The organism is Nostoc paludosum FACHB-159 (assembly GCF_014698835.1).
Lineage (GTDB): Bacteria > Cyanobacteriota > Cyanobacteriia > Cyanobacteriales > Nostocaceae > Nostoc > Nostoc paludosum.
Genome location: NZ_JACJTU010000028.1, coordinates 57,672 through 98,547, shown reverse-complemented (window position 1 = coordinate 98,547; position 40,876 = coordinate 57,672). Strand labels below are relative to the sequence as shown.

The 40,876-nt window shown below is 40.6% G+C and carries 30 protein-coding genes and 1 tRNA gene (1 of these 31 running past the window's edge); 20 read left to right on the top strand and 11 right to left on the bottom strand.

Annotated features, from left to right (window positions below):
• Together H6H03_RS25385 and H6H03_RS25380 are read left to right on the top strand one after the other, a co-directional pair.
• Positions 1–3,629 (top strand): AAA domain-containing protein (locus tag H6H03_RS25385; protein WP_190957827.1); only part of this gene is annotated, 3,629 nt, incomplete at its 5' end.
• Complete coding sequence (locus H6H03_RS25380) at positions 3,592–5,370, top strand: hypothetical protein (protein WP_242057978.1); 1,779 nt, start codon at positions 3,592–3,594, stop codon at positions 5,368–5,370. The genes H6H03_RS25385 and H6H03_RS25380, both read left to right, overlap by 38 nt.
• Before the next feature lie 99 nt (positions 5,371–5,469).
• Here the strand turns inward: H6H03_RS25380 and H6H03_RS25375 are convergent.
• Positions 5,470–5,542, bottom strand: a tRNA-Arg gene (locus tag H6H03_RS25375).
• Between the two features lie 359 nt (positions 5,543–5,901).
• Here H6H03_RS25375 and H6H03_RS25370 point away from each other — a divergent pair.
• From H6H03_RS25370 to H6H03_RS25360, 3 genes are all read left to right on the top strand, one after another.
• Positions 5,902–6,564: an Npun_F0813 family protein gene (locus H6H03_RS25370; RefSeq protein WP_190957826.1), complete on the top strand. Its 663-nt coding sequence runs from the start codon at positions 5,902–5,904 to the stop codon at positions 6,562–6,564.
• Positions 6,565–6,704: 140 nt separating this feature from the next.
• Positions 6,705–7,556 carry a hypothetical protein gene (locus tag H6H03_RS25365; RefSeq protein ID WP_190957825.1) on the top strand — a complete coding sequence of 284 codons (852 nt, stop codon included), beginning with the start codon at positions 6,705–6,707 and terminating at the stop codon, positions 7,554–7,556.
• Between the two features lie 21 nt (positions 7,557–7,577).
• Positions 7,578–8,576 carry a transposase gene (locus tag H6H03_RS25360; RefSeq protein ID WP_190957824.1) on the top strand — a complete coding sequence of 333 codons (999 nt, stop codon included), beginning with the start codon at positions 7,578–7,580 and terminating at the stop codon, positions 8,574–8,576.
• Between the two features lie 160 nt (positions 8,577–8,736).
• Here the strand turns inward: H6H03_RS25360 and H6H03_RS25355 are convergent, their stop codons facing one another.
• Positions 8,737–9,678, bottom strand: a complete 942-nt coding sequence (locus tag H6H03_RS25355) for an ADP-ribosylglycohydrolase family protein (RefSeq protein ID WP_190957823.1) — start codon at positions 9,676–9,678, stop codon at positions 8,737–8,739.
• A gap of 392 nt (positions 9,679–10,070) precedes the next feature.
• On the opposite strand from H6H03_RS25355, the gene H6H03_RS25350 reads away from it, so the two are divergent.
• Positions 10,071–10,610, top strand: coding sequence for an outer membrane beta-barrel protein (locus tag H6H03_RS25350; protein WP_190957822.1), 540 nt, complete (start codon positions 10,071–10,073; stop codon positions 10,608–10,610).
• A gap of 466 nt (positions 10,611–11,076) precedes the next feature.
• Positions 11,077–12,993, top strand: coding sequence for a sulfite reductase, ferredoxin dependent (gene sir, locus H6H03_RS25345; RefSeq protein ID WP_190957821.1), 1,917 nt, complete (start codon positions 11,077–11,079; stop codon positions 12,991–12,993).
• 192 nt (positions 12,994–13,185) lie between these two features.
• Here sir and H6H03_RS25340 read toward each other — a convergent pair whose 3' ends face one another.
• On the bottom strand, positions 13,186–13,896 hold the full coding sequence (locus H6H03_RS25340) for a PEP-CTERM sorting domain-containing protein (RefSeq protein WP_242057979.1): 711 nt from the start codon (positions 13,894–13,896) through the stop codon (positions 13,186–13,188).
• A 199-nt stretch (positions 13,897–14,095) separates the two neighbouring features.
• On the opposite strand from H6H03_RS25340, the gene H6H03_RS25335 reads away from it, so the two are divergent.
• The 3 genes from H6H03_RS25335 to H6H03_RS25325 all read left to right on the top strand — a co-directional run bounded on the left by H6H03_RS25335 (position 14,096) and on the right by H6H03_RS25325 (position 16,966).
• On the top strand, positions 14,096–14,824 hold the full coding sequence (locus H6H03_RS25335) for a 16S rRNA (uracil(1498)-N(3))-methyltransferase (protein WP_190957820.1): 729 nt from the start codon (positions 14,096–14,098) through the stop codon (positions 14,822–14,824).
• Positions 14,825–14,888: 64 nt separating this feature from the next.
• Positions 14,889–15,953: a tetratricopeptide repeat protein gene (locus H6H03_RS25330; protein WP_190957819.1), complete on the top strand. Its 1,065-nt coding sequence runs from the start codon at positions 14,889–14,891 to the stop codon at positions 15,951–15,953.
• A 419-nt stretch (positions 15,954–16,372) separates the two neighbouring features.
• Positions 16,373–16,966, top strand: coding sequence for an HPP family protein (locus H6H03_RS25325; protein WP_190957818.1), 594 nt, complete (start codon positions 16,373–16,375; stop codon positions 16,964–16,966).
• Between the two features lie 107 nt (positions 16,967–17,073).
• Here the strand turns inward: H6H03_RS25325 and H6H03_RS25320 are convergent, their stop codons facing one another.
• The gene (locus H6H03_RS25320) at positions 17,074–18,195 is read right to left on the bottom strand and encodes a helix-turn-helix transcriptional regulator (RefSeq protein WP_190957817.1); all 1,122 of its coding nucleotides are present in this window, start codon (positions 18,193–18,195) and stop codon (positions 17,074–17,076) included.
• A gap of 95 nt (positions 18,196–18,290) precedes the next feature.
• On the opposite strand from H6H03_RS25320, the gene H6H03_RS25315 reads away from it, so the two are divergent.
• Entirely contained in the window at positions 18,291–20,594 is a 2,304-nt protein-coding gene (locus H6H03_RS25315) for a VIT domain-containing protein (RefSeq protein WP_190957816.1), read from the top strand.
• Between the two features lie 31 nt (positions 20,595–20,625).
• Here the strand turns inward: H6H03_RS25315 and H6H03_RS25310 are convergent, their stop codons facing one another.
• Positions 20,626–21,192: a hypothetical protein gene (locus tag H6H03_RS25310; protein ID WP_190957815.1), complete on the bottom strand. Its 567-nt coding sequence runs from the start codon at positions 21,190–21,192 to the stop codon at positions 20,626–20,628.
• Between the two features lie 497 nt (positions 21,193–21,689).
• Here H6H03_RS25310 and H6H03_RS25305 point away from each other — a divergent pair, with 497 nt between their 5' ends.
• Positions 21,690–22,325 carry an esterase/lipase family protein gene (locus tag H6H03_RS25305; RefSeq protein ID WP_190957814.1) on the top strand — a complete coding sequence of 212 codons (636 nt, stop codon included), beginning with the start codon at positions 21,690–21,692 and terminating at the stop codon, positions 22,323–22,325.
• A 58-nt stretch (positions 22,326–22,383) separates the two neighbouring features.
• Here H6H03_RS25305 and H6H03_RS25300 read toward each other — a convergent pair whose 3' ends face one another.
• On the bottom strand, positions 22,384–22,815 hold the full coding sequence (locus tag H6H03_RS25300; RefSeq protein ID WP_190957813.1) for a VOC family protein: 432 nt from the start codon (positions 22,813–22,815) through the stop codon (positions 22,384–22,386).
• A gap of 462 nt (positions 22,816–23,277) precedes the next feature.
• On the opposite strand from H6H03_RS25300, the gene H6H03_RS25295 reads away from it, so the two are divergent.
• The 7 genes from H6H03_RS25295 (at position 23,278) to H6H03_RS25265 (ending at position 35,141) form a co-directional block, all read left to right on the top strand.
• Complete coding sequence (locus H6H03_RS25295; RefSeq protein ID WP_190957812.1) at positions 23,278–24,078, top strand: TIGR00297 family protein; 801 nt, start codon at positions 23,278–23,280, stop codon at positions 24,076–24,078.
• Positions 24,079–24,485: 407 nt separating this feature from the next.
• Entirely contained in the window at positions 24,486–25,268 is a 783-nt protein-coding gene (locus H6H03_RS25290) for a peptidylprolyl isomerase (RefSeq protein WP_190957811.1), read from the top strand.
• Entirely contained in the window at positions 25,217–27,943 is a 2,727-nt protein-coding gene (locus H6H03_RS25285) for a peptidase domain-containing ABC transporter (protein ID WP_190957810.1), read from the top strand. Before H6H03_RS25290 ends, H6H03_RS25285 begins: the two co-directional genes overlap by 52 nt.
• A gap of 532 nt (positions 27,944–28,475) precedes the next feature.
• Complete coding sequence (locus tag H6H03_RS25280) at positions 28,476–31,448, top strand: CARDB domain-containing protein (protein ID WP_190957809.1); 2,973 nt, start codon at positions 28,476–28,478, stop codon at positions 31,446–31,448.
• Between the two features lie 352 nt (positions 31,449–31,800).
• Positions 31,801–32,730, top strand: coding sequence for an SPFH domain-containing protein (locus H6H03_RS25275; RefSeq protein ID WP_190957808.1), 930 nt, complete (start codon positions 31,801–31,803; stop codon positions 32,728–32,730).
• Positions 32,731–32,862: 132 nt separating this feature from the next.
• Positions 32,863–33,081, top strand: coding sequence for a hypothetical protein (locus H6H03_RS25270; RefSeq protein ID WP_190957807.1), 219 nt, complete (start codon positions 32,863–32,865; stop codon positions 33,079–33,081).
• Positions 33,082–33,455: 374 nt separating this feature from the next.
• A complete protein-coding gene (locus H6H03_RS25265; RefSeq protein ID WP_190957806.1) occupies positions 33,456–35,141 on the top strand; it encodes a S8 family peptidase in 1,686 nt (561 codons plus the stop codon).
• A 171-nt stretch (positions 35,142–35,312) separates the two neighbouring features.
• Here H6H03_RS25265 and H6H03_RS25260 read toward each other — a convergent pair whose 3' ends face one another.
• The 5 genes from H6H03_RS25260 to H6H03_RS25240 all read right to left on the bottom strand — a co-directional run bounded on the left by H6H03_RS25260 (position 35,313) and on the right by H6H03_RS25240 (position 40,126).
• Positions 35,313–36,809: an HlyD family efflux transporter periplasmic adaptor subunit gene (locus H6H03_RS25260; RefSeq protein WP_190957805.1), complete on the bottom strand. Its 1,497-nt coding sequence runs from the start codon at positions 36,807–36,809 to the stop codon at positions 35,313–35,315.
• Positions 36,810–36,836: 27 nt separating this feature from the next.
• The gene (locus tag H6H03_RS25255; RefSeq protein WP_190957804.1) at positions 36,837–37,055 is read right to left on the bottom strand and encodes a hypothetical protein; all 219 of its coding nucleotides are present in this window, start codon (positions 37,053–37,055) and stop codon (positions 36,837–36,839) included.
• A gap of 15 nt (positions 37,056–37,070) precedes the next feature.
• Positions 37,071–37,946, bottom strand: a complete 876-nt coding sequence (locus tag H6H03_RS25250; RefSeq protein WP_190957803.1) for an SDR family oxidoreductase — start codon at positions 37,944–37,946, stop codon at positions 37,071–37,073.
• Between the two features lie 377 nt (positions 37,947–38,323).
• Positions 38,324–39,226: a S1 RNA-binding domain-containing protein gene (locus H6H03_RS25245; RefSeq protein ID WP_190957802.1), complete on the bottom strand. Its 903-nt coding sequence runs from the start codon at positions 39,224–39,226 to the stop codon at positions 38,324–38,326.
• A gap of 147 nt (positions 39,227–39,373) precedes the next feature.
• A complete protein-coding gene (locus tag H6H03_RS25240; RefSeq protein WP_190957801.1) occupies positions 39,374–40,126 on the bottom strand; it encodes a dienelactone hydrolase family protein in 753 nt (250 codons plus the stop codon).
• 242 nt (positions 40,127–40,368) lie between these two features.
• Between H6H03_RS25240 and H6H03_RS25235 the strand changes: the two genes are divergently transcribed.
• On the top strand, positions 40,369–40,876 hold the 5' portion of the coding sequence (locus H6H03_RS25235) for a GntR family transcriptional regulator (RefSeq protein WP_190957831.1). The gene runs 476 nt beyond the window's last position; 508 of the gene's 984 nt are visible here — the first part of the coding sequence; the start codon lies at positions 40,369–40,371; its stop codon lies off the right edge, out of view.

The following is a 40,876-nucleotide window of genomic DNA, read 5'->3' as shown; positions in this document are numbered from 1 at the left end:
GAATGATTTTTACTTGGGGTCATGCTTTAAGCTGCTGGAATTCTTTTGCAACATACATTTTGGCAGTTTTTGACCCCTCTTCTTTCAATCTTGGTGAGAAATCCGGGGTAATCTCAGCTACTCTTGACGGTTCTAATGAAAATTCCCTGGCTGCGGAAAACTTCTGGGAACGGGTAAAACGAGCAAGAAACGAAGAGATTAAGCTGTTTGAGACTACTCCCACAGGACAAAGCTGGCGCAACAGCCGCCAATTAGGGGCTATTGAACAAGTTGATCCGAACCGTTGCACTATCCGCGTGAGGCTAGAACGCGATCTAGCCGATTATATGGCAGCAGGACGTTATCAGCTACCAGCCACCGGATTTTTGTTTTTTGAGGCAGTTGGTGACATCCAACAGATTCAGCGCAAAAAACAAGCCATGACACAATTAAGGCAAGGACGCACCCAAAATCCCTATTTAGGAAATTTTTTATTTGACGCTTCCCAAGCAAGACCTATCCAAAAAATTATCGAGTTACGACCAGAAGATTTGTTATTATCCTCAGCTAATCCCAGCCAGAAAGCAGCAGTAGAAATGGTGCTTGCAGCAGAGGATTTAGTTCTCATTCAAGGCCCACCAGGTACTGGCAAAACTACTGTAATTGCCGAGATTTGCTATCAAGTTGCTTTACGGGGTGGGCGCACTCTAATAACTTCTCAAGCCAATTTAGCAGTAGATAATGCTTTGAGCCGATTAGTTCATAACCCTGTAATCCGAGCTGTACGAAAGGGAAACGCAGAAAGAGTTGGGGAAGAAGGACAGCCATTTTTAGAAGACCGAGTGATTGCCACATGGTTAGAAAATACTGCTGCTGACTGCGAAAAAAATCTTGTTCAACACCTTGATGATGTAAAAATTTTGCGTCAATTATTGGTAGCATCACAACGATTCACAGCATATCTAAAAGTAGAAGAGGTATTTAAGGAAGAACAGAATTTATTACAGATACGCAAAGCGAATTTAGAATCAACTTGTACAACCCAAACAAATGAATATAATCAAGCTGCATCTCAACTGGCCGAGGTCGAATCTTTAAAAACTGCTTTGGAAGAGTTACTCAATCAAGCACCTTCTGTAGACTGGCAAGACCCAGCATTTGTTAATTTGTGGGCAGGTCTGAAGAAATACACATCTACAGAAGCTTCTGTGCGAAACTTTGCTGCAAATCTTCGGTTAGCAATTAATTTGGCTTCTGAACTTGGTATGGTTCATCCAAATTACGGCTTATTTGGTTTAGCTGCTTGGTTGCAGAACACTGTAGCTTCTTGGATTACTGAAGTTCGTACAGCATTAGCCTATGCCAGTAATATAGCTATGGCAATAACCGAAGCGGAATTAACTGCACAGACTTACAAACAAAATTCAGAATTTATTGTCCGCCTAAAGTCAAATCACCAACAATTGCTTGTCAACCAGCAAAGCTTACAATCAAGAATTAGAAATCTACACAATCGTGAATCTGAGGTCAGTTTAGCAATAACTGACCTTGATATATGGTTGTCTACAGCTAATTTAAATATCGTCAATGTCTTGACACAGTGCTTACAAAATCGTCAAGACTTTACAGTTGATTTAATCTCATTACCTTCGAGATTACGAAGCATGACGATGGAAGCTCAATATCTACCCTGGCAACAAAGTCTCGATCAGTGTCGGGTAAAAGTTAATCAGTTAATTCAGAAATACCATGAAAGGGATAGAGTATGCAGTCGAGTTACTGAAATCAGAGATTTACTTGTGCGGGGGCGAAATATACTAGGTCATCGCTTAATCAATGAAGCTACTATTTCTCAGGTAAGCGTTAATAAAGTCCTAGACCCTGTGGAGTACCTCATAAAGCTGAAGCAACTAGCACAAAATAGTATCGATGAGATTGAGAAACCACTGGGGGTCTGGGGTCGGATTATTGAATGGGTGCTTGCGATCGCTCTCAAGCAGAAAAGTTTAGATTCCATAACTCAAAAGTTACGTCCATATAGCCGTCGTTATGGTGCGGCGGTAACTCTTGAGGCTATTAGGAGACAAACCCAGATTATATGTCAAAGGGTTGAAGCTGTTGATAGTGAATCGGCTATCCGCCAAATTACAGCAGAGGTGGTCAACGGCATAGTTACAAGTGCGGGTACATGGCTCAAACAACTACAAGCTGAAACACAAAAAGAGCAAAAGCAGCTTGAGATTCAATTAAACGAACAGATGAGCTTGGCAACTCATGAGCAGCAAAAAATATTTGCTAATCAAGAGCAGCTAGAAACTTATCGTAGTGAGACTCATTTCAAGTTTAAAAGAGCGATCGCACTTTCACAAGAACTGTCATCCTTTCCACACTTACCTAATGAATTAACAGAGCGAACTTGGTGGCAGTCAACTTGGGAAGCTATTCCTGGTAAATTCAAGCCTGAAGTTGATTCTACAGACTTGTTGAATCTGAAATTTTTACGCGCCATCAATAATCACTTTGAATCTTGGCAACAGCAACTACAACAACAAGAAAATTATCTCAATCGATATCAGCACTTTATCCAAGATTGGATAAATAAATTAAGAAAGCCAACAGAAGGCGATGCCTGCGGCGGGCTACGCCTACGCAACGATTTAAGGCGGATTTATCTAGATAACGCCAATGTTGTTGGTATCACCTGTGTGCAAGCTGCAAATTACAATTTTTCACAAGAATTCAAATACTTTGATATCGTCATTATTGATGAAGTGAGTAAATGTACTCCTCCAGAATTATTAATCCCGGCCTTAAAAGGCAAAAAATTGGTCATGGTAGGCGACCATCGACAATTACCACCCATGCTCAACACGAAGACTTTAGAGGAAGTTTCTCAGGAGATTGGCAGTACAAATACAGAACTAGAATTATTGCAAGAATCACTGTTCAAAATTCAGTTTGAAACTGCTGATAATAGCATCAAAAAAATGTTAAATATTCAATATCGAATGCATCCCATAATTATGGGAGCAATTAATCAGTTTTATGATGGCAAACTAGAATGTGGTATTTTAATACCTGACACAAAACGCGCACATAATTTGGCAGGTGAAATAATTCAACCAGATAAGCATCTTATCTGGGTAAAAACGCCCAAAGAAAATAAGTTTGAAGAGGAATCTGAAAAAACTTCATTCTTTAATACTCTAGAAATTGATGCAATTGAACGTCTCTGCAAACAATTTGAGGGTAATTGGGCTTCTAGAGTTGCCAATGGTGAACCAAAAAAAGAAATCGCTGTAATTACATTTTATGGCGCTCAACTCAGAAAAATTGATGAACGGCTACAATCTAAAGATTTCCCTTCGCTGCAAATCACCACTGGTACAGTAGACCGATTTCAAGGTATGGAACGGCCTGTTGTGATTGTTAGTATGGTTCGCAATAATAGTAAAAAAGATGTTGGATTTGCTAAGAAGCCAGAACGAGTTAACGTTGCATTTTCCCGCGCTAAAGAACTACTAGTAATTGTGGGTTGTCATTCGTTATTTACTCAGCAGCGTGGACAAATCGGGAGTATGTACTCCAATGTTTCAAATATCGTGCATTTACATGGAGGTTTTATTGATGTTTCTCGACTCTTATGCTAAACCTATTGATGATAATCTCAAAAAGTTGGTAGAAGAAATTGAAGCGCAAAGTTCTAGTTTATCAGTTTTAGCAGCGCGTCAATTTCGCTATAGCTTGGGTCAAACTCCAGTAGAAGTAAACATCAAAGAACCCCGCCCATTTAATGTACTCGAAGAATTTATCATCCGCGCTGCAATTGAATTTCAACCTCCGCCGACAGAAGATGAATTAGCCTCTGTACTTGGGCTTGATTCTGTATTTATCCGCAGTACTACTACAACTCTTCGCTCATTACAAACTCTATCAGCAACATCGCCACTAACAGTTACTCCTGAAGGTCGCTCATTTTATGAAAAAGGTTCTGTACCACAGCCTCCATATTCTGTACAGCTTAATGCTATTACAGACCCTTTAAGTGACAAGATAACTTTTCAATCTGAATCCTTAAATGAAACAGTAATAAATCTGCCTGATTTAGCAGATTTTATAAATATTGATAATATAGTTACTGATATTTCCGCGTTAGCACTTGAAGAAATACAAAAAAATATTCAGGCTTCAGGTTTAGCCCTTCATATACCAGAAGAGGGAAAAATAGTCACTTCATTTAAGGTAGTAGCTTCGATTCAAAAAATTTGGCAAAAAATATCGCTTTTCGTTATATTCGATGCTATTGAAGATAAGTTAACCATTCAAATAAGAAGTGGAAAGCAAATTTTAGAGGTAGCGTCACACCGATTGCAAATACTACATAATGAGGGTAAAATATCTTTACAAAAATTATGTAAATTGTCAAATGAAGCCATCAATTTTGAACGTGAAGCGATTCTTAAGCAAAAAAATACTGAAATAGAAGCTAGACTGGAAAAAATTCGTCAAGAAGCTTTAGAAAATGCTGTAAAAACCAGTAAAAAAGTAGATGCTTATACAGTAGTAGGTGAAGCTATTCAGCTACGTGATGGGCAAATTGCTCAAGCTTTTATAGATGTTTTAAATTCGGCTAAAAATCAGGTTATCATTTATTCTCCTTGGGTGAACCAAGCAGTTGTAAATGAAAAATTTCTGGCTTTGTTACAAAAATTAGCCAATCGCGGAGTTTGGATTTTGATTGGACATGGAATTGCGCGACGAGAAGAAGACGAAGATAAACCAATATCACCAGAAGTAGAAGAAAAACTTCGAGCAATAAAAACACCTGATGGATTGCCATGTGTACAGGTTTTTTGGTTGGGAGATTCCCATGTCAAAGAAGTAATAGTAGATCAAAAAATCCATCTTTGCGGATCTCATAACTGGTTATCTTATCGCGGCGACTACCTACCAAGAGGCGAATCAGTTTATAAAGTTACAATTCCCCATCAAGTCCAGGAAGCTTATAAATTTATTGCTAATCGCTTTCAAAATCATGCTCAAAAATTATGGCAAAATTCTCTAGAAAATCGCGATTCCAAGCTGGCTATAGAGTCTCTTTGTACATGGGGTGCATTGGGAATGGAAGATATTGCACTCCAAGAGATACAGCAAAATGACTGGCTGGAACTTATGCCTGTCTGGTTCGATGTCACACTTCAAGGGTTAAGGTCGAAAAATTTACCAGATGATTCAACGATATTTAAAACAGCACTTTCCTTATTGAATCAGGTTTCTCTTGAAGAAGGTTTTACCGTTTCATTACAAGATAAATGGCGTCAAGTTATCAATGCCATCGCAATTAACAATCCTCAAACTGCTTTAAACTTACTTAATACCAATGCTGTGTAAATTCGCACTCAATAATTCTTAACTTATTTTTTGCTTTGCATCCTTCTGTGCGAGACGCTATGCAGACGCAGTTCGTCGAGTAGACTTAATCAATTCAAACGAGCGCGGCAGGACTCGAACCTGCGACCGATTGCTTAGAAGGCAATTGCTCTATCCACTGAGCTACGCGCCCAAAGTAATGTACTGGCTCCCAAAAGAGTCATCTAAACCATTATACCGCTTTGCGCGACTTAGAAGCAATCAAAAATTGCAGATTTATCACTAGCAAGGCTAAGATCCAAGTCGCTAGTTATCAATCTACATTAAAAACGAAGCAGATGGCGTATTGGTTAGATATATTGTGTTGTCAAGGGGTTGCTTACCCCAGGCCGAGTCCTTTTAGGCAGCTTACTCTAATGAAATATCCAGCGAAGCGAGCAGCTTCGCCCATTTTTATAACACGCTAGGTAATTTCAGCCTTGGCGATGCTGCCAAATGCCATTATATATTCCATATTAAGAATGCCCCTGTGAGGAGTTATTTGCTAGTGCCATGTTTATTCTCAAACGGCAGGATGTTGAAATATCAAGCATTCAGCACCCAAAAAAGGATCAGCAGGTGCCGATCCTAGATTATCAAGGGCAGACTTTTCGCTTGATTAGTGTCTTCAAAGCTAGTCAAGAAGAAGAAGCTAGAGCCTTATGGAGAGAATTAACGGATAACCGGGGTAAAGCCTGTGTCTTACTGGAAGAACCGGAACGTTTCAGCGTTTGGGGGAAAATCCGTTTAGAACAGCTAGGTAATGACACAGGTGGTAGTCATGGCAAGACGGGGATTTTGATTCAAGCCAGTATTTTACTGTTGCAAGGTGTTTATATCGACATTGAAGAGTTTTTGGGTGCTAGGCAAGCTGCATTATTTGAGAAAGATATTGCGGAGGTATTCCAGCAAAAGCAATTTCCCCAAGCATCTCCTCCAGAAACAGTTAAATCTTTGGTATCTAACGATCCTTTGCTTGGAGCCAAACTGCCTCCTTGGCAAGAAAATCACGTAGTTATCCTTTTGCAAGAATTACATCGATTAGGCAAGTCCTATTTTGGGAATGCCAACTTTACCAAACAAGTGATTTATAAGTTAGAAGATATGCCAGAAGCCGAGCGATCGCTGTTTCTGTCTTGGCTAAATCAATCAGCACTAGGTAAACTATGGCAGTAGTCTGGAAATTTTTCTCAAAAGTTCCTACTGTCGGCACTTGCTTTTGGTGTCCGATTGTGTCTTATTTGGCAGACACACTGCTAGCTATACAATCCTTTAACTCAAAATACTGCCAGAGTGCATCTACATAGTCAAGCCCTATGAATAACTCTTACGACAATTCCTTGGTTTCTAAATCCATTTTCACCACTCAGAACATTGTTTTGGCTAATATTGGTTGGGGTGTGCTGGCACTGTTATACTTTTTGTTGTTTAGTGCCAAAATTCCCGGAGCAGATGGCATAGAAAGCCGAGCCGAGTGGTATGTGATTGGCACAAATATTTTTGAAGCCTTAGCTTATTTGGGCGCTGGTATCTTATGCTTGAGAAACTGGCTTAGTCCGCAAATCGTCAGTGGTCGGAATGTTTGGCTCTCTATAGGCTTAGGTATGCTTTCCTATTTCATTGGAGGGATAATTTTCGGATATACCGAAATAGTGTTAAAAGAAGAACCAGATGTGTCTTTAGGCGATATATTTTTTGTATTGAGTTATCTGTTACTTGGCGCAGGCATGATTTTAGCTGTGGCTTCCAGGCGAATCAATCTGGAAAAATGGCAGTGGCTAATTGTGTTAGCAATTGCTGTATTCGGTAGTTTGTTGGCATGGTGGATTTCTATGCAACAGGAAACATCGTCAGAACTTTTGGTCGCTATTTTGAATTGGTTTTACGTAGTTAGCGACGTAGTTCTGTTAATTATTGCTACCACTCTGCTGTTAGCCTTTTGGGGAGGAAGAGTTTCCCAGTCTTGGCGAATGATTGCCGCAGCGGCCTTTTCGCTCTACATTGCAGATATGTGGTTTAAATACGCCCAAGGCCCCAACTATCAAAGTGGAGAGATACTAGAAGTGTTTTGGGTATTTAGTGGAGTGTTATTTGGCATGGGCGCTGCCCTGGAATATGACGCATCACTAAGACGAACGCGGCGTACCAGCACACGAAAACGAGCTTAGCAAAGATTTTTGGTATCTACCGTGAGAAAACTAACAGACTCTGACAAACAAGAAATTCTCAAATTGTATCGAGAAAGTGCCGAAACAACCTCTACTTTGGCAGAACGCTACGATGTAAGTAACTCGACGATTAGTCGTTTACTTAAAAGTACTTTGCCAGAAGATGAGTATGAATACTTAGTATCTTTAAAGCGGGCTGCCAGAACCCCTGAGGGTAGGGCACAGGTAAACTATGAGCAGTTACCACTGCTGATGAGTCAACCACAGCCAGAAATCGAAGTTCCACCTAGCGACAGCCAGCCGGAAGTCGTAGAAGTTGAACCACCACAGCTACGTCGTGTAGTAGAGGAAGAAACCGACTTAGAAGATACTGACGACTCAACTGCTGCGAGTAGAAGGGTACGGCGACGCACCTCAGCAACAGAAAAACCGAAGCTAAGAGTCACAGAGAAATCAGAAACTCCACAACCAAAACCCTTGGAAATAGCGAGTATCCCCAGCCCCATACTCAAGGATGAACGTCCAGAGGTAACTGTCATAGCACAGATGCTGGGAGAAGACTTGCTAGACGAGTCAGAAGATTTGGATGATTTAGAAGATGACGATTTAGAAGATGATGACTTTGAGGAGGAAGAAGACTTCGAGGAAGATGACTTTGATGAGTTAAGACCCCTAGTCACAAAACGCAGACCAGGTGAAGCATCAGTTCAAGTTTTACCACTATCAGCAGCACATTTGCCGAAAACTTGCTATTTGGTGATTGACCGTTCCTCAGAATTAATTACCCGACCTCTCAAGGACTTTGGGGACTTGGGGCAAATTCCCAACCTGGAAACCCAGCAAAGAACTCTGCCAGTGTTTGATAATCATCGGGTAGCCAAGCGTTTCTCTACCAAACGCGATCGCGTGATTAAAGTCCCCGATAGTAAAATGCTGCATAAGGCTCGTACTCATCTCCAAGCCAAGGGAATCACCCGATTGTTAATTGATGGTCAAGTCTACTCTTTGTCTACGGTTTAAAAGTGAGGAGTGAGGAGTTAAGAGTGAGGAGTGAGGAGTGAGGAGTTGGAAGTTGAAAATTTCATAATTTATAACTTTTAACTCCTAACCCTTAACTCCTAACTCTTAATTCTTAACTCTTAATTCTTAACTCCTAACTCCTCACTCTTAACTCTTAACTTTAAGCATAAACAGCCCTGGCAAAACGTTCTGCCAGGTAAATAATGTCCTGTTTGCGGGCAATTTGGTTTATCCATTGTCGGGGAATATTTTCTACGCCGTAGTAAATTCCCGCTAAGCCACCGGTGACGGCGGCGGTAGTATCTGTATCTCCGCCTAAGTTAACAGCTTTCAGTACCGCTTCGGAATAAGATGAGCTATTTAACAAACACCACAGGGATGACTCTAAGGTATCAATCACGTAGCCGCCAGAATTAATCTCTTCTACTGGTAATTTGGCAATCTCACCACTAAAAACTCTGCCAAAATGCGGCTTTTCTAATAAAAATTCCCGCACGGAATAAATTGGTTGGATATCTTGTAATCCTTGCAGGTAAGCTGTTTGGAGGTCAGCGCCTTCGAGCAAGGATACTGCAATACTAATATATATGCCACAGGCCATTTGCGATCGCGCATGAGCATGGGTAATTCCTGAAACATCATGCACCCGCGCTATTAATTCGCTGAAAGTTAAGTTTCTGTGACAATAAGCCATCGGCAAGATTCTCATCAACGAACCATTGCCGTTACTATTTTCAACTTTGCCACCCGCCTGATGGGGTACAACTCCCTGTTTCAAGCGCATCAGTGCTGTATGAGTCGTTTGACCGATATCAAAGACATCGCCACGGGGAGTCCAGTAAGCTTCCTTGTACCAGCGCCAGAAGGAATTAGCTATGGCTTCTAGGGAATACCCTCTACAAAGACTTTCTGCCAAGCAAAAGCTCAACGAACTGTCATCTGACCAAGTTCCCGGCGGTTGATTCCATGTGCCATAACCCAACATAGTTGTCACTGGAGATTTGATTCGTTCTGCACGGCTAGTAAACTCCACTGGCACACCCAATGCATCACCGACACATAAACCCATCAAACCAGACAACGTTTTTGCAGCGGTTAGCATTATTCAATCTCCAATAATTGCTAAAAATTCACTTTATAGATTTACTCTCTAGCTTGTTGCCACAGATGCTACAGGCTACTTTTTCATCCTATGTGAAACGCAAGAGAAAAAATCAGTTGACTGGCTGTTGTTTAACTAGATTGCAGCTAATTTTTAGTTCCCCTAACTATGCCACTTTTAAAAGCGTCTGTTTTTGAGATAGAAAATTGGGAATTCTCGAAAAATTAAGTGTAATTATAACATTTTGTTCAAAATTATTCAGCTAATTGTTCTTCACTCTGGTGCAGCGATCGCAACAGCTACTTAAGAAAATTCCATAATTATCTGGAACATTTTTACTGAGCTTTCGACTGGGAATATAACAGTAAAAAATACAAAATTTGGTCACAATTATGAAAACCTTACTCAAGTCTATCCTGACAATTTCTGCATTATCTTCTTTAGTAATTGCTCCTGTTCTTCTATCACCTGGTCAAGCTTCTGCCCAAACCAAAAAGGGTACTGATGCTAGTTATGTTGGTGCTGGTATTGCAGCTGGCGTTACTAGCGGCGGACAAGGAACTAACGATGATGCTACATTTGGTGGTAATGTCACAGGTCGCCTAAAATTAGGAAATACCCCATTTTCTGCACGCGGAAATGTTCTTTGGAGCGATAAAACTAGTGCCATTATTCCAGAAGTTTCTTTAGATGTACCTATTGCTAATAAAACTAATGCCTATTTAACTGGTGGTTATTCTTTTGTAGAAAAAGATGGTTCGCCAACTCCTATAGGTAACAAAGACGCAGTAGTATTAGGTGCTGGTGTTGAATCGGAAGTTGCTAAAAATTTCCTAGTCTATACTAATACTAAGGTAGGAATTAATGCTTATCAAAATAGCGATACTCCTGCTGTTAGCATCAATGCTGGTATTGGCTATAGCTTTAAATAAAAGCTCAGCAAAAGATTCCTGGGCCACCAAAGTTCAGATTTAAGCAAACCTGAACTGCGATTTCTGGCTGAGTGAAAAAAACTTCATCAGTATCAACTCAGGTAGGATAAATGTTGAGAGCAGGGTAGCACAGCTGTGCTACCCTACTTATTGGGCTTACTTCAGGTAACTCAAAACCGTTATAACTATCGAGAAAAAACTCTTTTTCGTTGAATTGATTAATTTTAATCATCAAGCTGAACTAAAGAGTATTCAATCACTCTATACTTTACTCAGCACTTTGCACTCTCAAGATTAGGTTTTGTTAAGTCTTACATCACTGAAAAAGCCGACTTTTGCCGTGTTAAAATCAAACTATTCCTCATTATTCCGGCCGGATTACCGGGGATAAATTAGCCGAAAGGATACTAAATATCTCGGAATTCGGCGTCCACGAATGCTTTATTGAGAATACTATACAAGTCTAATGGTTAACTCTGCTCCTTCCCCCGTCGCTAGCCGTAAGCCTTCTAAAGTAGAAGTAATTAAGGAAAATAGCAATTTTTTGCGCGAACCTGTAGCAACTGAGATTCTTGAAGATACTACTCATTTTAGTGAAAACGCTGTGCAACTGTTGAAGTTTCACGGCTCTTATCAACAGGATAACCGCGACAACCGCACTAAGGGACAGGAGAAAGATTACCAGTTTATGCTGCGGACGAAAAACCCTGGTGGTTTGGTGCCGCCGCAGCTGTATCTGGCTTTAGATAAACTGGCTGATGAGTATGGTAACCACACGTTACGAGCCACCACGCGTCAAGGTTTCCAACTGCACGGAATTTTAAAGAAGAATCTCAAAACAGCAATTGCCACCATTGTCAACAACCTGGGTTCGACTTTGGGTGCCTGCGGCGATATCAACCGCAATGTGATGGCACCACCAGCGCCGTTCAAAAATCGGCGCGATTACCAGTATGCTTGGGAATATGCCCAGAATATTGCTGATTTGCTTTCCCCACAAACAGGCGCTTATTACGAAATTTGGTTAGATGGCGAAAAGGCAATAAGTGGTGAGGAAAATCCAGAGGTGACAGCCGCGCGATCGCGCAATGGCAATGGCACAATTATTCATGACAACGAAGAACCGATTTACGGCACTCACTACATGCCCCGCAAGTTCAAAGTTTGCGTGACTGTACCGGGAGATAATTCGGTTGATTTATATTCTCAAGACCTGACTTTGGTGGTAATTACCAATAAGAAGGGAGAGTTAGAAGGATTTAATATCTTTGCTGGCGGTGGCTTAGGCAGAACACACAACAAAGGAGAAACTTTCGCTAGGCTAGCAGATCCAATTTGCTATGTAGCAAAAGCAGACGTTTACGACATAGTAAAAGCGATTGTAGCTACCCAAAGAGATTATGGCGATCGCACTGACCGCCGTCACGCCAGATTAAAATATTTAATCAACGATTGGGGTTTAGATAAATTCCGCGCCCAAGTTGAAGAATACTTTGGCAAACCACTTACACCCTTCAAATCACTACCAGAGTGGAAATATCAGGACTTCCTCGGTTGGAACGAACAAGGCGATGGCAAGCTATTCTTAGGAATTTCCATTGACAATGGTCGCATTAAAGATGAAGGTGCGTTTCAACTCAAAACCGCTTTACGGGAAATTGTCGAGCAATTTAACTTGCCCATCCGCCTGACGCCCCACCAAAATCTGATTTTTTACGATATCGAACCAGGTAACAAAGAAACCATTGACGAAATTCTCAGCCGTCACGGTGTGGTTTCTGACCCTGGAAAAATCGAACCTTTAGAACGCTATTCAATGGCTTGCCCTGCTTTGCCTACCTGCGGCTTGGCAATTACTGAGTCAGAACGCGCAATACCGGGGATTTTGGAGCGAATTCGCGCTCTGTTGAATAAAGTTGGTTTACAAAAAGAACATTTTGTGGTAAGGATGACAGGCTGTCCTAATGGCTGCGCTCGTCCCTACATGGCGGAATTAGGCTTGGTGGGTAGCGCCCCAGAAAGTTACCAATTGTGGTTAGGAGGTTCGGCAAATCAGACACGACTGGCACAACCTTACGTGGAGAAGCTGCACCATAATGACTTGGAAAGCGTCCTAGAGCCAATTTTTGTTTACTTTAAGAAATCAAAGAAATCAAAAGAAAGCTTTGGTGATTTTTGCGATCGCGTTGGTTTTGATGCCATCCGCGAATTTAGCGCCACCTACGAACCTGGCACATTTAATGGTGCGAACAAATCACGCCATCGGGTAAATTTGAAAGCTGATATCTATGGCAAGTTGAAGGAAGTATCCGAAAGCCAAGGTAAGCCAATGACTCAGTTGGTAACCGAAGCCTTAGAGGTTTACTTCCAGAGTCTTTCATAAGTAATATCCTCATGTTTACCCTGTTATTTCTTAACTGGTAGGGTTGAGTTAGGGGGAGGTAATATTTTCTTACCTCCCCATTAATTCAGAGATATTTTGAATAACTTACAACTACAACAGCTTTCAAGTTGGTTAAGTACCAAATTCAGTGTGGTAGTCAAGGAAAAAGTTTATTTAACTCTGACTTAGAATCTATGCTTTAACTGTAGCTTTTTGTTGCTGTTGGCGCTTCATAATAAAATTTACACCAATTGTACCGACTGCTAACAGACCTAACATTGAAGTAGGTTCCGGAACAGATTTCGTAGCAGTTCCAGAAATCACAATATTATCTATGTATTGTACTGGTGTCTCGATGCGGCCGTCTTGTAGCGCAGGACGCGTAAATAAAAACCGAATTTCATGTGTTCCAGCAGTAACGTTAGACAAAGTACCTACAAGTTTACTGAATTCTGGCAAGCTTGCATCAATATCAAGAAAGTCAAAAGTATCTAAAAGAACATTATCGAAAAGTAAATCAACCTTACCCCCGCTTGCATTAGTCCTTTCCTCAAGTGTAGATGCTATGTCAGCAGAGATCGTCAAATCTCCCGCTAAAAGATTAACAATTTGAAAAATGCCACCTCCAGCGTACTGACCAGTAAAATCAACTTCACCTACGCGGAACCGAGCGCTGTTGCTTGGAATGCCATCATTATTCGTATCGAAAGGAACAACATTTGGAAAACCGGGGCCTACCGTACCATTAGGTGTAGTAAAAGTTGTCCACCCAGTCAGGTCTCCAGTTTCAAAATCTCCATTGATTAAGGGACTTGCAGAAGCCTGCTGAATTGCTACTAAAGTCATAGCCACAGTTCCTACAGTAGCTAGAGACAAATTTTTCACTAAACTTGAAATAGCCATAAAACTAACTTAATCCTGAGAATTTAATTAATTACGATACATAAAAATATTAACTACTGAGAATTACTGACACACCCTTTTTACGAAAAAATCATTAAATATTAAAAGATGAAGGTGTATTTTTTACAGTAATTTTATTTAGTATTGACCAAAACTAAAGTAGCAAACGTGGTGTCTATTAACTAAAATCCTCAATCCGATGTCTCAACTGCAAAGAATTGCGATCGCACCTTCCCAACTCCAGCAACAGCAAATTTTCCTTACCAAAGAACAGCAACATTACTTAGGGCGGGTGTTGCGTTTGCGTGAAGGCGATCGCTTTATTGCAATGGACGGTAAAGGAAAATCGTGGTTGGCACAGCTAACAGGAGAACAAGCACAACTTTTAGAATCCATCTCAGTAGAAACTGAATTACCTGTATCGATTACGCTGATGGTGGCGTTACCCAAAGGCAATGGATTCGATGAAATCGTGCGCTGCTGTACTGAATTGGGAGTAACTTGTATTGCACCAGTGTTGAGCGATCGCACTTTGCTTCATCCCAGTCCCCAAAAACTCGAACGCTGGCGACGCATCGCAGCGGAAGCCGCCGAGCAATCAGAACGTTCATTCGTACCGACAATTTTAGAACCTGTTACTTTTAGCACAGGTTTGTCATCAGCTATTAGTAATTTGTCATTGGTGAATAGCCAGCAATATATTTGTGTGGCTCGTGGTGAATTTCCCCATTTAAAAGATTGTTTACAGCACCAAGGACAAGAAAAAATTGTCATTGCTACCGGGCCAGAAGGCGGATGGACAACACAAGAAGTTGAAAATGCGATCGGAGTTGGATTTCAACCTGTTTCCCTTGGTCGCCGTATCCTCAGAGCAGTGACAGCACCAGTAGTAGCATTATCCTTGATTACCGCAGCTTGTGAAGTATAAATGAGTTATAGCTCACGCAGAGACGCAGAGGCGCGAGAGATTACTCTAGTGTGTATATTGAAATATGATTGAACAAGTTGCGATCGCCTTTGACAATAAAGACTATCAAACAGCTGCTAAATTACTCAAACAGCTGCAAAAAGAATCGCCGGAAAATCCTTGGGTGCAATTTTATCTCGCTAGGCTGCACGAAGTATCTGGAAAGTACCAAGATGCAGAAATAATTTATCGACAGCTGCTGCGAGATACAAGGAACACCAGAATAGTGACGCTAGCACGACAAGGTTTGCGACGGTTGCAAGAAATTGAGCAAGAACAAAGACAACGGGCCATTGCAAAAGCAACATCCGAACCTAATAACACCGAACTTGGCGTATTAATCTTAGAACCTCTTGATAACGAACTCAAAGCAGAAGCATCTCGAAAATTTGCCCAGATTATGCAAATAGATCCTTACAGCGCACGGCTAATGCTACCGAGTCGTGGCTGGAAATTTTACCGCACTGGACAAGTGGGAGAACTAAAATTTTACGGCGAACAGCTACAGCAAGCTGGTATTCCCTGTTTTTGGACAACAATAACCGCCATTCAACAAATTCAAGTTTTTCAAGTCAAATATTTTTCCGAATCTAAATTAAAAGCTACTGTTGTTTGCTGTAACCAAACAAATCAACTCGGTTCTTTAACTTTTGATTGGTCAGAAGTTACAGCAAGAGTAGTAGGACTTTTGCCCATTTTTGAACAAGTTGTAGACGTTGACGCTCACGGTAAACTAGAACGGAAAACTCAAACACAAGACTATGCTCATTTTTGTGATTTACACCTACCTGCTAGACGTTCTATTTTGCGACTTTATGATAACGGCTATGAATTTCAGCAAGGTTTAGAAATCATTCCTCAAGCTAGCCAAAATACAATCAGAATTAATTGGAATAGTTTATCAAATTGGATTGGCCAGCAACTACCTCAAGTCAAAACTTGGTCAGATTTTACACCCTTTGCAGATACAGCATTAGATCAAACAGAAATGCTCGATCAAATTGAATCTCACATTCACCTATTTCGTAGAGAACAAACTAATTGGGACTCCGCTTTTCATTTATATAGTGGATTAGTATTTGTTAAATAAGTAAATTAATTACAGCAGATTTCAAGGAAAGTCAATTACACGAGCTAAATCCCAAAGCCAGATACAAATATAAATAAATCTTATAGGCTTAATAACTTATTTGTATAAATTTTATATTTCCTCCATCGGCTTCAAAGGATATTTTGGAAATTATATGTCATGAAATCATGATATTTTGTAGTAATCAAAGTTTTAAATCAATGAATTTGAATTTTTTACTGACAAAAATGCTGATTTATGGCTTAAATATTCTGTTCGTCAGATGAAAATTTTAGCTGATAACTCTAATTTAAAATTCTGTCTATTGACAGAATTTATGTACTTTTTTAGCTAATTTGCTGACAAAAATTAGCTAAAGCAGTAAATACAAGGAATTTTTTTGTGTTGAGGACTGTTGGTTGTAGTTGCTCTGGAGAATTATGAAAGGTTATTTACCCAAAGGGCGGATTTCTTCAAGCTATCTAGCGAGGTTAAATTATCAAAATGTTCAGGAGAGATGGAAAAACTACTGCTTTAAAATACGTGGAACTAGGCGTTCATTTTGTTTAGATAGACCCCACCACAGACACATATTTTGGAGTTGGTGCGGTAGTTTTATTGGAATAGCTATAACGGCTTACCTTTCTGTAAAAACTAATTCTCCTTTGTTGATGGCTCCCTTTGGCGCTACTAGCGTATTGATCTTTGGTGTACCTGACAGTCCTTTAGCCCAACCTCGGAATGTAATTGGTGGGAATCTTGTGGCGGCATTAGTTAGCCTGACTATTCTGCATCTTTTCGGTTCAGAACCTTGGGCAATGGGAATGGCCGTAGCTACAGCCATTGGTATGATGCAGCTTACTGCAACTTTACACCCTCCTTCCGGAGCAGTTGCATTAGTTGTAATGATGACGAAACCCGACTGGCAATTTCTTTTAACTCCTGCCTTAGAAGGTTCGATAATTTTGGTACTCTGTGCCGTAGTATTCAATAATCTGGCGCACGAGAGAACATATCCCAAATATTGGTTATAACTTTTAGCGTTCCCGTAGCGTCAGTTTCCAAAAACCATTCTTTTAATAAATTCGCTAACGCTGTGGGATTTCGGCTCAATACCAAGTAGGGTGTGTTAGGCTTTAGCCTAATGCACCGCTATTCTTATTAAAGAATTCAATGATGAATTCATAAGGCCTTTTATTTTGGCTATTGCCGTTAGTAACTCTAGATTATCCTGACTCCATTTTTTCATTTCCGTAGGAAGTTTGGAATCAGATTCTATTAAAAATTCTCGTGTCTCTATATTTTCTGGATATTTTGGTTCCAACAAAATAATTAAATCAGAAGATTCAATACTTTTATTATCTTCATCGTAAATAAGTTCTAGTTTAAAATTATAAATATATGATGTGCGTAGCAAATATGGTGCGTGTTCATTACTAGACACTTCTTGTTCACTTTTTGGCAAAAATAAAGTAAACGTAAATCTATCTACATCATTACAACTTACGCACTGAGAAATTTTTATATTTTCAATATAAACAACTTTTGATTGTGGATTTAAATAATTTCCTGTACAAAAATTAAATGGTAAAGTAACATCAAAATTTAAAGTTGCAGGTAAAGAAACTTGGTAATCACAGCTAGGTGGAACAGTTCTGCTCCGCTGCGTTGCCATAGCAGGTGCTGGTGGATAAGCTTGCTGCTTATTTTTTTCAAGTTTAGGTAAAACCCAACTTTTCAGCATCCATACATCATGAAATAAAAATTTAGCATTTTTCAAAAAAGCAACGCGATCGCCAATATTACGGACTTTTAAATCAATTACACAAGAATTAACAGAACCTTCAAGAGAAACATCAACAATTTTAAGTGACGAATCATTATTTTGCGAATTATGATGAGAGAAACCGATTTTATAGTTAGCTTTTGCTAGCCAGTCAGCAACTTCTCTCCAGTCTTTTAAAGTATTAGAAGGTCGGTTAGTTAGTACTTCGATATAGCGATACAATCCTCTAGATAAATCAACTCGTAAACCTCTAACTTCCCGATTCATTATAGCAGCTATTTCAGTAGGACTATAACCGCAAAGTAATCCCCTCAAGCAATTTATTTCCAATGGTGTAAGTTGTTTTGGTTTCCCAGAAATTTGCTGTTTTGCAGAGGTGAGATCTTGACACAACCTTGCTAAATTCCAGTCATTTTCAGCTTGTGCAAAGAGTTGGGGAATTGGTGTCATTGTTGGATTTATCAACTTCTCCCCCATATCCTAACAAAACTCCTAAGAGTGGTTAGGTTACAGTTGCTTGTTGCTTTGGTTAGTCTAGGTTTATGTTGAATCCAAAAGAATTTATCAAACCTATGAATACAGTAAGTGCTAAAAACCAACAATTAGGCGGTTTGTACGTCCAATCCCCTCAAGGAGAAAAGCTAGTTTTTCCCCTCAAGCATACAGAAGTATTAGCGAAAGTTGCAGGTAATTTGTCACGAGTTGAGGTGATTCAAAGCTTTGAAAATCCCTTCACGCAGCCTTTAGAAGCAGTGTATATCTTTCCGTTACCTGATGAGGCGGCGGTGGATGATATGGAAATTAAAATAGGCGATCGCACTATTAAAGGTAATATTAAAAAACGTGAAGAAGCGCAACAAATCTATGAGAAGGCAAAACAAGAAGGACGCACCGCAGGACTTCTAGAACAAGAACGAGATAACATCTTTACCCAATCTCTGGCTAACATCAAACCTGGCGAACAAATTGATGTCACAATTCGTTACACTGAAAGTTTAAAATTTGAGGCGGGAAACTACGAATTTGTTTTCCCGATGGTGGTGGGGCCAAGATATATTTCTGGAACAACCATAGATAATAGCGGCGACACAGATAGAGTTCCTGATGCTTCTCGGATTACACCGCCTGTAGTGCCAGAAGGAATGAGATCGCGTCATGATATTAATGTCACAGTGGAAATTGATGCAGGTTTACCAATTTCTCAAGTGCGTTCTCCTTCTCATCAATTAAAAATTGAACATTCAAGTCAAATAGTGCGGGTTCAATTAGCTGGCGAAGATACAATTCCCAACAAAGATTTAATTCTCCGCTATCAAGTTTCCGGCCAAGAAACTCAATCCACAGTATTAACCCAAGCTGACGATCGCGGCGGACATTTTGCTATATATTTAATTCCAGCTTTAGAATATTCTACTGATGAAATTGTCCCCAAAGATGTCGTTTTTTTAGTGGATGCTTCTGGTTCCCAATCAGGCGATCCGTTGCGAAAGTGTCAAGAATTGATGCGGCAATTTATTAATGGGTTGAACCCCAATGATACTTTTACAATTCTCGATTTTTCTAATACTGTCAGGGAGTTATCAAAGACACCTCTACCGAATACAGCAGAAAATCGTGCCAAAGCGATCGCTCATATTAATAATTTGCGAGCTTCTGGCGGCACAGAAATGCTCAGTGGCATTCGTACAGCCATAAATTTCCCCACACCAACCGGAAGATTGCGCTCTGTTGTACTGCTAACCGATGGCTACATCGGCAACGAAAATGAGATTTTGGCAGAGGTACAAAAGCATCTCCAAGTGGGAAATCGCCTTTATAGTTTCGGTGCTGGTAGTTCAGTTAACCGTTTTTTATTGAATCGTATTGCCGAAATCGGCCGGGGAATATCTAGAATTATTCGTCATGATGAACCCACACAAGAAGTTGCCGAAAAGTTCTACAAACAAATCAACAATCCTGTACTGACGAATATTCAAATTTCTTGGCAAGGCGATACAGAATCGCCTATAATTTACCCAAAAATAGCGCCTGATTTATTCAGCGAACAACCATTAGTTTTGTTTGGTCGCAAACAAGATAAAGCCAGCGGTAATCTGCAAATTTCCGGCATTGCTGCGGGCGGTAAGCACTATGAAAAAACGTTTCACCTCACATTTGAGGAAACAGGAAATCCAGCTGTAGCACAGTTATGGGGACGTTCTTGTATTAAAGACTTGATGAATCAAATGGTGAATTATGAAACCAAAGCTGGTGTAGAAGCAGTTACAGAAACAGCTTTAACTTATCAATTACTTTCTCAATACACTGCTTTTGTTGCCGTCAGCGATGACGTGCGAGTTGAACCAGGAAGCGAATATCTGTCTATGCAGGTGCCAGTGGAAATGCCGGAAGCTGTTAGTTACGAAGGAGTATTTGGCAGTCCTCCCAATGGTGCTGTTATGCGCCAAATAGCATTTTCAATTGCACCAATGACACCAGCGCCAGCGCCAGTTTCAGCAGAAGCTCCAGATTTTCTTCGGCAAAGGCCGACGGTAAAGAAAAAAAAGCAAAAAAAATTAGCGCCACTATCGCCAAAAGTAACAGCGCCCATCTCTCACCAGTTAGAAGTCGTCAGCGCCGCTGGTTTGGATGAAGCGACAATTGCTGACTTAACCCAACACTTAGAACAAATAAATTTACCCCCAGGCTTTGGTGGTGAAATTGTTTTCGAGTTCACCGTCAACAAAGGTCGGGTAGCTGGGATAATGTTGGATGAAGAAGCATCAACCCAAAAAGATGCAGCTGTAGTGGAGAAAATTAAGCGATCGCTCTTGCTTTGGATAGTTCCCACATCTACAACTGCTAAAGTTGTCTTAACCTTGCGTATTCACGTTTAACAAATTTGTAGAGACGTTAAATTTTGCGTCTCTACTTATTAGTAGGGGTTTTAACCTGACGTGCTAGTTCTAGGTAAGCATTCATGTTTGCCCCTGGACGCCGACGACCATTAGAGCCATTAGCAGAAGGAGCTAGATACTTAGGCGCAAAGGTGGTTTCAGTTGGCTGCTCTTTTAAGACTTTGGCTGCTGCGGCTTTTGCATTGTTGCCAGGTTGAATTTTTAGACCTTCAGCAGTCTGGACTAGCTCAACATCAGCTGGTTTTGGATTTTTATCTGCTGATTTTGGTTGTTTAGTTGATTTAGCGTTAGTTGTGTCGGCTTTTGCTCCATTTAATGAAGCTGGCTTGGATGCGGTTGGTGCATCTGATGTAATTGTTTCCGTTACTTTTTTCGCGCTTGATGCAACTGTCTCCACTGCTTTCTTCGCGCTCGACGCTACCTCTTTAGCTGCTTCTTTAGCAGTATCCTTGGCCTCATCCAATTCTAAGAAGTAGTCGCTGCTTGTTTTCTTCCCTGGTAATAGGCCAGTCACAAAACCCAGAATACCGCCTAGCAAACCGAGAATACTTGAAATCAACTTTTTGATAAAACCCATTACAATTACTCCTGCCTTTTATATTTGAAATTTGACCGCAATTGTTAAAAATCACGACAATATGTTACATTTTCTACTTTGCGTCACCCTATTCTGGTGACAACCTCTATAGGTTTGTGTTTAATGAACATTGTAGTAAAACTAGAGCATAAATGCTTCGTCGCAAGCACTTACGAGCTATATACACCGAGAACTAATTATTAAATTTTACTGTAACTAAGAGCAAGATTCTGAAAGCTAGCTTCATAAAAATTAATATTTCTTTGTCTAATAATTTAGCCAATCCCTTTACTCTCAACCAGTGAAAGGAGTGTCATAGCCTGTTAGCAAACGCATCTAATATTGAGTTATTTTTGTTACAAACTTGCTCTCCAAATGTCTGAAGTTTTGCCAAGATATCTTTATCAAAAATCCGAAAAGTAACAACTTCACTTTGTAGAGCAGTATGTACTTACAAAAGTGAAATACACCACCTAAAATTTAGCTAGACTTTGTAAATGAACACAGAAAATCAGCAACGCAATCCCGTTTTGCTAATACACGGGATTGACGATACAGAAGCAGTCTTTCGTCAAATGAGACCGTATCTCATACAACAGCGTTTTACCGTACATGCCTTGAATTTAGTACCTAATAATGGCGATGTGGGTCTTGATGAATTGGCAAAGCAGGTAGCCGATTATGTTACAGCTAACTTTGGCTCAGAACAACCATTGGATTTAGTAGGCTTCAGCATGGGAGGAATTGTTAGCCGTTACTATGTCCAGCGATTAGGAGGAATTAACCGCGTGCAGAGGTTTATTACAATCTCTTCGCCCCATCATGGAACTGTGGTTGCTTACGGTTCCAGGCGTCCTGGTTGCGTACAAATGCGCCCCGACAGCCTTTTCCTCAAGGATTTAAATTCTGATGCTGTAATCTTGAAGCAACTAAATTTTACATCTATCTGGACACCTTACGATCTAATGATTGTCCCTACGAATAGTTCACAAATGCCCGTAGGACAACAAGTAATAGTACCAGTTGCTCTACATCCTTGGATGCTGACAGATTCTAGAAGTTTAGCAGCAGTAACAGCAGCTTTAGCAGAGCCTATTAAGCTACCCCTACTGAAGAAAAAATCCAGTCAGTAGCTAAGATACTTGTGACACTTTATTTATTTCTAATTACGAATTACGAATTACGAATTATTTACGTTCTATCCCCAATTTGTGTATGTTCGGAACTTCCAAAAATCGCCTCTGGGTAGCGATAATACTTAAACTCCAGGAGGTTGTAAAAGGGATCTTCTAAAAAGAAAGTACGATGCTCAAGAGGAGAACCGACGAAGCGATTTTTACTTTCTTCACGAAAAATTAGCTGTTGCTGTTGTGCCCTTTTTAGTAAGCCTTCCCAGCCACTTTCTTGGGTAAAAATTAGTCCAAAGTGCCTGGGATAAATTGTTTGTTGGGGTGTCAAAATTTCTTTGGTAACATGAGCTACTAATTGATGACCGTGAAGATTGAGAATTAGAGCATGTCGGTTTTCACGGCCGGGAATACAGCCCAAGCCATCTACATAATATGTTTTTGTCTTGGCAATGTCAGTCACCGGGAAAGCTAGATGGAATATAGTTTGGTTCATAGCTTGTAGGGAAAAAACTAATAATTGATACTATCTACAATTTATGCTGTAAAGTTTTAATTGTGGTTAATTACAACACAGTTTTAATTGACATTAACCGATATGCTTTATGGCAGTATGGCTGAGATGGCACACTGAGTATAATTTCATTTTTTTTCTTGTAGCATCGGCTTTTGACTTGTTTAAACTCGCACAGATGCCTATCCCACAAGATAAAGAGTAAATCTTAACAAACAAAAGTTTTGCATTTTGTTTAATCCATGTTTTTTAGTCAAAGTTGCATTGTATATCTAGAACATTGTCTGCATTTCCATATTGAGCTTTAAGAGCGATGCCTGTGCTATACATTTCATAATACAAACATATTACTTAGACCGGAAAAATATCATAAATTAAGCACTAAGCACCGTAAATTGGTTATTGTGTTGATATTCAGATAAAATTACTCTTGATTTATTACTGATGTTACCCTCAATTAATTCTGTAAATCCCTGGCTGGTGGGAGTAGGATTAAACACCATTTTATTGGGTTTAGCTGCGATCGCTCCTAAAAAGCTGCTTACCCCAGCGGGATTATTCCACGCCTGGTTACTAGCCATACTAATTTGGGGAACTTTAGGCTGGCAAGGTTACGCAGTGGTAATGTTCTATTTTTTAGTTGGTTCTGGTGTAACCCGCATTGGCATGGCCCAGAAGGAAGCCGAAGGAATCGCCGAAAAGCGTTCTGGTGCAAGAGGCCCAGAAAACGTCTGGGGTTCGGCTTTAACTGGTGCCTTGTGCGCCTTGGGAGTAGGGCTACTCAATTCGGGAGTTCTTGTACCTAATCCCCAATCCCCAATCCCCAATCCCCAATCTTTATTATTATTAGGTTATGTAGCTAGTTTCAGTACCAAGCTTGCTGACACCACTGCCAGCGAAGTTGGTAAAGCATACGGTAAAAGCACCTTCCTAATTACCACTCTTCAACCAGTGCCTCGCGGTACCGAAGGAGCGGTAAGCTTAGAGGGAACTTTAGCTGGTATTGTGGGTTCTGTAGCGATCGCCCTTGTTGCTTGGGGAGTTGGTTTAATTGATATATTGGGCGTAGCTTGGTGTGTGCTGGCAGCATTTATCGCCACTAATTTAGAAAGTGTCATTGGAGCAACACTGCAATCAAAATATACTTGGCTGACCAATGAAGTGGTAAATATTTTTAATACATTAATCGGTGCGATCGCAGCTGTAATATTTGCTTGGATGTGGGGCATTGGGCATGGGGCATAGGGCATTGGCAAGTTCAAGGAAGTAGCCCAGAAAATGTTTTCGTAATTTTGCTGATTAACTTGATTATTTGCTGAAATTTATACAGCGTTTTTTAGAGAATTCGCTTTGACTTACTTGGAGGCGATCGCTAATATTTTCAATCCTGTTGTGTCTTCCCAAGAGCGTATAACTAATCATGAAAGATTATATTATCAAGAAAGCACAGGTAGACACAGGAGTTTGCGCTCAATTTCCCATGTCAGAGCCTCAGAGCGTCTTTTGTTGAATTAGCAATATATTCTTTGGTCATTTCCACGTAATTAGTTTATGAAAACTTTATCATAATAATCCATCAATGACAGCATGATTTCTATATGATTTAATTTAAAAGTCCTATGAGTGTTTAACCATTTTCACATAATTAGTTCATGGAATCTTTACCATTTTTGATAGTCAATGACCAACCTATTTCTATTGAAGAAGCAGTAAAATACCTGCAAGTCTCTGGAAAATTGGGACAGTACATTGGGGATATTCTCCGCCAGTACGTAATTGAGCAAGAAATCCGAACCAGAGACGATATCGAGATTGGCACAGCTATAACTGAGCAAGCGATTATTGATTTTCGACTCAACAATCAATTAACTGACCCCCAAAGTTTTCAAGAATGGTTAAAGAGGAATAACACAGATTACACAACATTTCATGCATCGGTTACTTTTGGCTACAAACTAGAAAAACTCAAAGCTGTAGTCACCGAACCAAAACTTCCAGAATATTTTATTGAACGCAAAATTGTTTTAGATCGGGTGGTACTTTCTCGGATTGTTGTTGATAATCGCGAACTGGCAGACGAACTACAAATCCAAATTGAAGAAGGAGGCAGCTTTGAGCAATTAGCTAGAGAGTATTCACTTGCAGATGACCGAATTGTGAATGGCATGATGGGACTCATTAGCCGAGGAAGTCTGCCCGATCCACTACGGGCAGCTATTGATGTAGCAAGTCCTGGGCAAGTGGTAGGCCCAATAGAAATGGTTGGCGGAACCTCTTTGCAAGGAGAAGGGCCTTATGGTTTGTTTCGAGTAGAACAATTTCTGCCAGCCTCTTTAGAAGATACTCAACTAAAGCAAGCACTACAAAATGAATTGTTTGAGAAATGGCTAGCAGAGAAAATTCAAAAACTGACAGTCAAATTACAAGTGAGTTAAAAATTCTGGATAATGAATCTCTACGATTAGAAGTGCTGGCTTCTTTACCTTGGAATCAATCACCGCTGTGTTGGTTGACTCCCGAACAGCAATCCCGATTGCGAGATGAATCCCAAGCCCGTCAGTATCGCTTAGGAGATAAGATCTGGTCAAGCGATATCGGCGGTTACCAATTCTTGATTGTGGCTGGTAAAGTGCGTTTGCGAGATGGGAGAAACCCATCCAGTGGGCTATCTCAAGAACGCGTTGGCAAACCCATAGCCGCCCTCGAAGCAGGAGATTGGTTTGGCGATTTACAAAAGCTGTCTGCGGATTTTAAAGCTGTAGCTGCTAGTAAAGAAGTGATAGTACTGTGTTGGGAGACAGCACTGTGGGCAGAATTTTCTCACCCACAAATTCAGGAATTTTGGCAAGCTTTACCAGTGGAAAGGGAACCAGAAAAGGAAACATTTTCTTTTTCTCCCACAACAATTCCACTACCTCCAGCTTCCGAGGAAACCCTCTCCCTCCAAACCCAAAAAGGACTACCAGCCGCCAATCTGATTGTTCCCAATTATCCTTTTGTTGCAAGTTGGAACACCGCTGCTGCATGTTTAACAATGGTGGCGCAACAACTAGAAAATTCCGTGCAACTGGAATGGGTGCAACGCCAACTTAGAGGACAACGCCCAAAAAATGTTGTCGAAGCAGCAGAAAAGATGGGCTTATTGTTGCGGCGGTTGCAAGTGGCTTGGGGTGACTTGCGGCAAATATCATTTCCAGCTTTATTGTTGTGGAATTCCGACTTACCCCAGAGTCCCTCCTGGGTGGTAGCCTATGGAGTTAGAGGCGATCGCCTGATTATCGCTAATCCTCTAAATCCCGATCGCCTTTGTGAAAGTTTGCCCCAGTCAGTAGTTGAAACGTGTTGGGATGGACAACTCTGGCAAGTAGAACTCATATCCCAGCAAGAAAAATTTAACCTCAGTTGGTTTACACCAGCAGTTTGGAAATATAAGGGACTGCTAGGGGAAGTATTACTAGCATCTTTTACTTTGCAACTTTTGGGCTTAACAACACCACTGATTACCCAAGTTGTTATTGATAAAGTCATGGTGCAGGAGAGTTTGCCGACTCTTGATGTCATGGCGATCGCTCTTTTATTTGTCGCCATATTTGAGTCAGTACTCGGCATTCTGCGCTTATTTATCTTTACTCACACAGCTCGTCGTCTCGATTTGAGCTTATCAGCACAGCTGTTTCGCCATTTGATGCGTTTGCCTCTAGCTTATTTTGAGTCGCGGCGCGTCGGAGACACAGTAGCACGAGTCCAAGAACTCGAACAAATTCGGCAATTTCTTACAGGTACAGCATTAACTGTAATTTTAGATAGCATCTTTGCTGTGGTGTACCTGGCATTGATGTTTTACTATAATATCCCCCTCACCTTTGTAGCCTTAGCAGTATTGCCGCTGTTTGCAACCTTGACAATAGTTGCAACACCAATTCTGCGTAACTGGCTCAACGAAACCTTTAACCGTTCTGCTGATAGTCAATCGTTTTTAGTCGAGACAGTCACCGGCATACACTCAGTTAAAGCCCATGCAGCCGAACCAGTAGCACGCGATCGCTGGGAAGGCTTATTTGCTCGCTTCATTCGCACAGGTTTTAAAGCCTCTACTACCTCCAACATCAGCAGCAATATTGGTGACTTTCTCACCAATTTTTCCACAATGTTGATTCTCTGGTTTGGAGCCAAATTAGTCATCGAGCAAAAGCTCACAGTCGGACAGCTTGTTGCCTTTCAAATGTTATCTGGTAGAGTCACAGGGCCGCTTTTACGCCTAGTGCAATTGTGGCAAAACCTCCAACAAGTTCTACTTTCCGTAGACCGCATTGGTGATATTCTCAACGTCTCTCCAGAAGCGGAACCGGGAACTGGGTTAGTTTTACCACCGCTGAAAGGTCAAGTCAGCTTCGACCAAGTATTTTTCCGCTACCGACCTAACTTTGAACCAGTTCTGCGGGGAATATCTTTCAATGCCGACCCAGGACAATTTGTTGGCATTGTCGGACGTAGCGGTTCTGGTAAAAGTACCCTTTCAAAATTATTACAACGCCTCTATCAAATTGAATCAGGACGCATCCTGATAGATGGTTTTGATATTAAAAGTGCCGATTTAGCATCGCTGCGGCAACAAATTAGTGTAGTTCTCCAAGAAGACTTTTTATTTAACGGTTCTATTTTGGAAAATATCACTCTCGGCAATCCTGATATTAGCGCCGAGCAAGTGGTAGAAGCAGCAAGGCTAGCCGTAGCACACGACTTCATCAGCCAATTACCCTACGGTTACGAAACCAATGTTGGCGAACGCGGCACAGCTTTATCCGGCGGACAGAGACAACGCATTGCCCTAGCAAGATTATTTCTTTCCCAAGCCCCGATTTTAGTTTTAGATGAAGCTACCAGCGCTTTGGATAGTGAAACCGAACAACAAGTACTACAAAACTTGCAAAAAATTTCTGCTAACCGTACTGTCTTTCTGATTGCTCACCGCTTTGCTCCCCTCAAACGTGCCGATTTGATTTTGGTGTTAGAGCAAGGTGTGATTGCCGAACGTGGTACTCACTTACAGTTATTGCAACAAAAAGGTTTGTACTGGTCACTATATCAACGGCAGCAAGCAAATATATAGTATATTTAACTAGCTTAAAGCTTGTGGGTAGATAAGAGATATACATCTGAAGAGTGGCTTTCGTATTTTGGCGAATGGAATTATGCTCCATTCGCCTTTTAAATTTGATTTTTTATATAGCAGTTGAAAAATAGTTTAGGACATCAGCCAACCGTAAAACCCAGGCATAAAAACACTTTCAAACCTATTGCCTGTTGCCTGTTATAAATTTTCTCCCCTACTTCTCCCCGATTATTTCCTAACCTCTAAAAGTATCGAACTAAGGTTAAATTTGGTTGGAGATCTGAATATAAACAAAAAATGTAGTATTACAAATTTATATTAAGTTATGACTTATAAATTAGCGTAAAAGATAAATTTTGTAATACACAAAATTGTGATATTACTGACTAAATTATGTTATTTTCTAGTCAAATATATTTGTAGTATCTGTCTTATACTAAAATATTTCTCCGGCTCAAGTTATTAAACAGCAAGGATTTGAGCAGTTACATAGTGCAAATTTACTGGAATATATGGAGTTAAACTGCTGATGCTTTTTACCAAAGAACGTAATTCTAATAAACAAAATCTTGGTATAGAAACTAGTAATTTATCTTTAAAAGTAGTTGATATCTTTGATAATTCTAATAATTACTTTAGCAGTAGTGTAAATAGTTTTAGAGCTAGCGATCGCAGTAGTTACACTACAGATCAAACCTATAAAGACTTACCCAAGAGTAACGAAAATAATAAAAATACTACACAGGCAATGTCTCTGGTAACATCAAGTGCTGTCGTCGCTGCTGTTCAACCAGATCTAATAATCCAAAATGCCATCAATCCCACTGTTGGGTCAGTGGGTGGAAGCATTGAAGTTAGCTATCAAGTGAAAAATCAAGGCACTGGTAGTAGTGCTAGCTATCACCAAACAAAGTTTTATCTGTCAACAAATACAACCTTAAGTAATGATGATACTTACTTAGATTCTGACTACTTTTTTAGCTCAATTGCTGCGGGTGCTTATAGTGCCTCAACAACTACAATCAATATAAGCAACAGCATCGCCGCAGGTAATTATTACCTCCTATATCAAGCTGATGGTAATAATGATATTGCCGAAAGTAATGAAAGTAATAATATCGTTGCTAAAGCTATTAGCATTAAAAAAGCCGATTTAATAATTCAAAATGCCATCAATCCTACTGTTGGGTCAGTGGGTGAAAGCATTGAAGTCAGCTATCAAGTGAAAAATCAAGGTGCGGGTAGTGCTGGCTATAACGAAACTAAGTTTTATCTGTCAACAAATACAACCTTAAGCAATGATGATATTTACTTAGGTTATGACTTCATGAGTCCAATTGCTGGGGGTGCTTACGATGCCGTAACAAGTACAATCAACATTAGCGATAGCATCGCCACAGGTAATTATTACCTGCTATATCAAGCTGATGGTGATAACGATATTGCCGAAAGTAATGAAAGTAATAATATTGTTGCTAAAGCTATTAGCATTAAAAAAGCCGATTTAATAATTCAAAATGCCATCAATCCCACTGTAGGGTCTGTGGGTGGAAGCATTGAAGTTAACTATCAAGTGAAAAATCAAGGTGCGGGTAGTGCTGGCTATAACGAAACTAAGTTTTATCTGTCAACAAATACAACCTTAAGCAATGATGATATTTACTTAGGCTATGACTTCATGAGTCCAATTGCTACGGGTGCTTACGATGCCGTAACAAGTACAATCAACATTAGCGATAGCATCGCCACAGGTAATTATTATCTGCTGTATCAAGCTGATGGTGATAACGATATTGCCGAAAGTAATGAAAGTAATAATATTGTTGCTAAAGCGATCGCCATTAAAAAAGCCGATCTAATAATCCAAAATGCCATCAATCCTAGTGTTGGTACAGTAGGAGAAAATATTGAAGTCAGCTATCAAGTGAAAAATCAAGGTGCGGGTAGTGCTGGCTATAACGAAACTAAGTTTTATCTCTCAACAAATACAACCTTGAGTAATGATGATATTTACTTAGGTTATGACTTCTTTAGCCCAATTGCCACGGGTGCTTACAGTGCCATAACAAGTACAATCAACATCAGCGATAGCATTGCCGCAGGTAATTATTATCTGTTATATCAAGCTGATGGTAATAATGATATTGCCGAAAGTAATGAAAGTAATAATATTGTTGCTAAAGCGATCGCCATTAAAAAAGCCGATCTAATAATCCAAAATGCAGTTAATCCTACTACTGCATCAACAGGTGGCAACATTCAAATCAGCTATCAAGTCAAGAATCAAGGCGCTGGTAATGCTGGTTATAGCTACACCAAGCTTTATTTATCTAAAGATCAAATTCTCAGCAATGAGGATATGTTATTGAATTCTGAATACACTAGCAGCATTGCATCTGGAAGTTATAGCAGCGAAACATTTTCAATCCAGATTAGCAAAACTATCGCTGGGGGTAGCTACTACATACTGTATCAAGCTGATGGTAGTAACAATATTGCTGAAAGCAATGAAAGTAATAACATTGTTGCCAAAGCTATTACCATCATCAAAAATATCGGTTACGACACCACCGATGGTTATGGCTTAATTAACGCAGCAGCAGCAGTCGCTAAAGCCCTTGGCCAGACTACCTTTGCTGATGTTCCTAACCTTGGCGGTGAAGATTGGGGAGCGGACCTCGTAAAAGCTCCAGAAGTGTGGGCAAAGGGATACACAGGTAAGGGTGTTGTCGTCGCTGTGCTAGATACTGGCGTCGATCGCAATCATTCAGACTTGAGCAATAATATCTGGAAGAATACCAAAGAAATTGCTGGCAACGGCAAAGATGATGATGGCAATGGCTACATTGATGATGTTTATGGCTGGAACTTTGACAGCAATAACAACAACACCCTAGATGGAAATAGTCATGGCACCCATGTTGCTGGCACCATCGCCGGAGTGAAAAATGGTGTCGGTGTTACAGGCATTGCTTATGATGCCAAGATTATGCCTGTTAAAGTCCTTAGTGATAGCGGCTCTGGCGAGGATAGCGGGGTAGCAAAAGGCATTCGTTACGCCGTCGAGAATGGAGCTAATGTCATAAACCTCAGCTTAGGTGGCGATGAACCCAACAGTGAAATAGAATCAGCCATTCAGTATGCTGCTAGCAAAGGCGTAATTGTCGTCATGGCAGCAGGCAATTCTAGCGGTTCAGAACCCATTTATCCTGCCCGCTACGCCAAGAACTGGGGGCTGGCTGTTGGGGCAATTGATAAGTATCAAGAGATGGCTTACTTCTCTAACGAAGCTGGAGCAACTACACTTCCCTACGTCACAGCTCCCGGAGTTGATATCTACTCTACATTACCAGGCAATAGCTATGGTTTTAAAGACGGAACATCTATGGCAACTCCCCACGTTGCCGGGGTAATAGCCTTGATGTTGAGTGCAAAGAAAGGTCTAACTGATGCCCAAGTGCGTCAGATTGTTACATCAACAGCAGGAAACAGTTTAGCGTAGAAAAATCCAGCGTTGCATAAATGCAGGATGATTTGAGATGTAGAGACGTTGCAATGCAACGTCTCTACAAACATTCTGAAATCATGCACAATCGTTTTTATATAGGACACCCAAAAACCCTCTGAAACTCTTATTTCTCCGTGCCCTCTGCGTCCTCTGCGGTTCGTTATTTCATTTCTACATGAAATCACCAACGCCATTACCTCTGCTGTATTTCCGTCATAGCCTCATTCAGCAACACCAAAAATCTTTAAAGCAGACATCTGCATAGCCTTGCTACTTGGGAAATTACCCTTGTTTTGAAATTAAAGTGATATCATTTTAGTATCAAAAAAGATTGTAGGAATAGACAATGAAGCACCAAATCAGGGAATTTCCTGCGTTTAAAATCAACGGCTTCATAGCTTTGAGCATAGTCTTAGCTTTAGGGATTTTTGGCAGTTGGCAAGTTTGGTCAACAATACAACGATTAATAGAAGTATTAGGCAGAAGTCTGAGGGTGGGAGATTTTGCCGATTTAGCAGAAATAGGTGCCTGGTTAGGAGCAACGCTTATCGCAGTAGTAATTCCCTCACTATCAGGTTTCTTCACAGTCGAGCCAAATCAAGCAATAGTACTAGTTTTTTTTGGGCGCTATGTTGGTACCGTGCAAGAAGCAGGGTTTTGGTGGACTAACCCTTTTACTGACAAACGCAAGGTATCTTTACGGGTTCGCAACTTTAACAGCAAAATATTAAAAGTCAACGATGCTCAAGGCAGCCCAATAGAGATTGCAGCCGTCATCGTGTGGCAAGTAATAGAACCAGCCAAATCTAAATTTGCGGTTGATGACTACGAGCAATTTGTCGCCATCCAAAGCGAGACAGCGATACGCGCCTTAGCAATTCGCTATCCCTATGACGCACCTGACGAACAATCAATTCCTTCATTGCGTGCAGTACCAGATGAAATCGCGCTTTTCCTCCAAAAAGAATTGCAAGCGAGACTTGAAGTTGCAGGAGTTGAAGTAGTAGAAGCAAAACTTTCTCACCTTGCATACGCTCCAGAAATTGCTCAAATGATGTTGCGTCGTCAACAAGCCAAAGCAATGATTGATGCGCGGCGGCAAATTGTTGAGAGTGCAGTGGGTATGGTTGATGAAGCACTTAAACGCATAAGCCAACAACAAATGATTGACTTGGACGATGAACGCAAAGCAGCTATGATTAACAATCTGCTGGTTGTCTTAACCTCAGAACAAAACATCCAACCAGTGGTTAATACTGGCAGCCTTTATACTTAATAGCAATTCGTAATTCGTAATTTGTAATACTCGCCTCCAGTGAGAAGCAAGCTACGTAATTAATAAATTCACATTGTATCTAGGATTCAAGGTTTGAATCTGCTGCCCAATTTTAAATAATTGCTATAAGACATGAGCCAGAAAAAACGGTTTTTACTGCGTTTAGACCTTGAATTATACGAAGTGCTGGAAAAATGGTCTGCTGACGAATTAAGGAGTGTTAACGCACAAATTGAGTATTTGCTAACAGAAGCAGCACGTAAAAGAGGGAGATGGAAAGAAAATAAAGCCAAAAAAAATACTAACCGACAAAAGAAGGATACACAGATGCAAGAAGAATCAGATCATTAAAAAGAAGATTTCATAATTCTAAATTTTCTATTCTGACTTCTGTTGATTTTACAGAACTGGGAAAATAAATATACAACTGGTGAATGATGCCTCATAAACAAGATATTCAATTTGTTTGTGAAGTTGGGTATCTGCTGTTTAAAAATATCAAAATACTATGACTTTGTGATAATAATTTAATATTTAATCGAGAATTGTAATCTTGATAAAGCTCCCAAATTTCAAAATATTTTTTGTAGTAAAATTAGCAACTTTTTCCGAAATTACATAGTATTTATTGACAATAGAGCTTCTTCACAGATTAAAATCTTTGAAAAAAAGATTTTAACGCTTCAGACTGTCAAAAACTATTGCTATTTTTGAGAAAAATACTCATGCTCGATAATGATGTTAATAACAATTTATTTTCCAAGAAAGCGTTAAACACCAATTCAATATCCTCATTGGATACCTTTAATACTAGAAATAACTACAGTCTGAATTTCTTTGGTCGTAGTAGCTACAATTCAACTGACTTTGATGTACAGCAACTAAATAAAAATAACTCAAAAATTAGCACTAACAACACTGCTACTAGCAGTGGAACTTATAATTCCACTACCGGTTATGGCTTAATTAATTCAGCAGCAGCAGTGGCTAGAGTTACTGGTCAAAATACCTTTGCAGATGTTCCCGATCTTGGTGGGAATAATTGGGGAGCAGACCTTGTTAAAGCCCCAGAAGCTTGGGCACAGGGATACACAGGTCAAGGCGTTGTTGTTGCTGTTGTAGATACCGGGGTTGACCACAACCACGAGGATTTGAGAAATAATATCTGGACGAATGCTAACGAAATTGCAGACAACGGGATAGATGATGATGGCAATGGTTATGTTGATGATAATTATGGCTGGAACTTCTCCGGTAACAACAACAACACCTTAGACGGAAACGGTCATGGGACTCATGTTTCTGGCACGATCGCAGGAGAGAATAATAACTACGGTGTCACTGGCATTGCCTATAATGCCAAAATCATGCCTGTCAAAGTTTTGAATGACTCTGGCTCCGGTTCCTATAATTCCATAGCTAAAGGCATTCGCTACGCTGTGGACAATGGAGCCGATGTCATTAACCTCAGCTTAGGAGGCAGATATTCTAATCGCACTCTAGAGTCGGCCATTAATTATGCCAGTAGCAAAGGAGTAATTGTCGTCATGGCTGCTGGTAATGATGGCGACTCATCACCAGATTATCCCGCCCGCTATGCATCCAAGTCAGGAATTGCCGTTGGGGCAGTAGATAGAAATAATAACATTGCTGACTTCTCTAACCGTTCTGGAACAAGCGAAATCAGCTACGTTACAGCCCCAGGAGTTAACGTCTACTCGACAGTTCCGAATAACGAGTATGACACTTATAGCGGCACTTCTATGGCTGCTCCTCACGTTGCTGGTGTAGTTGCTCTGATGCTGAGTGCTAATCCCAACTTGACTGATGCCCAAGTACGTCAAATTGTTGCAGAAACGTCAGGAAATAGTACACAAAGTACAGCTTATAGTTTAAATATTTCTAATGTGAATTCTCTAACAAGTCAGGCAATGACACAAACGGCGGAATATCTATCGCCCAAGACTATCTCTAATTTTAATAATTCTGATTTCGGTTCTATCATTAATCAGACATCTACAGAAATAACAAATTTTGTGATATCAGAGACTATCTCTAGTTTTGATAATTTCGATATTGCTTCTGTGAGCGATAAAGCAATTACAGAAACAACAAAATATCTGACACCAGAGGCTATCTCTAGTTTGAGTAATTTCGGTATTGATTCTATGAGTGGAGCAATTACAAAAACAACAGAATATCTAACATCATCTGAAGATAATAAGGAATTAATCAATCCACAATTTTGGAATCAATATCTAAATGAAGAGCCAATATTCAGCAACATCAATATTAATAATGAAGAGAATAATCAAGATGGGAATAATATTGATTTTGGTAAACTAGTAGAGCAAATGCAAAAACAATTAGAACAATTAGAACAGATTAGAAAATTCTTGGGTCTAGATTGAAAATTATAGCAGGCAATAGGCAACAGGCTTGAAAGTTTCTTTTGTCGGGGTTTGACGAGCTATTTATTTTCTAATATCAATTGTTCCTTTTTACCTGTTCCCCATTTCCTGCTTCCTGTTCCCTCTCTTTACGAGTTATTCAGGAATCAAATCGGATTCCTATAGAAAAAACTACCTCACTGAAAATGCCTCGCTGAATCGTCGCGTTACAGGCTCAGTAATAAAGGTCAAAACTGACTTTTTCCGAGTCACAATTTCACCTGTAGCAGCCATCCCTGGTGTAAATTCCACATCTTGACCCCGGACGTTGACTGAGTGTTTACTTAACTTAATTCTTGTAGGAAAAACTAAGCCCAATTCTTTATCAACTATTGCATTGGGGCTAACTTGTATAACTTCGCCATCCACTGTACCAAATTCCTGGAAGGGGAAAGTTGCCATTTTTACTTTCGCTCTCATTCCTTGGCGAACAAACCCAATATCGCGGTTGAGGATTTTCACCTCTAGGAGCATTTCTTCCCCTTCCGGCAAGATTGACAGCAATTCTTCACCGGGTTGTACTGGTCCCTTGGTGGCTTTGACTCTGTAAATCGTACCACTAACGGGAGCGTCGATGGTTTCCAAAGCTTGCTGCTTTCTCGCCTGCTCTAATTGACCTTGAACGGTTGTCAGTTCTTCTTTACGTTTGTTTAACTGGGTCAAAATCTCACTTTGGCGTTCTGATGCTACGCGCTGGGCTTGATTTTTTGCAGCTTTATAAGCTTCTTCGGCTTGGCGAATTTCTTGGGCTTGAGCAGCAATATCTTTTTCTAATGATGTAACTTTATCTTCAGCCTCGATTATTCTATTCTGAGCGTTGGTTACTTCATCTTGTGCCCTAGTGATTTCTGTCTTTGTACGAGTTAATCTTTCTTGGGCTTCTAGGTAATCAACTCTTGGTACAGCACCGGGAGTTATTAGGGTGCGTAAACTTTTTTCTCTTTCTTGAGCGATCGCCAAATTACCCTCAATTCTAGTACGGATGCTTTCGGCGTTGGCAACGTTAGTTTTAGCATTGATAACGCTAGTTTTAGCAGCCACTAAGTTGTCTTGCAACCGAGTCAAACGAACTTTGGCTTGATCGATGAGTGCTAGTTGGCGATTTGCTTCGGCTTCGGCTCCGGCTTGACGTGCTTGGAAATCTTGCAGACGGGAGCTTAAAAGTTCATCTTGCAGTTTCGTACCAGCAATTTTGCTTCCAGTGCGTTCTGCATCTAAACGTTGCAAATCGTCCTGAATCAATCTCGTAGATTTGGCTAAACGGGAAACATCAGTTTTCTGCAAATCTGGATCTTTTTGAACCAGAACTTGACCTTTAGTCACGCGATCGCCTTCTTGCACTTTGACGGCGACAATTGACCCTCCACCCAAGGATGTCACCGGTCTTACCTGTGTAGAAGCAATTAATTCCCCTGGCGCTGTTGCTACTTCATCGATTTGGGAGAAGTGCGCCCAGGCGATCGCCCCAAATACTATAACGCTAATTGTTCCCGCTAATAATCTTGTGTACAGAGGTGGCAATTCCTGTACAGCTTTCCCTAATTCATAGGTGAGTTGTTCCTCAGGCTGGGCGAATCGCTCTTTTGTCTGACGTGCTTGAGCAGCATTTACAGTTAGGGGAGATCTCATAGAATTTTGGATTTTAGATTTTGGATTTTAGATTGGGCATTGGAAGAGGATGGGGGGACAAGGTGAATTGGGGAGATGGGGGAGATGGGGGAGTGTGGGGAGTGTGGGGAGATGGGGGAGATGGGGGAGTGTGGGGAGTGTGGGGAGTGTGGGGAGATGGGGAAAAAGAGAATTTATGCTTCCCTTTCCTCCCACCCCTCCCACACCTCCCACACCTCCCACACCTCCCCATGCCCTATGCCCCATGCCCCATGCCCTAATTCAAACTGCCAGATAGCGCCGCAAAAAACTTTCTAATGTTTCCAATTGGAAGTTAAAAATCGTTTCTAAATTGGCAATTTCATCTTTTGTGCAGAAAAATTCATTTGCTAGCAATGTGCGAAAGGTTCCCAAAGCTTTTTGGGTTTGGGGATTAAATAAGCCCAATGCACCTTGTAAACCATCAATGAAAAACAGCGGTGAATTTATTATTACTGGTTCTTTGGCGAAGATCCGACCAAAAATCCGGGGAATATCTTCTCTTAATAAAATCTCTGGCCCTCCCACTGGTAAAATCCGGTTGCGAGCGCCTTCAACTGCTACAGAATCCACTACTATCCTTGCCAAATCATCAGTACTGACAATTGAAGTACGATTTTTGCGATCGCCAATCAACAAATACAATCCTGTTTCTCGGAATCGTTCTACTAGTGGTAGCAAGTTAGATGCTAATCCAGCTGGGCGTAAAATTGTGTAATTTAAGCCACTAGCTTCTAAATATCGCTCTACTGCTCGTTTAGCTTTGAAAACAGGAGCGTCTTCATAACCGCGATCGGCTCCTAATACGGAAATAAAGACAAAGTGCTGCACCCCATTAGCCTTTGCTTGGTCAATCAATTCAATATTGGCACGGTAGTCTAAGGATAAAGCATCGCTATCAGAACCGTGGGCACTGATAATATACTTCACACCTTGACTAGCTTTTTGAATATCTTTTTCTTGCTGCAAATCACCGATAAAGATTTCTGCACCGCGATGTTCTAACTCGCTATAACGCGAGGTAAGACGGGCAAATGCTCTCACGGACTGGTCTCGTTGACGTAGGAGCCGCACAACTCTGCGACCAATTCCTCCGGTTGCTCCAGTTACTAGAAACATATAAATACCTAAATTCAATAGTTACAGCGTTTATAGTTCATATTTAAACAGGAAATATTTGCATATTTTTATACTTTGTAACCATGCTTAAGATATCCTCACGCCAACTAACCCAATAGCTGATACCAATTCAAAATTCAAAATTAAGAAAGCTAGATATCACAAGGATTTGAGTATGTGTATCTGTCGCATTCTTTTTTCAAATTGGTGTCACACTTTATTTATCTTATATAGTTCTTAATTTCATGGCAGCCAGAAATTTCAGAATTTCTGGTCTTATTTACTCATTAATTTATGCGATCGCACTATTTATATATTCTATGCAAGCAGCCCACCGCCAGACTGTTACTGCGTTTGGCGGTGATTAAATGTTAAAACTATTCCGATACTTTGTTGCTAGCTCTATTGGCACGCGCCTCGGCTGAAGCCATCACCTCATCGAAATTCTCTAGCACTTCGCCAGGAAAATTTTCCAAAACTCTAGTAGAAATAGCAACTCGCCCTTTACCTTCATCCAAATCAATAATTACAGCTTTAATTGATTGACCAATTTGAAATACCTTTTCTAAAGATTCAATGAATTTTTGGCTTACCTGCTTGATATGTAGTAGAGCGCTCATTCCATCTAAATCAACAAATACACCAAAAGGTTTAATACCAGTAACTTTGCCTTCCACCAATTGACCGAGTTCTAACAAACTAAAGTTGCTAGAACGAGTTGCTAAACGTTGGGAAAGTATAAGTTTATTGGTATTTTTATTAATTTCTAAAAAGCCTACAGTCAAAGTTTGACCTTTGAGTGATTCTAGATTATCGCGCTCAGCCAAGTGCGATCGCGGAATAAATCCCCGCAAAGATAGAACCTCGACTGTGACACCACCTTTATTCACACCCATAACCTTCACTTGCACTGTCTGGGCATTTTCCTGCATTTGCGCCAATCGTTCCCAGATGTGCTGAATTTCCAACTGCTTTCTAGAAAGAGTAACTTGACCTTCTGCATCCTGATCTCGGATAATCAAAAATTCAAGTTCCTCTTGCAATGGCAGCACCTCCGATAAATCCGTCACTGCTCTCAAAGAAGCCTCATCGCGCGGCAGAAAAGCTGACGATTTGCCACCAATATCGACATAAGCTCCATCATGGTCAAATTGGAACACTTTGCCATGTACAACCTGTCCCTTTTGAAACTGGTAGTCGTGCTTTTCTAGTGCTTTGGCAAAATCGTCCATTGTAAACGACGAATTGGCTGTTTGAGAAAGTTTCGATTCGGAATTCATGACTTTTGAAGATTAATTTTTATGTAAGCTGATGCCACTGGAGTTTATGCTTTTTGCCAGTTGTCATTTGTCTTTTACTAATGACTATTGTACAGACGCGTAGACGCTCGAAGAGCGGCTTCTCGTAAGAGTATAATCGCATCTCTATTAACGACTAATGACTAGTTGACTAAAGAGTTCTTGCACCTCCTCCCAAGCATCGGCAGCAGCTTTAGGATTATAACTGCCACGATGGTCACAGAAAAATCCGTGGTCAGCTCCATCGTAGCGGAACACACGATGAGGAATTTTATATTTTTCTAACTCTGCTTCAATTTCATCTACTTGTTCGGCTGGGATGCTAGCATCTTCCTTACCAAACAAGGCATAGATAGTACCTGCGATTTCTCTGGTGCGCGTGAGTGTAGGAGCGCCACCTCCAGGCGTGCGCGTGGTAATTCCAGCCCCGTAAAAGGAAGCCGTAGCTTTAATATCTGGTAAGGTAGCTGCCAGATACGCAACATGACCGCCGAAGCAGAAACCAATACAGCCAAAGCCATCTTTTTTAACCTTGGGGAGGCTTTTAAGGTAATCAATTGCTAGTTGAATATCGCTTAATAATTCTGATGCTTGAGTCTGCTCCCAAGCATATTTTTTGCCAATTTGAATATCTTCTGAGGTATAACCAGTTTCAAAGCCAGGGGCAATACGTTCAAAAAGAGCAGGTGCGATCGCTACATACCCAAGTTTGGCAATTCGTTCTGTAACTTCCCGAATGTGGACGTTGACACCGAAAATCTCCTGCAACACCACGATTCCTGGATAAGAGCCAGATTCTTCTGGTTGTGCCAGATAAGCAGACACTTGAATATTATCTTGCAAAAGTTTAACCGTTGTGGTACTTATTACTTGCTCTGTCATAATAATTTTTACCAGTATTATGCGATCGGCGGTGTATTTCTTTGATATAACTATCCCAGTATGTCTAGGTTATTTCCAATTAAATTATCAATTACCATAGTGAGCGCATTCAAAATTTGTACTAGAAAAATTTCCTATGTAAATCAAATATTTGATATTTAACTCAGCCGATCGCCAAAGGAGTGCTGACTTGCAAGTGCTAGCGCTCAATGTTCACCACTCAGTATTTAGGAGGTTTGGTGATGATTCAATTCCGCATTCAGCCAGACAGCGAAATTCCCGCATCAACGCAGTTGTTTAATCAAATCCGGTTTGCCATCGCTTCCCGGCAATATCCACCTGGTTACAAATTGCCAAGTACACGGGCGTTAGCAATGCAAACTGGGTTACACCGTAACACCATCAGCAAAGTTTACCGTCAACTAGAAGAAGACGGATTTGTAGAAAGTCTGGCTGGTTCCGGAATTTATGTGCGTGCCCAAGGTCATGAGGGCGGTAGCAGGCTACAATCACCAATTCTCAAACAACATCCCGATGCTTATAAAATTGTCCAGCAAGCACTAGATGAACTACTCTCTCAAGGATGTTCCCTCAGTCAAGCTAGAGAGTTATTTTTAGCAGAAATTGACTGGCGTTTGCGTTGTAGTGCGCGGGTATTAGTTGCAGTTCCATCTCATGATATGGGTGCTGGGGAGTTGATGGTATATGAATTAGAGCGATCGCTGAAAATACCAGTACAGTTGGTAGCAA

Bases quoted from the DNA above. Each gene is read 5' to 3' on its own strand.
- H6H03_RS25380 (WP_242057978.1), top strand. From the start codon at position 3,592: ATGGAGGTTTTATTGATGTTTCTCGACTCTTATGCTAAACCTATTGAT.
- H6H03_RS25370 (WP_190957826.1), top strand. From the start codon at position 5,902: ATGTTTATTCTCAAACGGCAGGATGTTGAAATATCAAGCATTCAGCAC.
- H6H03_RS25365 (WP_190957825.1), top strand. From the start codon at position 6,705: ATGAATAACTCTTACGACAATTCCTTGGTTTCTAAATCCATTTTCACC.
- H6H03_RS25355 (WP_190957823.1), bottom strand. From the start codon at position 9,678: ATGCTAACCGCTGCAAAAACGTTGTCTGGTTTGATGGGTTTATGTGTC.
- H6H03_RS25350 (WP_190957822.1), top strand. From the start codon at position 10,071: ATGAAAACCTTACTCAAGTCTATCCTGACAATTTCTGCATTATCTTCT.
- sir (WP_190957821.1), top strand. From the start codon at position 11,077: ATGGTTAACTCTGCTCCTTCCCCCGTCGCTAGCCGTAAGCCTTCTAAA.
- H6H03_RS25340 (WP_242057979.1), bottom strand. From the start codon at position 13,896: ATGGCTATTTCAAGTTTAGTGAAAAATTTGTCTCTAGCTACTGTAGGA.
- H6H03_RS25335 (WP_190957820.1), top strand. From the start codon at position 14,096: ATGTCTCAACTGCAAAGAATTGCGATCGCACCTTCCCAACTCCAGCAA.
- H6H03_RS25330 (WP_190957819.1), top strand. From the start codon at position 14,889: ATGATTGAACAAGTTGCGATCGCCTTTGACAATAAAGACTATCAAACA.
- H6H03_RS25325 (WP_190957818.1), top strand. From the start codon at position 16,373: ATGAAAGGTTATTTACCCAAAGGGCGGATTTCTTCAAGCTATCTAGCG.
- H6H03_RS25320 (WP_190957817.1), bottom strand. From the start codon at position 18,195: ATGGGGGAGAAGTTGATAAATCCAACAATGACACCAATTCCCCAACTC.
- H6H03_RS25315 (WP_190957816.1), top strand. From the start codon at position 18,291: ATGAATACAGTAAGTGCTAAAAACCAACAATTAGGCGGTTTGTACGTC.
- H6H03_RS25310 (WP_190957815.1), bottom strand. From the start codon at position 21,192: ATGGGTTTTATCAAAAAGTTGATTTCAAGTATTCTCGGTTTGCTAGGC.
- H6H03_RS25305 (WP_190957814.1), top strand. From the start codon at position 21,690: ATGAACACAGAAAATCAGCAACGCAATCCCGTTTTGCTAATACACGGG.
- H6H03_RS25300 (WP_190957813.1), bottom strand. From the start codon at position 22,815: ATGAACCAAACTATATTCCATCTAGCTTTCCCGGTGACTGACATTGCC.
- H6H03_RS25295 (WP_190957812.1), top strand. From the start codon at position 23,278: ATGTTACCCTCAATTAATTCTGTAAATCCCTGGCTGGTGGGAGTAGGA.
- H6H03_RS25290 (WP_190957811.1), top strand. From the start codon at position 24,486: ATGGAATCTTTACCATTTTTGATAGTCAATGACCAACCTATTTCTATT.
- H6H03_RS25285 (WP_190957810.1), top strand. From the start codon at position 25,217: ATGGCTAGCAGAGAAAATTCAAAAACTGACAGTCAAATTACAAGTGAG.
- H6H03_RS25280 (WP_190957809.1), top strand. From the start codon at position 28,476: ATGCTTTTTACCAAAGAACGTAATTCTAATAAACAAAATCTTGGTATA.
- H6H03_RS25275 (WP_190957808.1), top strand. From the start codon at position 31,801: ATGAAGCACCAAATCAGGGAATTTCCTGCGTTTAAAATCAACGGCTTC.
- H6H03_RS25270 (WP_190957807.1), top strand. From the start codon at position 32,863: ATGAGCCAGAAAAAACGGTTTTTACTGCGTTTAGACCTTGAATTATAC.
- H6H03_RS25265 (WP_190957806.1), top strand. From the start codon at position 33,456: ATGCTCGATAATGATGTTAATAACAATTTATTTTCCAAGAAAGCGTTA.
- H6H03_RS25260 (WP_190957805.1), bottom strand. From the start codon at position 36,809: ATGAGATCTCCCCTAACTGTAAATGCTGCTCAAGCACGTCAGACAAAA.
- H6H03_RS25255 (WP_190957804.1), bottom strand. From the start codon at position 37,055: ATGGGGCATAGGGCATGGGGAGGTGTGGGAGGTGTGGGAGGTGTGGGA.
- H6H03_RS25250 (WP_190957803.1), bottom strand. From the start codon at position 37,946: ATGTTTCTAGTAACTGGAGCAACCGGAGGAATTGGTCGCAGAGTTGTG.
- H6H03_RS25245 (WP_190957802.1), bottom strand. From the start codon at position 39,226: ATGAATTCCGAATCGAAACTTTCTCAAACAGCCAATTCGTCGTTTACA.
- H6H03_RS25240 (WP_190957801.1), bottom strand. From the start codon at position 40,126: ATGACAGAGCAAGTAATAAGTACCACAACGGTTAAACTTTTGCAAGAT.